Annotated in this window: 48 protein-coding genes (2 of these 48 cut by a window edge); 16 read left to right on the top strand and 32 right to left on the bottom strand. The window is 33.5% G+C overall.

The genetic code is table 11. The features are described from left to right. From hflX to ACODSB_RS06825, 3 genes are all read left to right on the top strand, one after another. Nucleotides 1-946: the 3' portion of a GTPase HflX gene (gene hflX / locus ACODSB_RS06835; RefSeq protein ID WP_073483849.1), read on the top strand. 284 nt of this gene lie to the left of the window's left edge; only the last 946 of its 1230 coding nucleotides appear in the window; the start codon falls outside the window, past its left edge; it ends in the stop codon at nucleotides 944-946. A gap of 133 nt (nucleotides 947-1079) precedes the next feature. Beyond that, nucleotides 1080-1664 carry an ATPase gene (locus ACODSB_RS06830; RefSeq protein WP_056206940.1) on the top strand — a complete coding sequence of 195 codons (585 nt, stop codon included), beginning with the start codon at nucleotides 1080-1082 and terminating at the stop codon, nucleotides 1662-1664. Then, nucleotides 1651-1812, top strand: coding sequence for a hypothetical protein (locus tag ACODSB_RS06825; protein WP_165590695.1), 162 nt, complete (start codon nucleotides 1651-1653; stop codon nucleotides 1810-1812). Before ACODSB_RS06830 ends, ACODSB_RS06825 begins: the two co-directional genes overlap by 14 nt. A gap of 90 nt (nucleotides 1813-1902) precedes the next feature. Here the strand turns inward: ACODSB_RS06825 and ACODSB_RS06820 are convergent, their stop codons facing one another. From ACODSB_RS06820 to ACODSB_RS06795, 6 genes are all read right to left on the bottom strand, one after another. Continuing rightward, nucleotides 1903-2853 carry a DUF3078 domain-containing protein gene (locus ACODSB_RS06820; RefSeq protein ID WP_488936476.1) on the bottom strand — a complete coding sequence of 317 codons (951 nt, stop codon included), beginning with the start codon at nucleotides 2851-2853 and terminating at the stop codon, nucleotides 1903-1905. A gap of 80 nt (nucleotides 2854-2933) precedes the next feature. Next, entirely contained in the window at nucleotides 2934-3443 is a 510-nt protein-coding gene (locus ACODSB_RS06815) for a DUF2480 family protein (RefSeq protein WP_053472866.1), read from the bottom strand. 73 nt (nucleotides 3444-3516) lie between these two features. Continuing rightward, entirely contained in the window at nucleotides 3517-3840 is a 324-nt protein-coding gene (locus tag ACODSB_RS06810; protein ID WP_180857125.1) for an SUF system Fe-S cluster assembly protein, read from the bottom strand. An 89-nt stretch (nucleotides 3841-3929) separates the two neighbouring features. Further along, on the bottom strand, nucleotides 3930-4355 hold the full coding sequence (locus tag ACODSB_RS06805; RefSeq protein ID WP_053472864.1) for a SufE family protein: 426 nt from the start codon (nucleotides 4353-4355) through the stop codon (nucleotides 3930-3932). A gap of 2 nt (nucleotides 4356-4357) precedes the next feature. Continuing rightward, the gene (locus ACODSB_RS06800) at nucleotides 4358-4783 is read right to left on the bottom strand and encodes a hypothetical protein (protein WP_488936475.1); all 426 of its coding nucleotides are present in this window, start codon (nucleotides 4781-4783) and stop codon (nucleotides 4358-4360) included. 11 nt (nucleotides 4784-4794) lie between these two features. Continuing rightward, entirely contained in the window at nucleotides 4795-6009 is a 1215-nt protein-coding gene (locus ACODSB_RS06795; protein ID WP_488936474.1) for an aminotransferase class V-fold PLP-dependent enzyme, read from the bottom strand. Between the two features lie 220 nt (nucleotides 6010-6229). Between ACODSB_RS06795 and ACODSB_RS06790 the strand changes: the two genes are divergently transcribed. Continuing rightward, a complete protein-coding gene (locus ACODSB_RS06790) occupies nucleotides 6230-7579 on the top strand; it encodes a serine hydrolase domain-containing protein (RefSeq protein ID WP_488936473.1) in 1350 nt (449 codons plus the stop codon). Between the two features lie 153 nt (nucleotides 7580-7732). Here ACODSB_RS06790 and sufD read toward each other — a convergent pair whose 3' ends face one another. From sufD to ACODSB_RS06760, 6 genes are all read right to left on the bottom strand, one after another. Further along, nucleotides 7733-9049 (bottom strand): Fe-S cluster assembly protein SufD, encoded by a 1317-nt coding sequence (sufD, locus tag ACODSB_RS06785; RefSeq protein WP_053472859.1) that lies wholly within the window; start codon nucleotides 9047-9049, stop codon nucleotides 7733-7735. A gap of 47 nt (nucleotides 9050-9096) precedes the next feature. Further along, nucleotides 9097-9486, bottom strand: a complete 390-nt coding sequence (locus ACODSB_RS06780; protein WP_488936472.1) for a four helix bundle protein — start codon at nucleotides 9484-9486, stop codon at nucleotides 9097-9099. A gap of 85 nt (nucleotides 9487-9571) precedes the next feature. Further along, on the bottom strand, nucleotides 9572-10318 hold the full coding sequence (gene sufC / locus ACODSB_RS06775) for a Fe-S cluster assembly ATPase SufC (protein ID WP_053472857.1): 747 nt from the start codon (nucleotides 10316-10318) through the stop codon (nucleotides 9572-9574). A 12-nt stretch (nucleotides 10319-10330) separates the two neighbouring features. Next, on the bottom strand, nucleotides 10331-10816 hold the full coding sequence (locus ACODSB_RS06770; protein ID WP_488936471.1) for a flavodoxin family protein: 486 nt from the start codon (nucleotides 10814-10816) through the stop codon (nucleotides 10331-10333). 7 nt (nucleotides 10817-10823) lie between these two features. Continuing rightward, complete coding sequence (gene sufB, locus ACODSB_RS06765; protein WP_488936470.1) at nucleotides 10824-12272, bottom strand: Fe-S cluster assembly protein SufB; 1449 nt, start codon at nucleotides 12270-12272, stop codon at nucleotides 10824-10826. Nucleotides 12273-12354: 82 nt separating this feature from the next. Continuing rightward, on the bottom strand, nucleotides 12355-12684 hold the full coding sequence (locus ACODSB_RS06760) for a HesB/IscA family protein (protein WP_012023267.1): 330 nt from the start codon (nucleotides 12682-12684) through the stop codon (nucleotides 12355-12357). Between the two features lie 373 nt (nucleotides 12685-13057). On the opposite strand from ACODSB_RS06760, the gene ACODSB_RS06755 reads away from it, so the two are divergent. Further along, the gene (locus ACODSB_RS06755; RefSeq protein WP_488936469.1) at nucleotides 13058-13987 is read left to right on the top strand and encodes a hypothetical protein; all 930 of its coding nucleotides are present in this window, start codon (nucleotides 13058-13060) and stop codon (nucleotides 13985-13987) included. A gap of 217 nt (nucleotides 13988-14204) precedes the next feature. Further along, nucleotides 14205-15062, top strand: coding sequence for an MBL fold metallo-hydrolase (locus ACODSB_RS06750; protein ID WP_488936468.1), 858 nt, complete (start codon nucleotides 14205-14207; stop codon nucleotides 15060-15062). A 68-nt stretch (nucleotides 15063-15130) separates the two neighbouring features. Here ACODSB_RS06750 and ACODSB_RS06745 read toward each other — a convergent pair whose 3' ends face one another. Then, nucleotides 15131-17104 (bottom strand): T9SS type A sorting domain-containing protein, encoded by a 1974-nt coding sequence (locus tag ACODSB_RS06745; RefSeq protein WP_488936467.1) that lies wholly within the window; start codon nucleotides 17102-17104, stop codon nucleotides 15131-15133. Nucleotides 17105-17336: 232 nt separating this feature from the next. Between ACODSB_RS06745 and ACODSB_RS06740 the strand changes: the two genes are divergently transcribed. The 3 genes from ACODSB_RS06740 (at nucleotide 17337) to ACODSB_RS06730 (ending at nucleotide 21588) form a co-directional block, all read left to right on the top strand. Next, on the top strand, nucleotides 17337-18971 hold the full coding sequence (locus ACODSB_RS06740; RefSeq protein ID WP_488936466.1) for a S8 family peptidase: 1635 nt from the start codon (nucleotides 17337-17339) through the stop codon (nucleotides 18969-18971). Between the two features lie 65 nt (nucleotides 18972-19036). Continuing rightward, nucleotides 19037-20917 (top strand): M1 family metallopeptidase, encoded by a 1881-nt coding sequence (locus tag ACODSB_RS06735; RefSeq protein WP_488936465.1) that lies wholly within the window; start codon nucleotides 19037-19039, stop codon nucleotides 20915-20917. Nucleotides 20918-21198: 281 nt separating this feature from the next. After that, the gene (locus ACODSB_RS06730) at nucleotides 21199-21588 is read left to right on the top strand and encodes a helix-turn-helix domain-containing protein (protein WP_180857134.1); all 390 of its coding nucleotides are present in this window, start codon (nucleotides 21199-21201) and stop codon (nucleotides 21586-21588) included. A 58-nt stretch (nucleotides 21589-21646) separates the two neighbouring features. Here ACODSB_RS06730 and ACODSB_RS06725 read toward each other — a convergent pair whose 3' ends face one another. Then, complete coding sequence (locus ACODSB_RS06725) at nucleotides 21647-22843, bottom strand: DUF418 domain-containing protein (RefSeq protein ID WP_488936464.1); 1197 nt, start codon at nucleotides 22841-22843, stop codon at nucleotides 21647-21649. A gap of 179 nt (nucleotides 22844-23022) precedes the next feature. Continuing rightward, nucleotides 23023-23961 (bottom strand): L-threonine 3-dehydrogenase, encoded by a 939-nt coding sequence (locus ACODSB_RS06720; RefSeq protein ID WP_053472846.1) that lies wholly within the window; start codon nucleotides 23959-23961, stop codon nucleotides 23023-23025. 313 nt (nucleotides 23962-24274) lie between these two features. On the opposite strand from ACODSB_RS06720, the gene ACODSB_RS06715 reads away from it, so the two are divergent. Both ACODSB_RS06715 and mfd read left to right on the top strand, forming a co-directional pair. Then, nucleotides 24275-24883 carry a hypothetical protein gene (locus tag ACODSB_RS06715; protein ID WP_488936463.1) on the top strand — a complete coding sequence of 203 codons (609 nt, stop codon included), beginning with the start codon at nucleotides 24275-24277 and terminating at the stop codon, nucleotides 24881-24883. Continuing rightward, nucleotides 24876-28241, top strand: a complete 3366-nt coding sequence (gene mfd, locus ACODSB_RS06710) for a transcription-repair coupling factor (protein ID WP_488936462.1) — start codon at nucleotides 24876-24878, stop codon at nucleotides 28239-28241. The genes ACODSB_RS06715 and mfd overlap by 8 nt, the downstream gene beginning before the upstream one ends. Before the next feature lie 69 nt (nucleotides 28242-28310). On the opposite strand, the gene ACODSB_RS06705 is transcribed toward mfd, so the two are convergent. The 13 genes from ACODSB_RS06705 to ACODSB_RS06645 all read right to left on the bottom strand — a co-directional run bounded on the left by ACODSB_RS06705 (nucleotide 28311) and on the right by ACODSB_RS06645 (nucleotide 47300). Beyond that, nucleotides 28311-28817 (bottom strand): DUF6169 family protein, encoded by a 507-nt coding sequence (locus ACODSB_RS06705; protein ID WP_488936461.1) that lies wholly within the window; start codon nucleotides 28815-28817, stop codon nucleotides 28311-28313. Further along, nucleotides 28801-28950, bottom strand: a complete 150-nt coding sequence (locus tag ACODSB_RS06700; protein WP_488936460.1) for a hypothetical protein — start codon at nucleotides 28948-28950, stop codon at nucleotides 28801-28803. The genes ACODSB_RS06705 and ACODSB_RS06700 overlap by 17 nt, the downstream gene beginning before the upstream one ends. 187 nt (nucleotides 28951-29137) lie before the next feature. Then, nucleotides 29138-32509 carry an Ig-like domain-containing protein gene (locus ACODSB_RS06695; protein WP_488936459.1) on the bottom strand — a complete coding sequence of 1124 codons (3372 nt, stop codon included), beginning with the start codon at nucleotides 32507-32509 and terminating at the stop codon, nucleotides 29138-29140. Nucleotides 32510-32747: 238 nt separating this feature from the next. Next, a complete protein-coding gene (locus ACODSB_RS06690; protein ID WP_488936458.1) occupies nucleotides 32748-34928 on the bottom strand; it encodes a glycoside hydrolase family 97 protein in 2181 nt (726 codons plus the stop codon). A gap of 50 nt (nucleotides 34929-34978) precedes the next feature. Further along, the gene (locus ACODSB_RS06685) at nucleotides 34979-36364 is read right to left on the bottom strand and encodes an alpha-amylase family glycosyl hydrolase (protein WP_488936457.1); all 1386 of its coding nucleotides are present in this window, start codon (nucleotides 36362-36364) and stop codon (nucleotides 34979-34981) included. Nucleotides 36365-36452: 88 nt separating this feature from the next. Continuing rightward, on the bottom strand, nucleotides 36453-37562 hold the full coding sequence (locus ACODSB_RS06680; RefSeq protein WP_488936456.1) for a SusE domain-containing protein: 1110 nt from the start codon (nucleotides 37560-37562) through the stop codon (nucleotides 36453-36455). Nucleotides 37563-37575: 13 nt separating this feature from the next. Continuing rightward, nucleotides 37576-39081, bottom strand: coding sequence for a RagB/SusD family nutrient uptake outer membrane protein (locus ACODSB_RS06675; RefSeq protein ID WP_488936455.1), 1506 nt, complete (start codon nucleotides 39079-39081; stop codon nucleotides 37576-37578). A gap of 9 nt (nucleotides 39082-39090) precedes the next feature. Then, on the bottom strand, nucleotides 39091-42303 hold the full coding sequence (locus ACODSB_RS06670; protein ID WP_488936454.1) for a TonB-dependent receptor: 3213 nt from the start codon (nucleotides 42301-42303) through the stop codon (nucleotides 39091-39093). Between the two features lie 191 nt (nucleotides 42304-42494). Then, on the bottom strand, nucleotides 42495-43673 hold the full coding sequence (locus ACODSB_RS06665; protein WP_488936453.1) for a FecR family protein: 1179 nt from the start codon (nucleotides 43671-43673) through the stop codon (nucleotides 42495-42497). Nucleotides 43674-44124: 451 nt separating this feature from the next. Continuing rightward, a complete protein-coding gene (locus ACODSB_RS06660) occupies nucleotides 44125-44688 on the bottom strand; it encodes an RNA polymerase sigma factor (RefSeq protein ID WP_488936452.1) in 564 nt (187 codons plus the stop codon). A gap of 395 nt (nucleotides 44689-45083) precedes the next feature. Further along, entirely contained in the window at nucleotides 45084-45740 is a 657-nt protein-coding gene (locus ACODSB_RS06655) for a hypothetical protein (RefSeq protein ID WP_012023298.1), read from the bottom strand. 120 nt (nucleotides 45741-45860) lie between these two features. Then, nucleotides 45861-46232: a YraN family protein gene (locus ACODSB_RS06650; protein WP_488936451.1), complete on the bottom strand. Its 372-nt coding sequence runs from the start codon at nucleotides 46230-46232 to the stop codon at nucleotides 45861-45863. 168 nt (nucleotides 46233-46400) lie between these two features. Further along, nucleotides 46401-47300 carry a S66 peptidase family protein gene (locus tag ACODSB_RS06645; protein WP_488936484.1) on the bottom strand — a complete coding sequence of 300 codons (900 nt, stop codon included), beginning with the start codon at nucleotides 47298-47300 and terminating at the stop codon, nucleotides 46401-46403. Nucleotides 47301-47512: 212 nt separating this feature from the next. On the opposite strand from ACODSB_RS06645, the gene ACODSB_RS06640 reads away from it, so the two are divergent. The 3 genes from ACODSB_RS06640 to ACODSB_RS06630 all read left to right on the top strand — a co-directional run bounded on the left by ACODSB_RS06640 (nucleotide 47513) and on the right by ACODSB_RS06630 (nucleotide 49482). Then, nucleotides 47513-48610, top strand: a complete 1098-nt coding sequence (locus ACODSB_RS06640) for an endonuclease/exonuclease/phosphatase family protein (protein WP_488936450.1) — start codon at nucleotides 47513-47515, stop codon at nucleotides 48608-48610. Between the two features lie 86 nt (nucleotides 48611-48696). Next, the gene (locus ACODSB_RS06635; protein WP_180857146.1) at nucleotides 48697-49236 is read left to right on the top strand and encodes a 3-hydroxyanthranilate 3,4-dioxygenase; all 540 of its coding nucleotides are present in this window, start codon (nucleotides 48697-48699) and stop codon (nucleotides 49234-49236) included. Between the two features lie 69 nt (nucleotides 49237-49305). Further along, complete coding sequence (locus tag ACODSB_RS06630) at nucleotides 49306-49482, top strand: hypothetical protein (RefSeq protein WP_488936449.1); 177 nt, start codon at nucleotides 49306-49308, stop codon at nucleotides 49480-49482. Between the two features lies 1 nt (nucleotide 49483). Here the strand turns inward: ACODSB_RS06630 and ACODSB_RS06625 are convergent, their stop codons facing one another. Beyond that, complete coding sequence (locus ACODSB_RS06625; RefSeq protein WP_488936448.1) at nucleotides 49484-50443, bottom strand: MBL fold metallo-hydrolase; 960 nt, start codon at nucleotides 50441-50443, stop codon at nucleotides 49484-49486. 114 nt (nucleotides 50444-50557) lie between these two features. Here ACODSB_RS06625 and ACODSB_RS06620 point away from each other — a divergent pair, with 114 nt between their 5' ends. Continuing rightward, complete coding sequence (locus ACODSB_RS06620; RefSeq protein ID WP_488936447.1) at nucleotides 50558-51163, top strand: hypothetical protein; 606 nt, start codon at nucleotides 50558-50560, stop codon at nucleotides 51161-51163. 89 nt (nucleotides 51164-51252) lie between these two features. Further along, nucleotides 51253-52806: an L-piperidine-6-carboxylate dehydrogenase gene (gene amaB, locus ACODSB_RS06615; RefSeq protein ID WP_488936446.1), complete on the top strand. Its 1554-nt coding sequence runs from the start codon at nucleotides 51253-51255 to the stop codon at nucleotides 52804-52806. Between the two features lie 82 nt (nucleotides 52807-52888). Here the strand turns inward: amaB and ACODSB_RS06610 are convergent, their stop codons facing one another. The 3 genes from ACODSB_RS06610 to ACODSB_RS06600 form a co-directional block, all read right to left on the bottom strand. Then, entirely contained in the window at nucleotides 52889-55648 is a 2760-nt protein-coding gene (locus ACODSB_RS06610; protein ID WP_488936445.1) for a pectate lyase family protein, read from the bottom strand. Between the two features lie 447 nt (nucleotides 55649-56095). Continuing rightward, nucleotides 56096-56869, bottom strand: coding sequence for a Bax inhibitor-1/YccA family protein (locus tag ACODSB_RS06605; protein ID WP_488936444.1), 774 nt, complete (start codon nucleotides 56867-56869; stop codon nucleotides 56096-56098). 162 nt (nucleotides 56870-57031) lie between these two features. Continuing rightward, nucleotides 57032-57671: the 3' portion of an NADH-quinone oxidoreductase subunit N gene (locus ACODSB_RS06600; RefSeq protein WP_488936443.1), read on the bottom strand. It continues 752 nt past the right edge of the window; the window shows 640 of its 1392 coding nt (coding positions 753-1392); the start codon falls outside the window, past its right edge — the gene reads right to left on this strand; the stop codon is at nucleotides 57032-57034.

Below are 57671 nucleotides of genomic sequence, written 5' to 3'. Positions count from 1 at the left end.
TATTTCCCGAATTATAGATTGTAAAATCCTTGACAGAACCAATTTGATTCTGGATATTTTTGCGCAAAGAGCTGAAACTTCGTATGCAAGAACTCAGGTGGAATTAGCGCAGTGTATTTATTTACTGCCAAGACTTTCTGGTTTATGGACGCACCTTGAGCGTCAAAAAGGAGGAATTGGTATGCGTGGTCCTGGTGAAACAGAGATCGAAACAGACAGACGTATTGTACGTGACCGAATTTCATTGTTGAAAGACAAAATCAAGACAATCGACAAACAAATGAGTATTCAACGAAGCAATCGAGGCGCAATGGTTCGTGTGGCGCTTGTTGGATATACAAACGTTGGAAAGTCGACTTTGATGAATGCGATTGGGAAAAGTGATGTTTTTGTTGAGAATAAATTATTCGCAACATTAGATACAACGGTTCGAAAAGTGGTTATTAAAAACCTTCCGTTTTTACTTTCAGATACGGTTGGATTTATTCGAAAACTACCAACACAATTAGTCGATTCTTTTAAAAGTACACTTGATGAGGTTCGTGAAGCCGATTTACTTTTGCATGTTGTAGATATTTCACACCCTGATTTTGAAGATCATATAGAATCTGTAAATCAGACCTTGCAGGAAATTAAGAGCAATGATAAACCAACCATTATGGTTTTCAATAAAATCGACGCTTACAAACATCTAACGATTGACGAAGATGATTTGATCACCGAAAGAACCAGAAAACATTGGACTCTTGAGGAATGGAAACAGACTTGGATGAGTAATGTAGGAGAAGATAACGCCTTGTTTATTTCGGCAACACAAAAAGAAAATTTTGAAGAATTTAGAGAAACGGTTTACGAAGCAGTTCGTCAGATTCACATAACAAGATTTCCATATAATAAGTTTTTATATCCTGATTATAAGGACGCAGTTGAAAAGGAAGAAGAATAAAAATAGAAACGGCTTTTGATTTATTTCAAAAGCCGTTTTTTTATATAATGAATAAACAGGAAGGTTATAAAACTTTATTAAATATCTCTAAAATAAGATTTAGTAAAAATTGATATTTCATATCTTTGTTTAAATGAGTAAGAATTTATACATAATTTCAGGATGCAATGGAGCTGGTAAAACTACGGCTTCTTTTACAATACTTCCTGAAATTTTAAACTGTAAAGAATTTGTAAATGCAGATGAAATTGCTAAAGGTCTCTCTCCATTTCAACCTGAAAAAGTAGCTTTTGAGGCTGGTAGAATAATGCTTCATAGAATAAATGAATTATTAGATACTAATACAATATTTGCTTTTGAAACCACACTAGCGACTAAAAGTTATAAATCTAAAGTTGCGTTAGCACAAAAAAAAGGTTATAAAGTGATTCTTTTATTTTTCTGGTTACAGGATGTTGAACTTGCGATTGAAAGAGTAAAAACTAGAGTTACAGAAGGTGGACATAATATAGAAACAGCTGTTATTAAGCGAAGATACATTAATGGAATATTAAACTTATTTAATATATATTTGCCAATAGCTGATGAAGTTATGATCTTTGATAATTCATTTGGGAAACCTGAATTATTGGCAGAAAAAATGCTTGAAAGTGAGATTGATATAATCAATGAAATTAAGTACGATAAACTAAAAGGAATTTATAATGAAAACATATAAAAGATCGGCAACTCAAACTAAAATTTTAGATGCGATGGATTTGGTTTATGATAAATTAATTGAGTTCAAAAAGAAATCAAATACTGAATTGGTAATTATGAAAGACGATAAAATCGTTCGAATAAAACCAAAATCATTTAACAAGTAAATAAAAATAGAAACGGCTTTTGAAATAAATCAAAAGCCGTTTATTATTGTATTATATTTTATAAGAATCTTTTCGCTGTGTTGCGGATTATTAAAATCCAAAATTAACCCCTAAACCAAATACTTCTCTGGTTTGAAGACCTTGAAAAGCATTATCGTCATAAATAGCCTGGAAGGCTAAATTTGCCGATAAGAATTTGTTTACCTTCATTATGATATTTAAAGAGTAATTGATGTCTACGTTTTGAGGATCTTCCAGATAATTAGAATACAAATTCAGCGTGTTTTCTGCAGTAACGTTAGTCATAATGGCTAATTTGTAATAAACAGAAGCATAAAAACCTAACTCGTAACGCATGGTTTTGCCTTCGTCAACTCCAAAATAATCGCCATCTACATAAGGCAGACCAGTAAATCTATCAATTCCACTAGTATAAGCGTTGTCGACAAAAGTGAATTTTGAAGTTAGAGGAGCAAAGTTTATTTTTAAGTTTTCATCTTTAGACCAGTAAATACCAGGTCCAGTAGTAAGATACCCAGGCGACATAAATTTAGTCTGCTCGGTTCTAATTTCTTTTCCATTGGCATCCTGTCCATAAATATAACCCGTTGTAAATTGAGTTCTAAAGTTTAGAAAATAAGAGTAATACCATTCACCAAAAGCCTTTTTACCAACGATTGAATTAAACTCTAAACGGTCGTCAGTCTTTTTTCCGAAATCGGTGTTTTTAGTTTGTAAAAGCCCGTAAGAAGCAAGGATTTTATTGTCCCAGGTTACATCGTCTTTTTTATAATTGAAGTCATAGTTTATTCCTAAAGTCCCAGAGAAACTATCTTCACCACCTGCGATCCAATTGTTAAAACTAGATTGGTTTAATAAAAGAGACACTGTTCCTTTTGCTTTCCATCCTTCGTCTTCAATTGTATCGTTTATTTTTTTAACCGCTTTTTCGGTATTCTGAATTAATTCTTTTTCTGAATTTTGGGCCTGAACAAAAGTAAAGTTCGCTAAGATAAATAGTAATAACGTCAGCTTTCTCATGGTTGTTTAGTTTAAGTGTATATTAACAAATATACTAAAAACCAACTGAAGGTTAAGGGAATATTACTTTAAAATGAAGGTTATTTCTTAGATTCTTTGTATAAAGGCACAGCAGAACATGCTTCGCCATACATAATACTGCGGGCAAAAGGCTGTAAATAAGTTGTGGCTAAAATATAAGCACGCATAGGAACCGGTTTTTTAGAACATCCTTTTACAATTACAGGTTTATTTTGGTACGCAGAATAATCAATCTTACTTAAGATTTCTTCGTATAAACTTGAATCTAGATCCTCAATGGTTCCGTTTACTACTTTTTTAGCAAAAGGCGCCAAATGAACACTAACTAAAATTAATGCCCAAGCAGGAATTATAGCGTCTGTAGCGCAATGTACAGCGACATATTGATCTTGGTATTGTGACCAATCATGATTTTTAAGGTGTTCTCTAAAGTCTTTTTCTTTCAATAAAAATCCTTCCAAAAGCCATTGCGAAATGTCAATCTGCACACGCATTCCTTTTGGATAATAATCCTCTAAATCAAAAACTTCTAAAGCACTATTGGCAACTTTATTGATGATTTCTTCCATTTTTTTTAGTTTTCAGCCGCAGTTTTCAGTCACAGTTGAATACTGCGACTGAGACTGTAAACTGTATACTTTTTTAAAGCATTCCTAATTCTAATTTTGCTTCTTCGCTCATTAAATCTTTACTCCAAGGCGGATCAAAAGTAATCTCTACTTCAACATCTTTAATGTGTTCGATTGTTTTTACTTTTTCTTCCACTTCTCTTGGTAAACTTTCTGCAACCGGGCAGTTTGGAGATGTTAATGTCATCAGGATTTTTACTTCGTAATCTGTATTTACCATTACGTCATAAATTAATCCTAACTCATAAATATCTACAGGGATCTCAGGATCGTAAATTCCTTTTAAAACTTTTACGATTGATTCTCCTAATTCGTTTGTGTCTATTTCTTGTTCCATTTTGTTATTTGTTTTTTCGCCACGAATTTCACAAATTTCCCGAATTTAAAAATTAGTGTTAATTCGTGAAATTCGTGGCAGAAAGAAATTTAATTTTTATTTTTTGCATCAAAAGCCAAAGCGTACATTTTGATGTTTTTTATCATCGAAACCAAACCGTTTGCACGAGTTGCAGATAAATGTTCTTTTAATCCAATTTCGTCTATAAATTCAGTGTCAGCATTTATAATGTCTTCTGCTTTTTGATTAGAGAAAGCGCGAATTAAAATTGCAATTATTCCTTTAGTTAAAATAGCGTCACTGTCTGCGGTGAAAACAATTTTATCATCGTTTTGCTCGCCTTGAAGCCAGACTTTTGACTGACAGCCTTTGATTAAATTCTCGTCGGTTTTGTATTCTTCTTTAATTAACGGAAGACTTTTTCCCAGTTCGATAATGTATTCATAACGCTGCATCCAGTCGTCGAACATTGAAAATTCGTCTATTATTTCGTTTTGTATCTCTTTAATTGTCATAATTATTCTTTAGCAAAATCAACCAGTAAATTTACCAGTTTTTCAATTTCCTTTGGAGGAAAACCATTGTCGAAACCTGCAGTTTCGTATGTTTTTTGATCTTGAGTTATTTTTAAAGTTCCAATCGCGGCACCATCATAAAAACGTTTTTCAGTTGGTGCTTTTAATGCCGAAAGTTTGTTTAAATCTACTTTTGAAAATTCAGAAACAATTTTGTTCCATTTCGCATCGTCAATTTTAGTTTCAATAGGCTGTTGATCTCTGCCGTTTGTAACATAAACAGTCTGATTTTGAACTACAATCTTTTTGTAATATCCTCTTGAAAGCGCAGAATATTCAATTTGGGTTGTAGCCATGTTTGTCTTTTTTTGACTGCAACAGCCTGTTGCAATAAAAACCGTTAAAAGCAATAAAGATAGTATTCTCATAAAAATAGATGTTAGCTTAGCATTGTTTGTGCCTTTTTAACGGCATCGACCATTTGGTCAATTTCTTCTTTGGTATTATAGAATGAAAAAGAAGCGCGAATCGTTCCCGGAATACAAAAGAAATTCATAATTGGCTGCGCGCAATGATGTCCGGTTCTAACCGCAATTCCTAATTTGTCAATAATTGAACCAACATCATACGGATGAATTCCATCAATATTAAACGAGATCACAGAAGCTTTATTTTTTCCTGTCCCGTAGATTCTTAAACCTTCAATTTCAGATAAACGTTTTGTAGCGTAATCTAAAAGTTCCGTTTCATATTCGTGAATATTTTCAAAACCAACACTGTTTAAATAATCAATTGCAGTTCCTAAAACAATTCCGCCGGCAATATTTGGTGTTCCGGCTTCAAATTTATGCGGAAGATCTGCATAAGTTGTTTTTTCAAAAGTAACTTCTTTAATCATTTCACCACCACCCTGATAAGGAGGAAGTTTGTTCAGCCATTCTTCTTTTCCATATAAAATTCCGGTTCCGGTTGGACCACACATTTTATGACCAGAAAAAGCATAAAAATCACAATCTAATTCCTGAACATCTGGTTTTAAATGTGGAACAGCCTGCGCGCCGTCAATTAAAACTGCAGCGCCAACAGCATGGGCTTTATCAATGATATATTTTATCGGATTAATAATTCCGAGTGCATTTGAAATATGATTAACCGTAACGACTTTTGTTTTTTCTGAAAGAAGAGTATCAAATTCTTCAATAATTAATTCTCCGTTTTGATTAATCGGAATAACTTTTAATGTTGCTCCCGTTCTTTCGCATAACATCTGCCACGGCACAATATTACTGTGATGCTCTAATGAAGAAACAAGTACTTCGTCACCTGGTTTTAAAATAGAAGCAAAACCATTTGTAACCAAGTTGATTCCGTGCGTAGTTCCCGAAGTAAAAAGTACTTCGTGAGCATGTTTTGCATTGATATGATCTTTTACCTTGCCACGAGAAATCTCGTAAGCATCAGTAGCTAACTGGCTTAAAGTGTGAACGCCGCGGTGAATATTGGCATTAATTTCCTGATAATATTTTACTTCTGCATCGATCACAATTTGTGGTTTTTGCGAAGTAGCTCCGTTGTCGAAATATACTAAGGGTTTTCCGTTTACAGTTTGTGAAAGTATCGGAAAATCAGCTCTTATTTTTTGAATATCTAGCATGTCTTATTTAGAAAAAATCTATTTACAAAAGTACTAAAACTAAATTTGTTTATACAGCAATTCTATAATTTCCTTTTATGGTGTCATTGTTACAAGGCGTAAATGCTGATTCCGTAAAAATCAATTCAGTTTTCTGAATTATCCTAATCAGATTTATAATTTGACTTCTAAAATCGTGAACATAAATTATTTATATTGCAATAAAAATACTGACATCATCATGAAAAAATTTCTTAAAGTGCTTTTGCTTCTAGTCGTTCTTGCGTTTTTGTATTTCGGATTTATAACTTATCCAAAACTGGATTTGATTTCCGGGTTTTCAGCCAAAAGTGTAGCATCGGGACATTTTATTGATAACCGTTCGCTCGATTTAATTCAAAAAACAGACAATGATATCGATTTGGTTGATTTGGCTAAAAATTCAATTGATGATGCTGGAAAATTTGCTATTTCAAATGTTTACGGTTTAAAGGAAAGAAAAGCAATTTATCGTGAAGGTTTAGGAGCAGTTTTGATAAATGATGATTTTGATGTTTCAAAACCATATTTGCTTCCAAAGAGAACAAAATTGGTAAATAATCTTCCTTTTCCTTACGGAAATAATGAACCAAAAGATTCTGCTTTTGCGAATATTGATTACTCGAAATTAAAAAATGCAGTTGAAAATGCTTTTGATAAAAACAGTGGAAGAACAAAACGTACACGTGCCGTTGTCGTTTTATACAAAGACAAATTAATTGCTGAAAAATACGATACAGGTTTTAACAAAGACAGTAAAATTTTAGGCTGGTCGATGACAAAAAGTATCACAAGTTCTGCTTTTGGTGTTTTAGCCAAACAAGGAAAAATTGATATTTACAAACCAGCACCAATTGCAGAGTGGAAAAATGACGATCGTAAAATTATTACTATTAATGATTTACTTCACATGAATTCCGGTTTAGAATGGGAAGAGAATTACAGTACGATTTGCGATGCGACACAAATGCTTTTTCAGACCGAAGATATGGGAAAAGTACAAATGGATAAACCTGCTCAATTTAAGCCAAACACGCATTGGAATTATTCGTCTGGAACGACAAATCTTCTTTCCAGAATTTTAAGAAACCAATTTAAAACGCAGCAAGAATATCTAGACTTTTGGTACAGTGCCGTAATTGACAAAATTGGAATGAACTCGATGATTGTCGAACAAGATATGTCGGGAACTTTCGTAGGTTCATCTTACGGATGGGCAACACCAAGAGACTGGTCAAAATTTGGATTGTTGTATTTGCATAAAGGAAACTGGAACGGAGAACAAATTTTAGATGAAAGCTGGGTAAAATATACGGCAACACCAACTAATACTTCTGAAGGAAAATATGGAGCACAATTTTGGTTAAACGCGGGAGGAAAATTCCCAGACGTTCCTCGTGATATGTTTTATTGCAGTGGATATCAAGGTCAAATGGTGGCGATTATTCCATCTCTGGATATGGTAATTGTGAGAATGGGAGTGAGAGAAGGAGATAAAAGTTTTGATTTTAATGGGTTTTTGAAGGGGATAATTGATAGTGTGAAGAAATAGGTTGTCTTCCCTGCAAGGTTTCCAAAACCTTGTAGGTATAGAAACATAAACATAATACCTACAAGGTTTTGGAAACCTTGCAGGAGTAGCAAATAAAAAAACCGATAAACTTTTTAAAGCTTATCGGTTTTCATTTTTATTAAATAGAATTTTTTATAAATCAAATCCTAAATTCACGCCTAATTTCATGGCAATGATTTTAGTAATTCTTTGTTTTAATTCTGGTATTTTGATGCTTTCGATAACTGCATTTGAGAATGCGTACATTAATAAAGCTTTAGCTTCTTTTTGAGGAATACCACGAGACTGCATGTAGAACATTGCTGTTTCATCAAGCTGTCCAACTGTACAACCGTGAGAACATTTTACGTCATCTGCAAAAATCTCTAATTGTGGTTTTGCGTTGATCGTTGCTTTATCGCTCAATAAAATGTTGTTGCTTTTTTGAAAAGCATTTGTTTTTTGAGCTTCTTTATTTACTAAAATTTTTCCGTTGAAAACTCCTGTCGAACGATCAGAGAAAATTCCTTTATAATCCTGGAAGCTCTCGCAGTTTGGTTGTGCGTGGTTTACTAAAGTATAATGATCAACATGTTGTTTATCATTTAGAATTGAAATTCCGTTTAACGTACTTGTCAATCTTTCTCCAAAGTGATAAAAGTTTAAGTTGTTACGAGTCAGATTTCCTCCAAATGAAAAAGTGTGTACGTAAGCATGACTTTCTTGCTGTTGAGAAACATAAGTATTGTCAACTAAATTCGCTTCGCTATTATCGTTTTGAATTTTGTAATAATCAACAATTGCGCGTTTTTGAGCAAAAATCTCAGTAACAGAGTTTGTTAAAACAGGATTTTCATTCAAACTTTGGTGACGCTCGATAATTTGAACATGTGAATTTTCACCCACAATAACCAAATTTCTTGGCTGAACCATTAATGCAGCTTCGTTTCCAGTTGAGAAATACATAATCTCAATTGGTTTGTCGGCTACTTTTTTCTTCGGAATATTGATAAAAGCTCCTTCCATTGCAAATGCAGTATTTAATGACGTTAAACTGTCATCTTTACTTGCAATTTGATTAAAGTATGTATCAATAACCATTTTATATTTTGGTTTGGTCAATGCCGATGACATTAAGCAAACATCAATTCCGTCGTGCGTTGTAGAAGATAAATGTGAACTAAAAACACCATCAACAAATACTAATTTATAAGTATCTATTTCGTGTAAAAAGTATTTTTTTACCTGATTAAATTCGATTGCATTTTCTTCCTTTGGAAAAACCGTAAAGTCATTTTTTAAGATGGCATTTAGCGATGTATATTTCCAAGCTTCTTCTTTTTTGGTTGGAAAACCTTTATTTTCAAAGTTTTTTAAAGCATTTGTGCGTATGTCATGTAAATCTGAATGTACATCGACACGCTCTTCAAAAGCCATAAAAGACGATACTAATTTTTCTTTTAAATCCATTTTGTTTTTGTTTCCTTCGGTGTTTCAGGTTTCAAGTTTCAGGTTGCCTATTGAAACTTATTCCCCTTGAAATCTTTTTTATTTAGATAAGTGATAAAGTTTTTTATTTTACCGCTTAAATTTTCATAATCCTTTTTTAAAGCTTCGAATTTTTGTTCCGAAATATATTCAAAATCAAAAACTCGATATAATTGAGATCTTGTTTCTCCGGCTGAACCTTTTGCGATAGATAAAAATTGTCGAAACTCTAAATTTCCATCTCTTTCAAATCCTTCAGCAATATTATCGATCACTGAACCAGAAGAATCTTTTATTTGATTTTTAAATCTAAGATCGGATCTTAACTCTGTTTGAACTGCAATGAGATGAATTTCTTTTGCTAATCGTCGAGCTTCTTTCCAAATTTCTAAATCCTCAAATCGAGTTATTGTCGCCATTATTTCTATTTTAATAATTTTAAGTTTAAATTTACAAAATGTAATTCAACTTGAAACTAAAAAAACATGAAACCTGAAACAAATTTTAATTCTCTGCCTTGATCCAGTCGTATCCTTTTTCTTCTAATTCGTAAGCCAATTCTTTACCGCCAGATTTTACGATTTTTCCGTTGTAAAGAACGTGAACGAAATCAGGAACGATATAATCTAATAAACGTTGGTAGTGTGTGATCACAATAATTGCGTTTTTGTCGCTTTTTAATTTGTTTACACCATTTGCAACGATTCTTAAAGCGTCGATATCAAGACCAGAATCTGTTTCATCAAGGATGGCTAATTTTGGCTCTAACATTGCCATTTGAAAAATTTCGTTTCTTTTTTTCTCTCCTCCAGAAAAACCTTCGTTTAAAGAACGAGATAAAAATTTACGGTCAATTTCTAATAATTCAGATTTTTCACGAATTACTTTCAACATTTCGTTTGCCGGCATTTCTTCTTGTCCGTTTGCTTTACGAGTTTCGTTGATTGCAGTTTTCATGAAGTTAGTAACGCTAACTCCAGGAATTTCTACAGGATATTGAAACGAAAGAAAAACACCTTTATGTGCTCTCTCTTCAGGAGCTAAATCAGCAAGATCTTCTCCGTCAAGAATAACTTCTCCGTCCGTAACTTCATAGTTTTCGTTTCCTGCAATAACTGCAGAAAGTGTACTTTTTCCAGAACCGTTTGGTCCCATAATAGCGTGTACTTCGCCAGCTTTAACTTCTATATTAATTCCTTTCAGGATTTCTTTATCACCAATTGAGGCGTGAAGGTTTTTTATTGATAACATTGTTTTTTTATTTTATATAAATGTCAATTCTATTTTTGTTTGTTGGTTTAGGATGTTGGCATTAAAATGCGCGTGTCCTAAATATTCCATGCCTAAATAATCGGCGGTTTTTTTAAACGGAATGTAGAAACTTTCTTCGATTTCGTTATCGTGTGAATTTGATATCACACCAATTTTCTTCCCTCTAAGTTTTCTTCCGGTTTCTTTTTCAATTCGGATTAAATCTGAAAACCGATCAAAAAAGACCTTCATTATTCCGCTCATATTATACCAATATATGGGCGTTGCAAAAATGAAAGTGTCATGATTTTCGATAATTCTTTTAATCAAGGGCAAAAAATCATCTTCTATATTTTTGCTTTCGTAATCATAATACGAAATATTATAATCACTAAGATTTACTACATCAATATTGTATTCTTTTGCAATTTCATCTACAATTCTTGTTGTATTTCCGTTTTTTCTGGAAGAACCTAAAATGATGACTTTATTTTCCATCTTCCAATTATCCTACAGAACCTTCTAAAGAAATTTCTAATAATTTTTGAGCTTCAACAGCAAATTCCATTGGAAGTTTGTTCAATACATCTTTACTGAAACCATTTACAATTAAGGCAATCGCTTTTTCAGTTGGGATACCTCTTTGGTTACAATAAAAAACCTGATCTTCTCCAATTTTACTTGTAGTTGCTTCGTGCTCTATTTTTGCTGATGGATTTTTACTTTCGATATAAGGGAAAGTATGTGCTCCGCAATTGTTCCCCATTAAAAGAGAATCACATTGCGAAAAGTTTCTCGCATTCTCTGCTCTTGGGCTAATTTGCACTAAACCACGGTAACTGTTTTGTGATTTACCAGCCGAAATACCTTTAGAAATAATAGTCGATTTAGTGTTTTTACCTAAATGGATCATTTTAGTTCCCGTATCTGCTTGTTGGTAATTATTGGTAACAGCAATTGAATAAAATTCTCCTACCGAATTATCTCCTTTAAGTACACAAGAAGGATATTTCCAAGTTACAGCAGAACCTGTTTCAACTTGTGTCCAAGAAATTTTAGCGTTTGTTTCGCATAAACCTCTTTTGGTTACGAAGTTATAAACTCCACCTTTTCCTTCTTTGTTTCCTGGGAACCAGTTTTGAACGGTAGAATATTTAATTTCAGCATCGTCAAGAGCGATTAATTCAACCACAGCAGCGTGTAATTGATTTTCGTCACGACTAGGAGCAGTACATCCTTCAAGATAAGAAACGTAACTTCCTTCATCTGCAATAACAAGAGTTCTTTCGAATTGTCCTGTTCCTGCCTGATTGATTCTGAAATAAGTTGAAAGTTCCATTGGGCAACGAACGCCTTTTGGAATATAACAGAAACTTCCGTCAGAGAAAACCGCTGAGTTTAATGCTGCGTAGAAGTTGTCTTTTTGAGGTACAACAGTTCCTAAATATTTTTTTACTAATTCAGGATGTTCTTTGATAGCTTCAGAAATTGGACAGAAAATAATTCCTTTTTCTGCTAATGTTTTCTTGAAAGTTGTTGCTACAGAAACAGAATCGACAACAATATCCATAGCGACATTGTTCATCATTTTTTGCTCATCAACAGAAATTCCAAGTTTTTTGTACATCTCTAAAAGTTCCGGATCAACATCGTCCAAAGTTTTGTTAGGATCTACTTGTTTTGGAGCTGAATAATAAGAAATTGCCTGAAAATCTGGTTTTTCGTAATGTACGTTTGCCCATTCTGGCTCAATCATTTCTTTCCACGCGCGAAAAGCCTCGATGCGCCATTCGGTCATCCATTCCGGTTCTTCTTTTTTTAGCGAAATAGCTCTTACAATTTCTTCGTTTAAGCCAATAGGGAAAGTTTCAGATTCTATATTAGTATAAAATCCGTATTCATATTCTTTGGTTTCGAGTTCGATTTTTAAATCGTCTTCTGTGTATTTGCTCATTATTTTTTATTGTCTAATAGTTTTAAAGTCCAAAGTTTGAAGTCAATTTAGTCTTTATGACTTTACGACTTTCGGCTTTTGACTAAAGAGAGAATGATTCGCCGCAGCCACAAGTTCTGCTTGCATTTGGATTATTGAAAACGAATCCTTTTCCGTTTAATCCGCCAGAGAATTCTAAAATTGTTCCGGCTAAATATAGAAATGATTTTTTTTCAACTGCAATCTGTATATCATTGTCTACGAATATTTTGTCATCTTCGCCCTTTGTTTTGTCAAACTTTAAGTCATAAGACAAACCAGAGCATCCACCACTTTTTACGCCTACTCTTACGTAGTCGCTTGCGGCGTCAAAACCATCATCTGTCATCAAATCGATGATTTTCTTTTTGGCTGTATCAGAAACCTTTATCATTGTTTATGGTATTTGTTTTTAAAAGATCATTTTAATCTGCATTTAAATAGTAATCAATTTATTACATAAAATTTAAATGCCAATTTCAACGTTCAAATGAAATTGTCTGCAAAGATACGACTTAAAAACCTTTTTCCATAACGGTTCACATTATTATAACAAATGTTAAAATAGAGAGAAGTTATTTTTGCCTAAAAGTCCTTTGTTGAGTGACTTTTAGTTTACAAGGAATTTTGTTTTTGAACGAAAAGTCAGATGATTCTGTAAAATACTGGTTTACTGCGCTTTAAGTTATTGTAAATAAGCTAAAAAACCGTATTTCTACTTGTTTAGTCGAATAAAATAATGGTATTTTTGCAATAAATTGTGATGAATGATGAAGAAAAACCACACAAACGAATGGATCAGGGCACTTTTAGCAATATTCTTTATTTTTGGAATAGGTGCTACTTTTTATATATTTAGTAAAGAACTAAAAGATGAGGCAGACAAGGAGGAAGCAAGCAATAAAAAAATTAAACTTGTCAATAACAATAAGGAGTACATTGCTCAAAAAAGTATTCTTGATTCTTTAAATGTTTTGAAATTAGAATATGATGTTGCAATTTTAGAAAAAACGGCCCTTTCGCAGCAATTGGCATTTGAAAAGAAGAATGTCGAAAATTTAATGGAAATTATAAAAGCATCTGAGAATCCTTCAAATACTCAAATTCAAATTTTTAGAAAACAGCTTTCAGATATGCAGACAGCATTAGCCTTTAAAATTGCAGAAATAAAAAGTCTTAAATCTCAAAATAAAAGCTTGCTTACAGAAATTGAATCTCAGAATGTTGTAATGTATAAGCAAAAAGCAGAAAATGATACTTTAATTTTAAAGCAGAAAAAGTTAGAATCAACCATAAAAGATGCTTCAAAACTAGTTCTAAATAATTTTAAAGTGATTGCGCTTCGTGAAAAAAAATCAGGAAAAGAACAGGAAACAGACAGAGCAAAAAGTACTAATAAATTAAAAGTAAGTTTTTCGGTTAACGGAAATGCTGTTGCCAAAACAGGAAAAAAGGTGTTTTATATTCAGGTTTTAGACCAAAAAAATACTGTTTTGGGCGAAAATAAATTAATAGAATTTGGCAACGATAAAGCTTTAGTTTACAGTTTTATTGTAGCAGCAGATTTTCAGGGAAAGGCTTTAAATCTATATGGAATTTTGAATTCTGATGAAAATCCATTTAAAAAAGGAACTTACTTTGTCAACTTCTTCGACAAACAAGAAATAATGGGAAGCGCTTCAATTACTTTGGAATAAAAGTGTTTTTTTTAGCCCACGGATTTTACTGATCTAAGAGGTTTACACAGAATCATTTAATTAGCTGCGTAGCTAAAAATAAAAACACAGTGGAAATCCGTTGAATCCGTAAAATCTGTGGGCAATGTATATTTGTGAGAGAAACATTATTTTGAGAATGCCTAGCAAAAGGAATTTGGATTTCCTAGCTTTGTTTTCTTATTAGAAATTTAAGCTCATGAAACTTTACCCTATAGAATCCGGAAATTTTAAATTGGATGGCGGCGCTATGTTTGGCGTTGTTCCAAAAACTATTTGGAATAAAACCAATCCGGCGGACGAAAATAACCTTATTGATATCGCGGCGCGCTGTTTACTTATTGAAGATGGAAACCGCCTGATTTTGATTGATACCGGAATGGGAGACAAACAATCGGAGAAATTCTTTGGTTATTATTCACTTTGGGGATCACATTCTATTGATAAATCATTGGCAAAATATGGTTTTCACCGAGATGATATTACCGATGTTTTTATGACACATTTACATTTTGATCATTGCGGCGGAAGTATTCAATGGAATTCTGAAAAGACTTTTTATGAACCGGCTTTTAAAAATGCAAAATTCTGGACAAATGAAAATCACTGGAATTGGGCAACAAAACCAAATGCAAGGGAAAAAGCATCTTTCTTAACAGAAAATATTATCCCAATGCAGGAAAGCGGGCAATTGAATTTTATTGAAAGACCAGAAAGTGATTTTGGTTTCTCTAAAGAATTAGGTTTCGGAATTTTCTATGCAGATGGCCATACCGAAAAACAAATGATTCCACATATTCAATATCAGGATAAAACAATAGTTTTTTGTGCTGATTTATTGGCAACGGCGGGACATCTTCCGCTTCCGTATGTTATGGGTTACGACACAAGACCTTTATTAACAATGCCGGAAAAAGCTAAATTTTTAAATGCAGCAGCAGATCATAATCATTATTTATTTTTAGAACATGATGCGCATAATCAAATTATTACTGTTGAACATACAGAAAAAGGTGTTCGTTTAAAAGACGTTTTTACTTGTGAAGATATCTTCTAAAAACATAAAAAAATCCCATTTTCAACTTAATGAAAATGGGATTTTTTAGTATAATGGGAAGTATTATTTTATTCGACGATTACTTTTTTAGCTGAAGCTGCATCTTGATTGATTAAATATACGTAGTAGACTCCTTTTGACAAACCGCTTAAATTGATTGAATGATTTACATCGGCAGAATTTAGAGTAAATGACTTAACTAATTGCCCTAATGAATTGTAAACATTCGCTTTTTCTAAACTTACATTTTTAATATTCAATTCGCCTTTTGTTGGGTTTGGATAAATTGCTGCTTTATTAAATACAGAATCTTCAAGTCCTAATGTACAAGTTTCAGAATAAACGGTGGTACTTTCTTTAATCTTAGACCAGTTTGCATTTGCATACGCAGCATTGTCAACTTTTATACAACCAAGTTTGCTATTTTGCAAGAAGCTTGTATAAACACCAGCGGCCTTTTTACCATTTTCTGAAGGCACAACAAAATTCTCATTATTACCATTTTGAATATTTAAATACGTCAATGGATTTACGACTAAATAAATAATAGTCAAGTTTGGATTGTGAGACAAATCTAAAGTTGTTATTTGGTTAAATGCAGCATTCAAAGTTTTTAGTAAAGCATTATTGCTCAAATCTAAAGTCGTTATTTGATTGTTGTAACAATACAGTTGTTCAAGTTTTGTATTTGATACAACATTAAGTCCAGAAAGATTATTGAAGCCACAGCTTAAAAGATATAGATTTTTTAAGTTGGACACATTTAGTTCAGACAAATTGTTGAAATCAGCAAAGATGATTTCTAATTCAGGATTAGAAGATAAATCAACACTGTTTAGTTTATTATTGTCAGCAATTAAATAATGAAGATTTTTATTTTGAGACAAATCAATTGTCGAAATTTGATTATAATTAAAAGATAAATTAAATAAATCCTTGTTTGCAGAAAGATCTAAAGTCGTTAATTTATTTCCAGATAAGGCCAATTTAATTAAATGGACATTTTTGCTTACATCTACAGTACTTAGATTATTGTTGTCGCAATCTAAATAAGTTAAGCCTGTAAAAATTTCGATTCCGGTTAAATCTGTAATATTACTGTTAGAAAGATCTAAATAGGTAATTCCGTCTATGTCTGCACCTGATATTTTCCCATTTAACCCATCTGTATCAATACCTAAATCAATTAATTTTTCCTCAAAATTAGAATCTGGAATCAAAGTATATCCAGCATCAGGACAGGCATTTTGACTATAAAAAGCAGTTGCATCTTTTATTGCTGCCCAATTTGTATTTGAATAAACAGCATCATCAACTTCAATACAAGTTAAATTTGGGTTATTAATAAATTTTGAATAAGCTAATTTGAAATTTGTATTGTTGCCATTTTTTAAATTCAAATAAGTTAATTGGTTCGAATAACATACCAGTCTATTTAACACTGTACTTTTCGAAAGATCTAAACGCTCTATTTTGTTAAATTGACAATCTAATTCTTCTAAAGCTGTATTGGTAGAAACATCTAAAACTGTTAATTGATTATTTGGACAATCTAAGCTTTTAAGAGAAGTCAGATTAGTAATATTTAGATTCGTTAATAAATTTTCATAACAGTAAACTACAGTTAATAGTTTGTTTTGAGATAAATCCAAACTAGTTAACTTGTTTTTAAAGCAATCTAAATACTCTAAATCAGGATTGTGAGAAAGGTCTAAACTGGTTATGTTATTTTCATAACATTCAATTTGTTTTAGTTTTGTGTTTTTAGATACATCTAAAGTGTTTAGTTTATTAAAACCACATACAAAATATTCTAAAGACACAAAATCTTCAAGACCGGTTAAATTTGTAATAGATGCATTTGATACATCCAAAGTTTTTGCTGCAGCAATTTTTGAAGTCAATACTTGTCCGTCTATAGGACCTGAATCAAGGCCTTGAGATATTAATTTCTTTTCAAAATTACTATCCGGAATTAAAGTGTATTGTGCATAAATAGAAAAATGTGCTAAAAATAGCAGTAAAAGTAATTTTGTTTTCATAGGCTGATCTAAATGTTTTTGGTGTCACAATGATACAATAATGATTTCAGATTTTATTATGTGAAGCTGTATTAAAAAAAAATGAATAAGTAATAAATGTCTTATCAGAACGAAATTAATTTTAAAAAAACTTAATCATAATTTCATAACACAGTGTTAACAGTTAGCTTTTTGTAACAAAAAAGCATAATTTAGACCCCACTTTTAACTTTTACAATTATATTCTAGATACATGAGTCATATAAAACCTCTCAAATTATCTGCTTTTGCATTACTTGTTTTAGCAGGTTGCAGCGCTACTTTACAAGCGCAAGTTTCAACTTCTAAAGAATTTATTACAGCGCCTTTAGCGGTTGTAAAAAAAGCTCCGGTTAGTGAAAATGAATTAAAAAGATGGAGTCATCTTGATTTAATAAAAGATTCTATTCCGGGAATGAGTGTTGATAAGGCTTACGCCGAATTACTTCAGGGTAAAACAGGAAAAAAAGTTATTGTAGGAATTGTAGATTCTGGTGTTGATATTGAGCACGAAGATCTTAAAGGAATGATTTGGACTAATCCAAAAGAAATTCCAGGAAACGGAATCGACGATGATAAAAACGGATTCATTGATGATGTTCACGGATGGAACTTTCTTGGAAATGCTGTTGCCGAAAATCTTGAAATGACCCGTATCATTAAAAAGAAAGATGACGGTTCTGCAGAATACAAACAAGCTTTAGAACAATATACTAAAAAATATGAAGAAGCTTTAAAAGACAAAGAACAAGTAGATTTTTTACTTGATGTTCATGCAACAATCAAAAAAGAGCTTAATAAAAAAACATATAAAGTTGAAGATTTAGCAGCGATTACTTCTACAGATCCAAAAGTAGCAAGAAGTAAAATGATCATGACTCAAATTTTCACAAACGCAGGACCAACTTTTGATCCTGAAGCTGATTTTGAAGAATACAGAGAACAAGTTTACGATCAGTTAAACTACAACTTAAACAAAGAGTTTGACGGAAGAAAAGTGGTAGGCGATAATCCTGAAGATATTAAAAACAACCATTATGGAAATAATATTGTTTTTGGTCCGGATAAAGAAAAAGCACTTCACGGAACTCACGTTGCCGGAATCATTGCACAAGTTCGCGGTAATAATTTAGGCGGAGACGGAATTACAAATAATGTTGAAATCTTAACAGTTAGAGCAGTTCCAGACGGAGACGAATATGATAAAGATATCGCCCTTGCAATTCGTTATGCAGTTGATAATGGTGCAAAAGTGATCAATGGAAGTTTCGGAAAAAGCTTTTCTCCGCACAAGCAATGGGTTTACGATGCCATTAAATATGCAGCAAAAAAAGACGTTTTAATTGTTCATGCAGCGGGTAACGATGGTTACAATATTGACGAAACAAAAAATATTAATTATCCAAACGATTCTCAGGACAATATTAAAGAATTTGCTGATAACGTAATCACAATTGGTGCTATTAACAAACAATATGGAGAAACTGTTGTAGCAGGATTTTCAAACTTCGGAAAAATAAATGTAGACGTTTTTGCTCCGGGTGAAGAAATTTATGCAACAGTTCCAAACAACAAATACAAATACTTGCAGGGAACTTCAATGGCGTCTCCAAATGCGGCAGGTGTTGCAGCTTTGATTCGTTCTTATTATCCAAAATTAAAAGCTTCTCAGGTTAAGAAAATTTTAATGGATTCTGGTGTTGCACTTCCTGCAAAAGTAGTTCTTGGTGAAAACGAAAATCCAAATGAAAAACCAGTTGCAGTTTCTTCTGCAGAATCATCAAAAACAGCAAAAATGGTAAATGCTTACAACGCTTTATTAATGGCTGAAAAAATGTCGAAGAAATAAACAATATATAGAATACTAATCCAATGGAAGAGCCGCAGCTCTTCCATTTTCATTATTAAATTAACATGCGAAAAATTATTTTACTTTCTTTTTTGAGCTTAGGTTTAAACGCTTCTTTTGCCCAAAGTACCCCATATTGGCAGCAGCATGCCGACTATAAAATGGAGGTTTCAATGGATGTAAAAAACTATCAGTATAAAGGGAAACAAGAATTGGTTTATACCAATAATTCTCCTGATACATTAAGAAAAGTGTTTTATCATTTATTCCCAAATGCTTTTCAGCCGGGAAGTGAAATGGACGCTCGTCTTCATTTTATCAAAGATCCTGACGGAAGAATGGTAAATAAAGTAAAAACTGCTGACGGAAAAGAAGTAAAACAAAGCCGTATTGAATCTTTGAAACTTAATGAAATTGGGTATTTAAAAATTTCTGATTTCAAACAAGACGGAATTTCAGCGCAGACAAGAGTTTCAGGAACTATTTTAGAAGTGATTTTACCTAAACCAATTTTGCCAAATTCAAAAACCACTTTCACTTTAGGTTTTGATGGTCAGGTTCCGGTACAAATTCGTCGTTCTGGAAGAAATAATTCTGAAGGTGTTGAACTTTCAATGTCACAATGGTACCCAAAATTAGCCGAATTTGATTTTGAAGGATGGCACGCAGATCCGTACATCGCAAGAGAATTTCACGGTGTTTGGGGTAATTTTGATGTAAAGATTACAATCGATAAAGACTATACCATAGGAGGTTCTGGATATTTACAAGATAAAAACACAATTGGTCATGGTTATGAAGATGCTGGTGTAACAGTTGTTTATCCTAAAAAAGCAAAAACATTAACATGGCATTTTATTGCGCCAAACGTTCACGATTTTACCTGGGCAGCTGATAAAGAATACACACATGATATTGTAAAAGGACCAAATGATGTTGATTTGCATTTCTTCTACAAAAACAATGAAAAAACAACTGCAAACTGGAAACAGTTAGAACCTTTAATGGTAAAAGTAATGGATTATTACAATCATAGAGTTGGAGCATATCCGTACAAACAATATTCATTTATTCAGGGCGGCGACGGCGGAATGGAATATGCAATGTGTACTTTGATGTTAGGAAACGGAACTCTTGAAGGAATTCTTGGAACTGCAACTCACGAATTAGGACACTCTTGGTTCCAGCATATTTTGGCTTCAAACGAATCAAAACACCCTTGGATGGATGAAGGTTTTACAACTTACATCGAAGACAGTGCTTTGAATGAATTAAAAGGAGATAAAAAAGAAGCAAATCCGTTTAAAGGAACTTATGCTGCTTATTATAGTTTAGTTAATTCTGGAAAAGAACAGCCACAGACAACACACGGAGATCGTTACGATGAAAACCGTCCTTACAGTATTTCATCTTATGTAAAAGGATGTATCTTTTTAGCACAATTAGAATATGTAATTGGGAAAGAAAGCCTGGACGCTACTTTAAAAAGATATTTCAACGACTTTAAATTCAAACATCCAACTCCAAATGATATCAAAAGAACTGCAGAAAGAGTTTCTGGAGCAGAGTTAGATTGGTATTTAATTGACTGGGCGCAAACTGCTAATACAATTGATTATGGAATTAAAGATGTTGCTGATAATTCAGGAAAAACAACAATTACTTTAGAAAGAATTGGAAGAATGCCAATGCCAATCGATCTAAAAGTGGATTATACAGACGGAACTTCTGAAAACTTCTACATTCCGTTAAGAATGATGAATTTCATTAAACCAAATCCAAACCCGAATGAGAAAAGAACAGTTGTAGAGGATTGGGCTTGGGCAATGTCAAACTACAGTTTTACAATTGACAAGAGCAAAACAGCAATCAAAAAAATTACAATTGATCCAAGCGGATTAATGGCTGATGTAAAACCTGCAAATAATGTTTTTGAAGTGAAATAATTTACTTTATAAAATAATAAAAGCCCTTAAAATTAATTTTTTAAGGGCTTCTTTATTTAATTCAAACCATGTGTTAAACGGAAACAAAACAGGATCAATAATATTTGAAACATAAAAGCTTCAGAATATTTTTTACTCAATACTTGTATGAAAAATTGTATTTTTGTTATTGCGAATAAAATACAGATCATAAAGAAACTATTTAAAATTGTTTCTTACCGAAACAATGTGTTTTTTACCAAAAACTATTTTGCAAAAAGAATTTTAAATATCTTTGAATTATGAGCACACTAACAAAACCAAATCATATAGGGCGAAAAATAAGCCGTATTCGTGAACTTCGCGATATGAAGCAGGAAGCTTTGGCACAAGCTTTAGGCACGAGCCAGCAGACTGTTTCAGCTATTGAAAACAGCGAAACAATTGATGATGAAAAACTTCAGGCAATTGCCGAAATATTAGGCGTAACTGTTGAAGGAATTAAAAATTTCTCTGAAGAAGCGGTTTTAAATATTATTGGAAATACATTAAATGACGGAAGTGTTATTAATGGAAATGCATATCACTGCAATTTTAATCCTCTTGATAAAGTTGTGGAACTTTATGAGCGTTTGGTTCAGTCTGAAAAAGAAAAAGTTGAATATTTAGAGAAATTATTGAAGGGAAAATAATTCACAAAATTAAAATAAGAAGAGGATATGTTTTTGCATATCCTCTTTTTTTTCAAATTCATACTGTTTTTACTTCCGAAATAATATCAGATTGCTTTTTCTTAAACGGAAACATCTTTCTGTAACTTAAAACTCTCCACAACCACTCAACCGGGCCATAATTGAATTTTGAAAGCCACCATTTACTTATAAAAAGCTGAATTGTAAAGACAAAAATGGCTAAGAAAAAGTAAAACCAATACGGCAGCGTATTGTAAATTTTGAAACCAATCCCGGAGAAAAGAAAACACGCAATAATATTTTGCATCAAATAATTGGTCAGTGTCATTTTACCGCTCACTTTAAAATAGCTGAAAATTGTTTTCAGTTTTCCGTTAGTATACAACAAACAAATTCCAGATGCAATGCATATCATTGTATTTATTATGATCCAAAAAACGGGATGAAAAACAGGGAAAGTTACTTTCTGCTTAATTGCAATTTCAAAAAGAACACCTGCAATTATTGCTAAAATCAATGTTATCAAAAAAGTTCTTTTTAATAGTTTTTTAAATTCAGGTAAACGATTAAAAAAGTTAATTTTTTGAGCATAAAAACCCAAAAGCATAAGCGCAAACATTACAACATGAACCGTAACGGCATAAACGAGATTAATCATTTCCTGATAATAAGTTCCCAGTAAATTAAATTGGAATACATCAAGCCAATTATCAGAATAAAATAATTTTAAATATTTAGCAGTAGATTGTACATCTGGCAATGTTTGTTTTACCGAATTAATATAAGCAGTAAGAAACGGAACAGATAAAAGAAGAATTCCAGATGTTATTAAAATTGTTTTGGGAGAGCTTCTGTAAAAGAACAAAAGCAGCAACCCTAAAAAAGCATAATCTTTTAAGATATCACCAAGCCAAAAAGCAGAATTTATAAAAGCAAAAACAAACAGAATAAACATCCTCCAGCAAAAAAAGGAAACGGGATTTTTACCTTTTTCGGCAACATTATTAATAAGAACGGCAAATCCGTAACCAAATAAAATGCTTAAAAGAGTCCAGGATTTAGCAGAAAAAAAGTAGAGATTGAAATAGCTGATAATATCAGAAAAAATGCCTTTTTTCATGATAAAACGCTCTAATCCGATGTATCGGAAATCGACATAATTTCCTATTGCAACTCCTAATAAAGCCCATCCCCGTAAAATATCTACAATAGCGGTTCTTTTATCTTCCTGAATGGGCTGAAATGAATTTGTCATAAATTAAAATGGTTTTTTGGGGTATAAATATTTTTGGTTTAATGTATTCAAATGTAAGAAAATAATCAGCAAATAAATTTTTATAACATTATGTGAAATCAAAATAAGGCATAAAAAAATCTCGTTTAAAATTCATTTCTGAAAATTAAACGAGACTTATTTTATTTTTATTTATGGTCTTAACTCAAATGTTCAATCATATCTTTAGTCATGGACTCTAAATCAAATTTATGATTCCATTTCCAGTCTTCTCTTGCAGAAGAATCATCAATACTTGCCGGCCAGCTGTCCGCAATTTTTTGACGGAAATCTGGATTATAAGTAATTTCAAATTCAGGAATATGTTTTTTGATTTCGGCAGCAATTTCAGTTGGAGTAAAACTCATTGCCGCTAAATTGTATGAAGAATGTATTTTAATTTCTTCTGCCGGAGCTTTCATGATATTGATAGTTGCTTCAATCGCATCATCCATATACATCATCGGCATTTTTGTTTCAGATGATAAAAAGCACTCGTATTTTTTATCGGCAATAGCCTTATAAAAAATATCAACCGCATAATCTGTAGTTCCGCCGCCCGGTGGAGTAGACCAGCTTATTAAACCCGGATAACGAATACTGCGAACATCAACACCATAAATATTATGATAATATTCGCACCATCTTTCACCCGCTTGTTTGCTAATTCCGTAAACCGTTGAAGGTTCCATAATCGTATATTGCGGTGTATTTTCTTTTGGAGTTGTCGGTCCAAAAACAGCAATACTTGAAGGCCAGAAAATCTTTTGAATTTTTTTAGCTTTCGCCAGATTCAAAACATGAAAAAGCGAATTCATATTCAAATCCCATGCAAAAGCCGGATTTTTTTCTGCCGTTGCAGATAAAAGCGCAGCCATCAAATAAACATCAGTAATTTTATGTACTTCTACTAAATGTTCAATTTGATTAAAATCTAAAGCATTAACCACTTCAAAAGGTCCTGAATTAACAACATCAGTATTTAATTTTCGAATATCAGAAGCGATCACATTTTCGGTTCCGTATAATTTACGCAGTTTTTGCGTCAGTTCAGTTCCAATCTGACCGCAGGCGCCAATGATTAATATTTTTGGATTCATTTGTTTAGATTTAGTGTTGCAAATATAACGTTTTCGCAAATATCAACGTTTTTTCAAACATTAAATTATAAAATTAACAATGATAAAGATCGTTTTTTAGATTATTCACTATTCAAAAACGTTAAATGATATGAGGTTTAGCCACAGATTACACAGATTAAAATGATTTTTTTAATTAATTTGAAGAAAATAATCCATTAAATCAGTGAAATCTGTGGCAAAAAAATAACCTTGATTTATAGAATCTTTAGTAAAAAACACAATTCGTAATTGTAAATTTACTTCGTAACTTTGCACCCTAACATTTTATCAAATGAAATATAAAATAGCGTTGTTTTTACTCTTGATTTTTGTACTTCAATCATGTCAAAATGAGAATGAAAAACGTCTTGCCGAAAATGCTAAAGAAGCTAAAAAGAACGAAAAAATCTTTAACAATATCAATAAAGCCTGGATTTTTATAGACGAACCAATAAACGAGGTTTCAGAACAAAATGTAAAAGGCTGGACAGAGTGGCGTGATTTCCTAAAAGAAATAGGAGACAAGCCGAGAAAAACTATTGGCGCTTTTCAAAAAAAATCAACAGCGATTTCTAAAAAAGCGATAGCTTTAAATAATAATATTCCATCACAATTTAATCAGCCGCAAATAAAAGCAAGGATCGCTATTTTGATTACTAAAGTCAAAATGATGGATTTATTTATTCATTTAAATCAAATTCCAGATGATAAAGTTGCTTTTTTAATTGGCGAAATAAATAAGGAGTTAGTTTCGTTAGAAAGACAAATGGATAAAATTGTCGAAAAAGCAAAAATTCCAAAAGAAGAAGGAGAAGCTGATTTCCTTAAAATGTTAGACACAACCCGCGCAATCCCGAATTCTGCGCCTCCAATAGATCAAAATTTACCAAGAGTTGAGTAAAAACGCCTTATATACGATATACGACAATTTGCCAAAAGCGCAGCAAATTGCAGCCAATTTACTGGAAGGAAATCAGATAAAAATGCACCTTCAGGGTTTGCTGGGATCCGCAGTTTCCTTTGTAATACGCTCTGTTTTTAAGAAAACAGAACTGCCTTTTTTGATTGTTTTAGACAACAAAGAAGAAGCCGCATATTACCTAAACGATCTGGAGCAGATGATTGGCGAGCAGGATGTTTTGTTTTATCCTGCTTCATTTCGTCGTCCGTATCAAGTTGATGAAACAGACAATGCGAATGTTTTGCTTCGTGCTGAGGTTTTAAACCGAATTAATTCCCGAAAAAAACCGGCGATAATTGTTACGTATCCCGAAGCACTTTTTGAAAAAGTCGTTACACGTCAGCAATTAGATAAAAACACTTTAAAAGTAGCGCTTAACGATAAAATTTCGATTGATTTTATCAATGAAGTTTTGTTTGAATACGAGTTTAAAAGAGTTGATTTTATTACAGAACCCGGAGAATTTTCGGTTCGTGGGGGAATTGTCGATGTCTTTTCTTTTTCAAACGATCATCCGTATAGAATTGAATTTTTTGGAAATGAAGTGGACAGCATCAGAAGTTTTGATGTAGAGACGCAATTATCTGTAGAAACGCATAAAAAAATCACGATTATCCCGAATGTTGAAAACAAGATATTTCAGGAAAACCGCGAAAGCTTTTTAGATTATATTGCCGAGAAAACAGTACTGTTTATTCAAAATACTGACGGTCTTTTTAGTCAGTTAGACAAGCAATTTGCAAGGGCAGAAGAAGCTTTTGGAAAACTTTCGAAAGAAATAAAACATGCCGAACCGGAGCAATTATTTTTAAATCAAAGTTCGTTTATAAAACGCGCCTTAGATTTTTCGATTGTTGAATTGGCTTCAAAACCAATTTTCAAAACCACTAAAAAATTCGAATTTCATATTCAGCCTCAGCCATCTTTCAACAAACAATTTGATTTGTTATTGAATAATTTGAGCGACAATCATTTTAACGGATATAAAAATTATTTGTTCTGTTCGAATGAAACGCAGGCAAAACGTTTTCATGATATTTTTGAATCTTTAGATGAAGCTAATTCAGAGAATATCAGAAAACAGTATAATACCATTGTATTGCCTTTGTACCAAGGTTTTATTGATGAAGAAAATCAAATAACAGCTTATACAGATCACCAGATTTTTGAGCGTTATCATAAATTCAACATCAAAAACGGCTATTCTAAAAAGCAGAATATTACCTTAAAAGAATTAACCGCACTTTCGGTTGGTGATTATGTAACGCATATCGATCACGGAATTGGAAAGTTTGGCGGATTACAGAAAATTCAGGTAGAAGGCAAAACGCAGGAAGCTATTAAATTAGTTTATGCTGATAATGATATTGTTTATGTAAGCATTCACTCGCTTCATAAAATCTCTAAATACAACGGAAAAGACGGAACACCGCCGAAAATTTATAAATTAGGATCGAACGCCTGGAAGGTTTTAAAACAAAAAACCAAAGCGCGTGTCAAACATATTGCATTCAATTTAATTCAGTTGTATGCAAAACGTCGTTTGGAAAAAGGTTTTCAATTTGCGCCGGATAGTTACCTTCAAAACGAATTAGAAAGTTCGTTTATTTATGAAGACACACCGGATCAAACCAAATCGACACAAGAAGTAAAAGCCGATATGGAAAGCGATCGCCCAATGGATCGTTTGGTTTGTGGCGATGTTGGTTTCGGAAAAACGGAGGTTGCCATTCGTGCTGCTTTTAAGGCGGTTGACAATAGCAAACAAGTTGCAGTTTTGGTTCCGACGACGATTTTGGCGTATCAGCATTACAGAACTTTTTCGGAGCGTTTGAAAGATATGCCGGTTACAATTGGTTACTTAAACCGATTTAGAACTGCGAAACAAAAAACGCAGACGTTAAAAGATTTAGCCGAGGGAAAACTTGATATCGTAATTGGAACACATCAATTAGTAAATAAAAATGTAGTTTTTAAGGACTTAGGTTTATTGATTGTTGATGAGGAACAAAAGTTTGGAGTTAACGTAAAAGATAAACTCAAAACCATTGCAGCCAATGTTGATACATTGACCTTAACGGCAACGCCAATTCCGAGAACGCTTCAGTTTTCGTTAATGGCTGCTCGAGATTTATCGGTAATTACAACGCCTCCGCCAAACCGATATCCTATTGAAACGAATGTGGTTGGTTTTAATGAAGAAATTATTCGTGATGCGATTTCGTATGAAATTCAGCGAAACGGACAAGTTTTCTTTATCAATAACCGAATCGAAAATATAAAAGAAGTTGCCGGAATGATTCAGCGTTTGGTTCCAAATGCAAGAGTCGGAATTGGTCATGGACAAATGGACGGCGCCAAATTAGAGGATTTGATGTTAGGTTTCATGAACGGAGATTTTGACGTTTTGGTTGCTACAACGATTATTGAAAGTGGTCTTGATGTGCCAAATGCCAATACGATTTTCATTAACAACGCTAACAATTTCGGATTGTCTGATTTACACCAAATGCGTGGCCGTGTCGGACGAAGCAATAAAAAAGCATTCTGTTATTTCATTTGTCCGCCGTATTCTTCAATGACCGAAGATGCCAGAAAACGTATTCAGGCTTTAGAACAATTCAGCGAATTGGGAAGCGGTTTTAACATTGCGATGAAAGATCTTGAAATTCGTGGTGCTGGAGATTTATTAGGAGGAGAACAAAGCGGTTTCATCAACGAAATTGGTTTTGATACGTACCAAAAAATCATGAACGAAGCGATTGAAGAATTGAAGGAAAACGAATTCAAGGATTTATATCCGGAAGAAAATAATATCGACACAAAAGAATACGTAAAAGACATTCAAATCGATGCCGATTTTGAGCTTTTATTCCCAGATGAATATATCAATAACGTTTCGGAACGTTTGGTTTTATATAACGAATTAGGTGCGATAAAAGATGAAGCTGGTTTACAGGAATTCGAAAGAAAACTGATTGACCGTTTCGGACCTTTGCCAAAACAAGCTATTTCATTGTTAAACAGCATCAGAATAAAATGGATTGCAACGAAAGTGGGAATCGAGAAATTAGTTTTGAAACAAGGAAAAATGATTGGTTATTTCGTTTCAGATCAGCAATCAGATTATTATCAATCGGTGAAGTTTAGAAATGTTTTAAATTTTGTTCAGAAGCATAGTAATCTTTGCAAAATGAAAGAAAAACAAACTGTGAATGGGTTACGTTTGTTATTGACTTTTGAGAATGTGAAGTCGATTAAACGGGCTCTTGAATTAATGGAGTTGTTTGAGGAGTAAGGTCATTAATTTTTTTTAAAATAATAAAACCGATATATTTCTTTATATCGGTTTTATCGTTTATGTTAACTATGGTTTTTCTCCATTTAAACTATTACTAATATTATTAAATGCTTCTTCAATGTTTTTAATATTGGCATTTTCTTTATGAAACATTAAAGAGGTATAAAGCCTTATCGTTTCATTATCAGAATTAAATTCAATAATATGATTAAGCTTTGTGATATAATCAGTCATAGAACTTTTAGTATACCATCTGTCAAAAGCAGAAAATCTTTGAAAGGCTTTTTTATCATTATCATCACAAACGTAAATCAATGCATCTTGAATACTTTCAAAAAAAGCGGTTATAATGTTTTTGATTGTTTCTGAAACCAATACATCAAATGGTGCTGGCTGAGCACTAATTTTGTCTATGGTTATTTGATAAATATTTCCGAGCTTTACGTTATCACTCACACAGGACGCTAATGTAAAATCTTCGTAAAAAGCAATTCTGTATTCAATTTGTCTTTTTGTGAAAAAACTATAATAACCAGAATCAGAATTAAAAGTATAATTATATGGTTTTAACAAGTTTGATACCTTTTGAAGTTAAGGTTTCGGCAGAAGTTTTTCCTTGTAAAAAAGAACGTACAGCAATTTTATCTTCTCTCATTTTGATAATTGCTTCTTTAATAACTTCTTTATTTACTGCTGTAGATTTCATATCGCAAAGTAACAGATTTAAGTTGGATATTGCAAAATTTGTAGTATTATTTTTATTATTTTGTTTTAATGTATTGATTGTTAAAATGTTTTTGGTATCAGATTTTTTTCTGCTATAAATTCGTGACAAAAAATAAAAAATGACGTATGAGATTATCATACGCCATTTAGTTTTAATCTAAAAAGAATTATTTAACGATCAGTTTTTTAGTCACTTTAAAATCTTTAGAAACAATATTTACAATATAAATTCCCGAAGCTAAACGATGATCGATTTTTCCGGAAGTTGAAAGTCTTTCAGATAAAACCGTTCTTCCGTTCATATCTGAAACAGAAATTGCAGCAGAATCTCCGTTTTCTAATTCTGGTAATAAAACATGAAATTCATTATTCGTTGCCGGATTTGGATAAATACCAATTACTTTTTCAGTTTCTGAAACTTCATTAATTGTTACGGCAGATTTTCCTGTTCCAACTGTTGTTGGCTCTAATTGCCATTGTGCGCTGTACCAACCGTCTTGCGAATTTCCGTATTGTGCAGAACCTGTTTGGTTTTCAACATGAATAATATTTCCAGTCTGCCATCTGTTTCTTAAGCGAACCCAAGTTCCGTCGATATAATCGCTAGACCATTGCGCGCTCCAGAAAGTAGTATCTGTTATATTAGATTGAACTGTTCCGGTTTGGCTTTCAATATTCATTAATTCACCAGTTGCCACATTTTTAAGAACGAAATAAGTAGCGTCAATTGCAATTTTCTGCCATTTATAGCTGTTGCCAGAAACTGTAGTTCCGTAACCAACATTTGCTCCGGCATCAGATAAATAGGCGCCTGTCCATCTGTTTTTAATAGTGTAATAATTTCCTCCTGTTGAAGTTGAAACGGTTACTGTGCATGTACTTGTTTTGTTTGCGTCAACAGTTGTAACCGTAATAGTTGCTGTTCCGTTTGCAACAGCCGTAATCAAACCTGAACTATTTACAGTTGCTACAGCTGTATTGCTTGAACTATAATTTACAGATTTGTTTGTAGCATTTGCAGGAAGAATTGTTGGCGTTAATTGCTGTGTTCCTCCAACAGATAATGATACAGAACTCGGACTCAAACTCACACTTGTAACCGCAACATTTGATGCATTTACCGTAACGGCACAAGTCGCTGTTTTTGCCCCTTCCTGAGTTGTAACCGTAATTGTTGCAGAACCTGCAGCGACAGCAGTTATCAATCCTGAACTGTTTATCGTTGCAACAGCAGTATTACTTGAACTATAAGTTACTGCTTTATTCGTTGCATTTGAAGGATTAACAGTTGGAGTTAATTGTTGCGTTGCGCCAACCAATAATGTTGAAGATGTTGGTGATAAAGTTACGCTTGTAACCGCAACAACAGTTCCCGGATTTGAATCGTACCAAGTCGTATTCATGTACCAGCCTGTTTTGTTTCGGCTTAAATCGGCAGTTTGGTTTGTTCCGTCGTTAAAAATTAAATTAGTTGACGTTACATTTGTAAATGTGTAGCTGTACCATCCATTTCCGGCATCGGTCATGTTTACGCCCGGCCAGTTTACAGCTGCTAAAACTCCTGTTGGGAGAGCATTCCAGTAATAAATTTTAATTCCTGTTCCCCAGTTTGATGGTTTATAGAAATACACTGTAAAATTAGTATTCGGATTTACAGTAATTGTCGCCGAAGCTGTTTTATTTCCGTCTTGCGTAGTAGCTGTAATAGTAGCTGTTCCTGCAGAAACTGCTGTTACAAGTCCGATTGAATTTACGGTTGCAATTCCAGTATTACTTGATGACCAAGTAACAGTTTTATTAGTTGCATTTGCTGGTGAAATTGTCGCTGAAAGCTGCTGTGTATTTCCGGCATACAAACTTGCTGTAGTTGGCGAAACGGCTATAGAAGAAACAGGAATTGCAGCGACAGTTATAGCTGAAGTTGCTGTTTTATTTCCATCAACTGTTTTTACCGTAATAGTTGTTGTTCCTGCTGCAACGGCTGTAACTAAACCAGAAGCATTTACAGTTGCAACAGCTGTATTACTTGATGTCCATGTTAAGTTTTGATTTGTTGCATTTGCCGGAGCAATTGTTGCGTTTAATAGTTGTGTAGATCCTAAACCAACAGTTACCGTTGTTGGACTTACAGAAACTCCTGTAACGGCTACAACTGGAGCATTTGTATTGGTTAAAACCAAATATTCATAAGCAGAAAATGTTCTTGTTGCACCTGTGGTTAAAGTTACCGAAGCGTTGTTGTTATATGGATTTACGTAAGTTCCTGCTAAAGCCGCCGGAATTACATACGATTTTGAAGCATTTCTCAAATTCGACATTACAATAACTTTTTCTGAACCTAATGTTTTAGTGAAAATACTAATATCATCATTTGCATACGTGGTTAAATCTCCACGTCTAATGGCAGCACTTGTAGTTCTAAAGTTTAGGATTTTTGCGAAATCTGCAGCAGCGGTTGGATTTTGAGACCAGTTGAATTTAAAGTTTGTCCAAGGCCAGTCTGTTTTTGGTTCGTAGTCGATTTCCTGTCCGCTCATTAAAAAAGGAACACCTTTCATATAAGCCGAAACTAAGAAATTAGCAACGATTCCGTTATGACTTTTGAATGGAATAATTGGTCTTCTTACGCCATCATCATTGGTATAAGTATCATGATTACCAGTATATCTAACGATTTGCTGGTTTCCAGTCGCTTTAGCATATTCATAAGTGGACTGGTCCTGAAGTCTTTGAGAAACAGGGCCTCCATTAGCAATGTCATATAAACCGCTGTGAAACCATCTGTCACCATAATTCATGTCAAAACCAACCTGAAAGTTCTCTTGTCTGTCTCCTTCGGCTAACATTAATAAATTATGAGAAGAAATTCCTCTAAGATTTGAATTCACTTCAGACCAAAAATCTAAAGGAGGATTATTAGCATAATCGCAGCGGTATCCATCAATGTTGGCAGCGAAAATCCAATAGCGCATTGCATCTTTGATAGCTGCTCGTGTAGCTGAATTATTAAGATCAAGCGCCGCAATATCAGAGAAGTTTCCTAATTGCTGAATTGTTGTTCCGGTTCGCTTATAATATTCTGGATGCGAAACTGTCCAGACATTATCCCATGAAGTTCCGTTGATGGCAATATCTAAAATAACGGCCATTCCGCGGCTGTGAGCGCCATCGACTAGAGTTCTTAAATCCGCAAGTGAACCATATTCTGATCCTACGGCTTTAAAATCTTTAATACAATAAGGCGAAGCCGAACTTCGGGAATCTGTACCGTGCGGATAAATTGGCATTAAATAAATAACATTGGTGCCGAGTGCTTTTATATTGTCTAATCGGGCGGTTACTCCGGCTAAATTTCCGTTGGCACTAAACGGACGTATGTGAACCTGATACATGTTTACATCTCGTGTATCGGGTACGCCTGCAAATGGAGTTCCGTATTGAGGCGGATCTTGTGCATAAACTGAACTTGCAAATAATAATAGAAAACAGACTAGTGTTTTCGTAATATGAAATAATCTAGTGGTAATTTTGATTTTCATAGTAGTAGTTTTTTTGCATGCTTGTCAGCATTTCTTAACTAAAATTCATTCTCACTCGCATTGTTTTTAAATTTGACAAACATTTTGTGGTTAATAGTTTTTAAGTAGTAAAGTTGTTTTTTGCTCAGAAATGAGCATAAGTTTTTTCGCCACGAATTGCACGAATTAACACAAATTTTAATCTGCGTTCTTAATTCGTGATAATTCGTGCAATTCGTGGCAAAAAAAACTCAGTAATCTATAACTTTTTCAATCCCTTTAATTCTTCAGCATTTGCTTCTTTTATGCTGATGGCAGTACCTCCGCCCGGAGCTAAATACTGCTTTAATTTGCTTTTTGAGTTTACAACAACTTTGGTAACGGTATACTTTTGTGGATTTTGATTCCAATTAGCTTCTTTGGCATCAGCATAAATAGTGGCGATGAAATTTTTTCCTGCAGGTAAATAATCAAATGAAATGTTTGCTGTTCTTGCATTTTCATCTGTAATTCCGCCAATAAACCACTCATTTTTGCCTTTTGCTTTACGTGCAATTGTAATATAATCTCCAGGTTCAGCTTCAAGAATATAGCTGTTATCCCAATCTACAGCTACGTCTTTAATGAACTGAAACGCATCTGGAAAACGCTCATAATTTCCCGGAATATCAGCAGCCATTTGCAACGGACTGTACATGGTTACATAATAAGCCAATTGTTTTACCAAAGTGGTATTTACTCGTTGCGAACTTCCAGTTCCGTAATACGAAAGATCTGTTTGAAAAATTCCCGGCGTATAATCCATTGGGCCTCCCATTAAACGGGTAAATGGTAAAATTGTAGTATGATCTGGAGCTAATCCTCCCATTGATTCAAACTCGGTGCCGCGCGCTGACTCCTGAGCGATCCAGTTTGGAAAAGTTCTGTTTAAACCTGTCGGGCGAACTGCTTCGTGGCTGTCAATCATAATTTTATAATCAGCGGCACGTTTTGCAACGTTAATGTAATGGTTCACCATCCATTGTCCGTCATGATGTTCGCCACGCGGAATAATTTTCCCTACATAACCAGTTTTTACAGCGTCATAACCATTGTCGTTCATAAATTGAAAAGCACGATCTAAACGACGTTCGTAATTGGTTGCAGATCCTGATGTTTCGTGGTGCATGATAATTTTTACCCCTTTTGAGGCAGCATATTCATGAACCGCTTTTACATCAAAATCCGGATATGCTGTTACATAATCAAAAACTTCTTCTTTCCAGTTGTTGATCCAGTCTTCCCAGCCAATGTTCCAGCCTTCGATAAGGATGGCATCGAAACCATTTTTAGAGGCAAAATCAATATATTCTTTTGCACGTTCTGTTGTGGCTCCGTGTTTTCCGTTTGGAGTAAGTTTTGTAAAATCATCTGTTAATTTCACATTGTTTTCTTTTCCAAAAGCCCAGGTACTTCTTCCTGCTACAAAATATTCCCACCAAATCCCGATGAATTTTACCGGTTTAATCCACGAAACATCTTTATAACTTGTTGGTTCGTTAAGATTCAGAATTAATTTTGAAGCTAAAATATCTGTTGCTTTATCGCTTACTACAATGGTTCTCCAAGGCGATTGTGCATCAGTCTGCATATAACCTTTTGCTCCAACTGCATCTGGCGCTAAATGACTAATCATTTTGTTGTTTACAGCATCAACTTCAAGATACATTGCCGGATAATTGATTAATCCTGCTTCGTGAATGTTGATGTATAAACCATCATCTGATTTCATCATTGACGGCGTTTGTACTGCTAATTCTTTTATTGGCCACTGCGAATTGATTTCGATAGTAGCTTTTTTCATCAGTGAAGGAATCTCTGAAATTTTTGATGTTGTATACGCATATTCGTTGGTATCATAATCTCCCGGAATCCAGAAAATTTTATGATTTCCAGCCAAATTAAACTGTGAACGTTCTTCTTTTATTACAAAATAGCTTAGATCATTTTGTTTTGGAAATTCATATCTAAACCCCAATCCGTCGTTGAATAAACGGAAACGAATACGAATAAATCTATTGTTGTTTTTTGCTTGAGCTAATGTGACAACCAATTCGTTGTAATGATTACGAATTGTTTTTTCTTCACCTAAAACCGGATTCCAATTTTCATCAACAGAAGATTGTGCTGTGTTTGTAATGGTAAAACCATCCAAAAACGAAGGCATATTTTGAAGTTCTAAACCCAAAGAACTTGGTTTTATAACTGCTTTTTGTTTGTATGATAATTGGTAAGACGGAATTCCGCCTTCTTTTAATTCAAATTTTAAAGAAAGATTTTTGTCTGGCGAAGTTATTTCTTGTGCGTGAAGCCATAACGTGCTTACGAATACAAAAAATAAAATCGCTGTTTTTTTGCTCAAACGAATTTGAAGCAATGATTTTTGGGATTGAAAATTCATGTTATTTAGTTTTTGGCAAATCTAATTTTATTTAAAGATGCTTTTTCGAATTAATTTTTCAATACTATATATTGAAAAGGCTGTAATGTTATTTCTGCACCAACAGTAACGGCTGCTCCGGTAAAAGCGTCTTTCCAGTTTCCTTTTAAAGTCGACGGAACAAGATGTTTTACTGTTGCATCTGTTAAATTAGAAAGTACAAAAACTTTTTCGGAATCTTTTATCATTGTAAATGCACTTACTGAATTGGTGCTGTATCCTGTAAAAGTTCCTGTTTTAATAGCGTTGCTTGTATTTCTAAAGGCAATGATTTTTTTGTATTCGGCAAGCATTTCATTATCTGCGGTTGACCAGTCGATTGGCGTTTTTGCGAAGTAATTCAATCTTTGCGCATATCCAATTTCTTGTCCGTTATAAATCATTGGAACAGATTTTAAATAAGCAGCTACAACAAAAGCAGCAATTGATCCTTTTTTACCTCCAAAAAGTTCTAATGGAGTTCCGTCGGTAAGGTTTACGTCGTGATTGCTTGTATATCTAACAACTCTGTTTTCCAGATTATAATTGTTAGCATATTCTGTTGCATTCGAATCCTGAATTCTAGTTGCTGGTTTGTTTTCTTTGAAAAGTTTTTCTAAAGTACTGAAGAAATTAAATCCAAATGTATAATCAAAACCAGAAGCAAAGTGGTTATATTTTGAACCTTCGGCAAGCATTAAAATAGATTGATTTTTTTTGATTTTTCTCAATTTTGTAATGGCATCTGCCCAGAAATTATTCGGTACAAAATCAGCATAATCACATCTAAAACCGTCTATGTTTGCGTTGTAAACCCAGTAAGACATAGCATCAATCATGGCGTCTTTCATTTCGGTATTTTCAAAATTTAACTGCGCTACATCATTATAATTTGTTCCCGGCGGAATTATAATGTTTCCGGCAGCATCTTGCTGGTACCAGTTTTTATGCTGTGTAATCCATGCATTGTCCCAAGCAGTATGATTGGCAACCCAGTCTAAAACAACAGCCATGTTTTTTTTGTGTGCTTCTTCAACTAATGTTTGAAGATCTTGTAAAGTTCCAAAATCCGGATTTACGGCTTTATAGTCTTTTACAGCGTAAGGAGAACCTAATTCGCCAGAAGCTCTTTCTTTTCCAACAGGGAAAACAGGCATTAAATAAATAACATTTGCTCCTAGTTCCTGAATTTGAGAAAGTCTGTCCTGAACTCCTTTTAGAGTTCCGGCCTGACTAAAGGCACGAATGTTTACCTGATAAATTATTGCATCTTCTTTTTTTGGCATTTTTTCAAATGGAGCGCCATATTGTGTATATGGAGATTCGGGAGTTTTATCTGAATCATCGTCAGAAGAACTGCACGAAACAAATGCTACCGCCAACAGTAATGCGTAAACAAATTTTATATTAAATTTCATAATTTTTATATTTTAAATGATTGAGAAGTAACCTGCCTTTCGAAGTAAAAAGACAGGTAAACTCAAACCAAACTAAACTTAATTTTTGTTATTTTTTAACGATAGAAGTTATTGCAGTTGCCGGATAACCTGTACTTGCCGGATCTGTTTCAACAATTTTAAACGTTACTTCATAAGTTCCGGCTTCGCCAATGGTGTAAGCTCCGCCGTTATCAAGATTAACGATGTTTGTTGAAGCATCTGCTGGTCCGTAATTAACTGTCCATGCATCATTCAATCTGAATTTTAAAGCTCCCGCCAATAAATTTGCCGTTATTTTCCATGTTTTTGTTACATGATCGTAAGACATTGGTACAGAATGATTCCATCCGTAATTTGGATCTCCGGCTGTTTGTTCTGCTGTTGCAGATGCCGGCCCAACAATTCCCCACGCATACGGAGTCTGAGACCATTTTAATGTATTTGTATTTACTTTAATTTGATATGAACCTGCACCCGGAAGCACAAAATCAGTATCGCTCATGTTTTTCAAATCATTATTTGAAGCTCCTGCACCGTAAAATTGCGCCCAGTTTCTTCCTTTATTTAATTTAAATCCAGGACCTGCGCCTTCTGCAACAGTCATGTAACCCTGATAAACTCCTAATTGAATTTCGGTTAATGCAGCAGCTGTTCCTACATCCCATCCCTGATAACTTCCTGGCATATAGATTTCTCCAAAAACAACGGTTTTCAAGTAAGGCGTTACGGTTATTGTAACGGGATTTGAATACGTTCTGTGATCCATTGAAGCTTCTACACGAATTACTATTTCTCCCGGAACGTCAGGTTTTAATCCTAAGTCTAAGGCGATTTTATTTAATTCTAATCCTGTAAATGATTTACTTAAAACATCTTCTCCAGCTTCAACGCGTTTCGCTTTTGACCATGCCTCGCTTCCTTTGATGTCTGTAGGCAAATCTAATTGTACAGCATAGCTCACTGGCGCCGCAATTGGGAAAGTTACTTTTGGATAGGAAACCAGTAAAGCAGCTTGGTCTGAAGTCTCTTCTTTAAGTACTATTGTATTAGATGATACCTCAATTCCAGAAGGAAAACTTACGGATTTTAGTGTCGTTACTGTTCCTTCAGGTTCACAGGAAGCGGCTAAAAAAACCAAACTTCCAAGTAATAATAATTTATTGATATATTTTTTCATGATAGTTTTGTTTTTAGTAACCTGGGTTTTGTTTAAGTCCGCGATTAGCATCTAAAGCAGATGTTGGAATTGGGAACAATTTTCTATAAGCAGGTGATGCAGGTCTAAATTCGTTTGCCAATAAAAATTTGTCAAAACGAATCATGTCTTGTCTTCTGTGGCCTTCCCAGCTTAATTCGAAACCTCTTTCATTATAAATATCATCCAGAGTAGGATTGTGGTCTAAACCATCTAAGCCTGCACGTTGTCTAATTTGATCTACAAAAGGTTTTGCTGCAGCTGCATTTCCTAAACGAGCATTACATTCTGCCATCATTAAGATGACGTCAGCATATCTGAAAATTGGAAAGTCATTAGAAGCTCCTCCTCCTGATTTTACTCCTGCAGGATAAAATTTCACATTACGAACTCCAGCCTGAGGAAGCGCTCCGGGATTATCTAAAGAACCAACTTCAAGTGTATAATTGAATCCGCCAGGTTGTTCGCCTACTAAAAACTGTTTTCTACGAATATCATTTACATCATATTTCAGGAAGAAATCTTTAGGAACAATAGTTCCGTTCCAACCGCTTAATCCAAATAAATTTACACCCTGCGGGCCGTATACACTACGAACTGCATAAACATTACGAGAAACAACATCCAGAGTTGCGTAAATAGGCAAAATAGTTTCATCATCTGGAAGTATGTCTCCAAATAATTCAAAATATTTATTCCCTAAAGGATTTGCAACATCTGCTGCACCAGAATGAAGTGTAAATCCGCCTTCAGAAACTTTGTTACAAGCAGCTAAACATTCTGTCCATTTTGGAGTTCCGGTATAAACTTCAGCGTTTAAGTACACTTTTGCAAGCAATGTATAACCAGCCCATTTGTTGAACCTTCCATAATAATTTCCGCCTTTTGTTACAGAAAGAAGTTCTACGTTTTCTGTTAGTTCTTTTACTATAAAATCAAAAACTTCTTTACGGCTTGACTGCGGGATTTTATCAACGGTAATATTGTTGTTCGTGTAAAAAGGAACATCACCAAAATCATCAATCAATAAGTAATAAAAGAAAGCACGTAATACTTTTGCTTCGGCAATTTTTGAAGGGTCAGCACCTGATTTTTCTAATAATTCAACAGCTAAATTTGCATTGAAAATAGATTTGTATAACCAGTTCCATGTATTGTTAATAATGAATTCAGAAGGAAGCCATTCGTGTTTGTGCAAACGGGCAAAATCCTGCTGCCAGTTACCATCTGTTCTATGCGGAATTACCTGCTCGTCTGATGACATACAGTTCATGTCGTACCAGCCATTATCAGCTCCTGCATAACCTACGCCAGGTACGCCTTTACGTTCAAAGTCTCCCGGAATTTCTGCATAAACACTGGCAAGAGCAATATTTGCTCCTTCTGGAGTTCCATAAAAGGTGTCCGGTTGATATTTGTCGTATATATTTTCGTTGATGTCTGTACAGCTAAAAAGTGTTAGAAAACAAACGCTTGCTGCTACTATATTTTTAATTTTCATCTCTTTTTACTATTTAAATTTTACAGTCAAACCAAATGCAATACTTCTGGTACGAGGATAAATTCCTTTATCGCCTCCAAAATTATCATTAGGGTCACCACTTCCACTTACATTCAATTCAGGATCAACACCTGTGTAATCTGTAATTAGCAGTAAATTGCTTCCTGTAAGAGAAAGTCGAACAGAGTCTACATATTTATCAGTAAAACGGAAAGTATATCCTGCTGTAACGTTTTCTAAACGAATGAATGAACCATCTTCTAACCATGCATCAGATCCGTATGGAGAAGAAAAAATTCCTTTATCACGAGCGCTTTCCAAAACATTTGAGCTACCAGTGTTTTCCAGCATACTTAGCCTTTGATTAAGATTGTTGTAAATTTTGTTTCCTCCAGAACCTCTCCACAACATAGAAGCATCAAAGTTTTTGTATCTGTAAGATGGGTTAAATGCAAAAGTGTAAGTTGGTAATGCTGAACCTGCATAGTAGCGATCCGGACTTGTAGCTCCCTGATCAATTTTACCATCTCCATTTTGATCTTTTACTGTTTCAACACCATTTGAATTTGTACCCGTACTTTCTAAAATATAGAATGAACCAATTGGTTTTCCTTTTACTAATAATGAGTTTGGTGCTCCCCAATTTACAAAGTCCGTATTTAAAGGAATACCATTAATACTGCCGCTTAAATTAAGTACTTCGTTTTTCATAAAAGATACGTTTCCTGCTAATGTAAGTGTGCTGTTGTTTGTTCTGATAACATCATATGCAAGTGCGGCTTCTAAACCTTTGTTAGAAATGCTTCCTACGTTTGCTTTAATTTTATTGTAAGGATAAGGAGGCTGAGGTACAGTATAATCAAATAAAAGATTATCTGTTGTAGAATCGTAAACATCGACACTACCTCTTAATCTATTGTCTAAAAGAGCGAAGTCAAGTCCAATATTAGTTTGTCTTTTAGTTTCCCATTTCAAGTCAGCATTTGCATTTTGAGCTATACCAAAATTGGTAATGATAGATCCTCCAAAATAAATATTTCCTGCGCTGTCTACTAATGGTAATGAAGTCTGCGGATAAAGACCTTGCTGATTACCAGTTTCACCATAACCTACACGTAATTTTAATTCGCTAAATAGGTTTTGATTCTGCATGAAAGACTCTTTGTTAATTTGCCAAGCCACAGATGCTGAAGGGAAATTTCCCCATTTATTGTTGGCACCAAATACAGATGAACCATCACGTCTGATACTTGCTGTAAGTAAATAACGGTCTAATAAAGAGTAGTTTAATCTTCCTAAATAAGAAACTAAAGATCTGTCATTTTTATAAGATCTGATATCTCCGGCTCTTACTTTAGACAAATCACCAAACTGAAGTGCATTGTAAGTAGCTTCATCACTAATAAAACCTCTTGCCTGAGTGTAATTACCCTGATAAGTCTGACTTTGCCATTCGTATAAAGCCAATGCATTAAAAGTGTGGATTCCTAACGTTTTTTTATAGCTAAGGCTAACATTGGTTAATTTTTCATTTTGTCTGGCGTTGTCAATATTTGCAAAACCGTGCTGCTCTACTGCATACGCTTCTGTAGATTCTGCCGGCATATAATATCCTATAGTTCTGTTGGTTTTTCTCCAGCTTCCAAACCAGTTTGCTGTAAAACCTTTACCTAGCTCTAAATCTGCTTTTAAACTTCCAAATAAATTATCATCTTGTCTTTCATTTGTAACCGTTTGCGCAGCTGCATAAGGATTTAAATAATGAAAAACAGTTCCATCTGTAAAATAAGTCCCATCAGTATTATAAACAGGATCTGTTGGTCTTGCCAATAATGCATTTGTAATTAAGTTTGATGTGTAAGCAACTGTACCAATACTTCCAATACTGCTTGTTGTATTATTTATTCCAGAGTTTAAGTTAAAAGTCAATTTTAATTTGTCATCAAGAGCTAATTGTGTTGCCTGAATGCGTCCAATATATTTTTGGTTGCTAGAATTAATTACAACTCCATCCTGCATAATAGCCGTTATAGAAGCTCTGTAATTGAATTTATCCGTTCCTCCGCCAAATGATAATGTATGAGTCTGTGTAATTCCAGTTTCAGTTAAAAGACCGTACCAATTCGTATTTGATCCGTGATTTGAAGATGCCGGAACGCCATACTTTTGAGCAGTTTCCCACCATTGGTTAGCATCAAGCATGTCTAATTTTTTCGGAATAAAATCAACAGACGTCGAACCGATATATTCAATCGTAGTTTTTCCTGCTTTGTTTTTCTTAGTTGTTACAATGATAACTCCAGGTGCTCCTCTCGAACCATAAACAGCCGTAGCCGAAGCATCTTTTAAAACATCTATACTTTCAATTTCACTTGGAGGAACTTGGTTTAACAAATCCATGTTTCCCTGAATTCCATCCACAACAACCAAAGGATCATTTCCTCCAATTAAAGACGAAATTCCACGAATACGAACACTTGGGCCTGAACCCGGTTCGCTACCAATTTGAGTAATATTTACACCCGCAGCTTTTCCTGCAATTAATTGTAAAGGATTAACAATCGCTCCTTGATTCATGTCTTTTGCAGCAATTGAAGAAACTGCTCCGGTTACATCTTTTTTTATAGCTGTTCCATAACCAACTACAACAATTTCTTGTAAGTCAGTTGCATCAGGAAAAAGCTGAATGTTTATTACGTTTTGGTTTGCGGTTACTTTTTTCTCTTTATATCCAACAAAAGAAACAATAATTACAGATTGAGTGCTTTCGACAGTAATTTTATATTTACCATCAAAATCAGTTACCATTCCGTTTTTAGTTCCTTCTTCAAGAACAGAAGCTCCGGGCAAAGGCAGACCATTTTCATCGGTAATTACACCCGAAACAGTTTGCTTTTGAAATTTGATTACCTGTGTTCTAAGTTCTGGTTTTTTAAGGATAATCTGCGTATCTCTGATTTTAAATTCAGTTGGAGTTCCTTTAAAAATTTTGTCTAAAACCACATATATCGATTGATCTTTTACAGAAATAGAAACCGTACGATCTAAGTCGATATCGTTCAGTTTATAAATAAATCTGAAATCTGTTTTTTGTTCAATGGTCTCAATAACCTTCTCGATTGTTGAATTGTTTAATTCAAGGGTAACTTTTGTTTTTTGGGCATAAGTATTCCCTCTAATATTAAACATGGCGACCAAAATAAGTAGTGTAGTTAGTTTCAATTTTAGGTCATTTTGGAACAATGAGTATAGGAACCCATTATTCTTAGATTTTTTTTTCATAATTTTGTTAATTGATTGTAGTTAATTCGTTATATTCAATCACTTAGTTAATCGGAAATTGTTCGCAGCTCTTTCCGATTTTTTTATTCCTGTAATCTTAGTTCTTCATAAATTTTCATTGGTTTTAGTGGTTATTTAATTAGTATTTGATCGTTTTTTATCGTGTAATTAATACCGTGAATGTCGTTGAAATAACTCATCACTTTATCAATTGATTCATCGCTAAAGCTGGCATTGAATTTTTCGTTGGCCAGTTTTTCATTTTTATTTACAATAGTAACATTGTAACGTCTTTCCAGTTTTGTAATAATGTTTTTGAAAGTCATATTTCTAAACGTCAGTCCGCCGTTTATCCATGAAGTATAGATATCTGTAATAACCGCTTTAGTCGAAATTTTAGCATTTTCTTTATTGAAACTTCCTTTAAATCCAGGTTTCAGAATAGTATTTTTTAAAGCATCAAACTCTTCATTTGCCTGATACATTCCAACTGAACCTTCAACCAAAACAACATCTGTTGCAGCATCTTCAGGATAATTAGAAACGTTGAAATTTGTTCCCAGAACTCGAACGTTCAACTCGTCAGCATTTACAATGAATGGATGTTTCTTATCTTTTGCAACATCGAAAAATGCTTCTCCATCCAAAAATACTTGTCTGTTTTCACCAGGAATGAATTTTACAGGATATTTTAAAGTCGTTCCCGCATTTAAGTGAACCATAGTTCCATCTGATAATTGAAGGCGGAATTTTTTACCGTATGGAATTTTAATCGTGTTGTAAACTAATCTTTCAGGATCTAAACTGTTTTCGTATGCAATTTTATCTCCGCTTTGATTTCCAACAATATTTCCTTTAGCATCTTTTATTTGTGCCGAATTGTGTTCAGACAAAATCTGCGTTTCGCCATTTTCTAACTGCAATACAATATCAGAACTTTTAAAGTCGAATTTTTGTTCAACAGGTTTGTCTGAAATATGCTGTTTGTAAAAGAAACCAATTCCAAGTAAAACAATTACAGAAGCAGCAATCGAAATATATTTTCTGAAGTTTGATCTTCTCTCAGTCATTTCAATTACAGATTCTTCTTCTTTTGAAGCTGATAAGATATTCATGAAAATATCATCAGCAGTTTGTTTATCCATTTTCGGCATTTCGCCAAGAAGATTTTGAATATCTTCTACAGTTGGAAAATCTTCCGTAAGTTGATTTTTTTTATAATAAGCAACTACCTCGTTTATCTCTTCGGGCGTGCATTGGTTTAAAACAAACTTTTGTAAAAGACTTTTTATTTCAGAATTTGAATTCATTACGAATTGTTTTTAGAGGGTGTTCTGAATATAATACAGCCGAAAACGATTTCAGTACTACTCAAACGTTGTAAATTTTTAAATTTTAACATTTGAAAAGATAAAATTTATCGTAAGATGTTGATTTGTAGATGATTTCAAAAAGAGGTTTTTTTGTAAAAATTAAATGGAATGCGGTTTTTGCCCACGGATTTTACGGATGAAACGGATTTTCGCAGATTTTTTATTAAAATATAACCCGTGGTTTCAACCACGGGACACGTATCGTGATTATGCATTGTTTATATATTGCATCCCCGCGGTTGAAACCGCGGGCTATATTTGAAATACACGTGTAAAAACAATTTAAACCTGTGCAAACCCGTTTCATCCGTAAAATCCGTGGGCAATTTCATTAAAATAAAAAAATCACCCGGAAAGAGTGATTTAGTTGGTTAAAAATTGGTTTTGGTTAGATAATCTCGTCGTGAACCTGAAAAAAGACTCGCATTGATTCTAATGCTTTGCTCATTTGATTCCTGACAGTATTTATAGAGATGCCGAGTTCCTGACTAATTTCTTCGTAACTCATGCCTTTCTTTCGTGACATTTTAAAAATTTGTTTCCGCTTTGGCGGTAATTGTTTCATGGCTTGTTTTTGCAGTTTTTTGCAGTCTTCCTCGCGAATGGAGTAATCTCCATATTCATGTGATTTTTGACTTTCATAAAAAATAGCTTCTTTTAAAACCAAATCATTTGTGGCTTTATTCAAGGTATTAAAAGCTTGATTTCGGGCAATGGTAAAAATATATGCTTTAAAAGATTGCTCTGTGTTGAGGTTTTCGCGATGCTGCCAGACTTTCATAAAAACATCCTGTACATTTTCTTCGGCAGCTTCTTTTGATTTTAAAAGACTTATGCTGTAGCCATAAATATCCTGGTAATACAAATCAAAAAGGGAACGAAAAGCTTTTTCGTTGCCATTTTTTAATTCGCTTATCAATAATTTGTCGCTATAGTCTTTGGCTTCCAACATTAAATTAATTAGTTTGTATTTAAATCTAATTATATTACGATACTATCAAAATCGATACTCTAATGCGTTGAGTGGTTAGCAAATATATAAAAATATTATTCGCAGCAAATAATGGTAAAATAAACTTAATTCGGTTTTTTGTGATTTATTTTCAATGAAATCTCAGTAAATACGGTAGTAAACCCTTTTTGTCAAGTTGATAAGTTTTTGGCTAAAATTTTAAAAATTAACTATAATGAGCTGTGTTTTTTGAGAATATTCTTATTTGGAATAAAAGTGCTTGAAAAAAATAAAAACCTAATTTGTAAAAAAATCCTTTTATCTTTTTTTGAGAAAGACAAAAGGATTATTGAAAATTGAATTTATTTAAGATGTAAAAATTAAATTTTGTGTGATTAGTTTTTCAAATCTTTAATTACTTTAAAAGCAACATCAACCTGATCTTCTCCAACAAGAATTGTAAATTCGTTTGAAGTCGAAATTACCTCATTAATAATAATTCCTTCCCAAGCTAAACGCTGGAAAATGAAATAGTAAATACCAGGAACAACGATGTTTTCTTTAGGTAATTTTACCGTAATAGAAGCAAGGTTGTCTAATTTCTGAATTAGTTTTTCTCTCATAAAGTGTTTCTCCACTAAATGATTTACACTGCTGCTTACCACAATATTCGTTTCGTTTACACCACGAGATGAGGTATAGAAAATATCCGATAAGGCATTGATATCAGAGATTAAATCGGCTTGTTTGTTTAACACAGTTTCAGAAGCTGCAAAAGTATAATCTGTCAACTCAGATCTAACTGTGATTTCGCCAATATTCTTGATTACCTTATTAATTTTATGGTTTAATTTAAAATCTAATTCTTCAGTCAATCTCTTCAGCGACATTACAACAGCGCCTTGTTTTACTTCTTTGCCAAATTCATTTTCTAACTCAGTCATAATGTTCCGAGAAAGAGAAGTCAGGTTAATAATCCCAAGAGATAAAGCGTTTAAGAGAAATGGTTTCGTTTTGATGTAATTTTCGACGATGGAAGAAACGGTTTTCATAATTTTTTTTTCTTTTTTTTTGTAACTTGATTGGTGTGGTTTAGTTAATTTGATGTTATAAATCTATGCAAATATAAATAAAAAAACAATTTGTTACAATTATAACAAGAAAAAATTATGTTAAAAATGATAAAAAGCATCAGTAAGATGTTCAATTGCAAATGATTCCCTGTTTTTATGGATCGCAACGATGTCAAAACGGATATTTAAATCGTCACTAAAATCCTTTTCCCTATAGTTTATGTAGGCATTTACTGCTTTTATTAGAAGTTGAATTTTTTTTGGCTTCACAAAATCCTGCGGAGAACCAAAATCTAAACTCGATCTTGTCTTCACTTCGACGATTGCCAAGACATCATTTTTTTGAGCAATAATATCTATTTCTGCTTTTTGAAAAAACCAGTTTCGGTCTAAAATTTCATAACCATTTTGCTCAAGATATTCTACAGCTAGTTCTTCTCCTTTTTTACCAAGTTCGTTGTGTTCTGCCATGCTTTTTTGTTTCAGGTTTAAAGTTTTTCAAGTTTCAGATTTGAATTTTAATGATAAAGTTTTTTGCACGCAAAGACGCGAAGTCGCAAAGTTTGAATTTACTTTGCGACTTCGCGTCTTTGCGAGATTTTTATGCGTGGTATTTTTTTCTTGGCTTAAGAAATAATATTATTTCTGAAAAGTAACCGTACTTCCAGATGCATTCACATCAATAGAAATAGTACTTCCCATAACTAAAGCGCGATTATCCTGAATATGTCCGGCCGGGAAATTAAAGATTACCGGAATGTTGTATTTTTTAGTAACATCATCAATAATTTCTAATGCATTTTTTCCCCACGGAACTTCATTGTCTTTCATTTTGGTCATTCCGCCAATGATAATTCCTTTCAGGTTTTCGATACAACCGTTACGTCTTAAATTCATCATCATACGATCAATATGATACAGATATTCATCTAAATCTTCAATAAACAAGATTTTATCTTTGCAGTCAATTGCAGATGGAGAACCCAATAAACTGTATAATATAGAAAGATTTCCACCCACTAATTCACCAGTTGCTTTGCCAAAACGGTTCATGCTGCTTGGTTCAATAGAATAGGAAAGAGGCTCCCCAAATAAACTCGATTTCATTGAACTAATCGCTGCCGGAGTAGCACGCGGAATTGTAACCGGCATAATACCATGAATAGATTTATAACCCATCGTGTTTAAATGATTGTGCAAAACTGTAACATCGCTAAAACCAATAACCCATTTTGGATGTTGTTTGAATTTTGTAAAATCCAGCAGATCTAACATTCTAACAGTTCCGTAACCGCCGCGAACACACCAAATTGCTTTTATATTCGGATTATCTAATTGCTTTTGAAAATCGGTAGCGCGTTGTTCATCTGTTCCGGCTAATTGGTGATAATCTAATCCAATTGAACTTCCAACAACAGCTTCCAGACCCCAGCTTTTAAGTAAATCTATAGTTGGTTTTAAGTTGTCGTCGATATTTTTTCTGGCTGTTGCCAAAAGTGCTACGGTATCTCCTTTTTGTAAATAAGGTGGTGTTATCATGATTTGTTGGGATTGACAGGTAAATGATTGTAAAGCAAAAATAAGAAATGCCAGTTTAGCACCATTAAAATATTTTGTGATAGTAAGGAAGCTTTTCATAGTTTCTTTTGCTTATTTGAATGTTGAGATTAACAAATATAAATTATTTACTCAATTAAATAATTGAAAATTCTTACAATTTATTTAAATTGGGCACTTAAATTTTTAAAGTTATGCAAATTATTAAATTTCACTTTTGTTTACTCGCCTTTTTTATAATTTCTCTTTCAAATGCACAATCTAAAAGATATGTAATTCACACCGCAGCCTTTTACAATTTCGAAAATCTCTTTGACATTAACGACGATCCAAGCACAAATGATGACGAATGGACTCCAAATGGTGCTCAGCATTGGACAAAAGAAAAATACGAACAAAAACTGAAAAATCTTTCCAAAGTTATCTCTGAAATTGGAACTCCTGAAAATTCTAATGCGCCTACTTTAATTGGCTGTTCTGAAGTTGAAAACCGCGGTGTTCTTGAAGATTTAATTAAAGAAGAAAAAATAGCACTTTACGATTACGGAATTATCCATTTTGATTCTCCCGATCAACGCGGAATCGATGTAGCGCTTCTGTATCAAAAGAAATATTTCAGGCCGACTTCTTATGCTAATATTCCGTTGTTGATTTATAAAAACAAACCAATTCTTCAGGAAGATAAAAACGAAGATTTAGGTGATGTTGAAATCAAAATAGATACTAAAAACCGAGTTTTTACCAGAGATCAGCTTTTAGTGACTGGTTTTTTAGACAATGAAGAAATACACATTATTGTCAATCACTGGCCATCGAGATCTGGCGGAGAAAAAGCAAGCAGTCCGTTTCGTGAAGCAGCAGGAAGATTAAATCGAAAAATTATAGATTCTCTTCAGCAGATAAACCCAACGGCAAAAGTTATTACAATGGGAGATTTAAACGACGGACCTTTTAACAAAAGTGTAAAAACCGAATTAGGAGCAAAGGCAAAAAAAGCAGACGTTCCTGAATTTGGTGTTTATAATCCATTCGAAGAAATGGCAGAAAGAGGAATGGGAACTTTAGCGTTTAGAGATTCCTGGGATATTTTTGACCAAATCATAATGACCAAATCTTTTATTGAACCTGATTTTTCAAGTTTTAAATTCTGGAAAGCAGGGATTTTTAATCGACCTTATCTTATTCAAACTTCGGGAAAATACAAAGGATATCCGTTAAGAAATACTTTAACAGAAGCAGGTTTTAGCGATCATTTTCCGGTTTATATTTATTTAATACGAGAGATAAAATAAATCACAGTTTTCAGTCTGAATACTGAGACTGCGACTGTTTACTGAATACTTTTCACTACCTTAGCTTTTCATAAATTCTGAAAAAAATGGCTATAGCAAAACCATTCAATCTAACAAAATGGATTGAAGATAACCGACACTTATTAAAACCACCAGTTGGAAATAAAAATCTATATGTTGATTCAGGCGATTATATTGTAATGATTGTTGCCGGACCAAATGCACGAAAAGATTATCATTATAACGAAACCGAAGAACTTTTTTATCAATTAGAAGGAAGTATAAAAGTTGTAATTCAGGAAGACGGCGAACGCAAGGAAATGGAATTAAATGCCGGAGACATGTATTTGCATCCCGCTAAAATCCCGCATTCTCCAGTCCGTTCAGAAGGTTCAATAGGATTAGTAATTGAACGCAAACGCGCCGGAAAAGGATATACTGACGGTTTACTTTGGCATTGTGATAACTGCAATCACAAACTTTATGAAGTATATTTTGAACTGCATAATATCGAAAAAGACTTTCTTCCTCATTTCGAACATTTCTACAATTCAGAAGAATTAAGAACTTGCGATAACTGCGGAACCATAATGGAAACTGATCCGAGGTTTACGGCTAAGAAATAATTTATTTATCCTAACAGGTTTTTAAAACCTGTTAGGTATTATTCCAACAAAATGAATATTAATAAGATTATGAAAGATTTAAGAAAAGAAGAAGATTCCAATCCCAATATAGATAATACTTCAGAAGAGGATTTCTTGTCACACTTAAAAGCAGAAATTAAACAAGGAAAAGAAGATTTAAAAAATGGTAATTTTATTACTCATGAAGAGATGTTATTGGAATTGAAAAGAAAAAAAATCATTTGATCTACAACCCAATTTTTCTCCCTTGTTCAGGATAAATAATCTTCAATCCTAAATCATTTTGACTTTTTAACTGCTCTTTAATTTTAGCAATATTTTTAGCAGGTGGTTTTAAATGCGTAATAATGATTTTGAAATTCTTCAAAGAACCTTTTCCAGCTAATTCTTCTAAAACATGAAGTTCATTCATTAAGTGATTTGGCGTTAAGTGTCCAAATAAAAATTTGTCCGGTTGCTCATTTGGGAAAGAAACTTCAATTAAAATACCTTTCAATTGTTTGCTTTGAACCAAAGGTGCAACTGCAGTCCACAAAGCTTTCAATTTATCGCTTTTTTCTACAGAATCAGGGCCTGTATCTCCTAAATACAAGACATAATTATCTTCATTTTTAATTAAAAATGCGGTACTCTCAAACGGATTTACATGACTTAAAGGAAAAGCTTTAACCGTCATTTTTGTATTTGAAAGTGGTGTTTCTTCGTTTAGATTTAAAGTCTGAAAGTGATATTTTTTCAACGGAAAACCAACGCCTTTGTCTCCAAAATTAGCCCACGTTTGATCATTGAAATAATGATTTTCCATCATTTCCATACATTTTTCAGTCGCATAAACCGTTTTAGAAGAATCTGCTGGAGAGTTTATAATTAAGCCGGAAACGTGATCTAAATGGGCATGCGAAATCAAATATCCTTTTATATATTTTCGTAAAACTTCGTTGGTCGAAACTTTGAAAACTTTGTTTTCAATCGCTTTCTCAATTCCGGCATTTATCGTTCCGGCATCCAGACAAACAAAATCTTTTGTGTTTGCGGGGGCTATTAAATAAGCCGAAAGATTTTTCTCGTCGATTCCGCCTTTTATTCCTAAAGGAACAATCTGAAAAGAAGATTTCTGTTCTTTTTGAGAAAAAGCATTAAATGAAACTAAGACAAAACAAAGCAAAAGCCGACTGAAATTGGTCATATTTATAATTTTAGAAATGCAAATTTCATCAAATTTACCGAATAAATCAGGATGGCTTTGCGTTAATACTTGTAAAATAACGCTAAATTTACTTTGATTACAAAGAACCTCTACATGTTTAAAAAGTTATTTATTTTTCTGTTTTTAAATTTAATTCCTTTAAATGCTTATTGCTGTGATTGCTCTGAAAAACCATCTATTCAGGAAAACTGGAAATTAGCAGATCAGGTATTTATTGGAAAAGTGTTAAAAGTAGATAGTTTGTTGTATTCTGAATATGGTCAAAGAATGTATGCTTTTACGATTAAAATATCTAAAACCTACAAAGGAGGAATTTTCCAAGGAAATAATCTAAAAACAATTTTAGCAGTAAGCTCTGGATCCTGTGATTATTATTTTGATATTGGAAAAGAATATCTGATTTACGCTAAGAGAGACTACAATGCTTTAGGTTGTTCTATATGTTCAAGAACTGACTTATTACAAAATGTAAAAGAAATTGAGTTAGAAGAATTAGGGAAATTATATGAAGAATCTAAAAAGAGCAACAAAATTCAAATTATTAAATTTCAGAATGATATTGAATATCAAACAGCTTTAGTTAAAAATTCATTTGAAGAAGAAATTAATACAAAAGAGATAATTATTTATGTTTTGTCTGGATTATGTTTTCTTTTGGTTGCATTGCTATTTGTAATAATTCGAAAAAACAAAAAATAAGACGAAATTATTTTTGCTATTTGATATATTCAACTCTAAACAATATCTTTACATGAAAAAATATAACAATTTTAACTAAAAAAGTTACAATGACAACAATAGCATCACAATTTGGCATGAATGAAGCTTTGGAAAAACTAGGAATTAAACTAGTTAACGAAGGAACTTCAACTGGAGTAGAGAACTTTTCATCGGGAGAAATTTTAGATAGTTTTTCACCTGTAGACGGAAAATTAATTGCATCTGTAAAAACTTCAACACTTGAAGATTACGAAAAAGTAATGCGTTCAGCAACTGAGGCATTCAAAACTTTTAGATTAATTCCGGCACCACAGCGTGGAGAAATTGTGCGCCAGTTTGGAGAAAAATTACGTCAAAATAAAGAAGCTCTTGGTAAATTGGTTTCTTATGAAATGGGAAAATCATTGCAGGAAGGATATGGAGAAGTTCAGGAAATGATCGATATCTGTGATTTTGCGGTTGGTTTATCGCGTCAGTTACACGGATTAACAATGCATTCTGAAAGACCAGGGCACAGAATGTATGAGCAATATCATTCATTAGGAGTTGTTGGAATCATTTCGGCATTTAATTTTCCGGTTGCAGTTTGGTCTTGGAATACAGCTTTAGCTTGGATTTCCGGAGATGTCTGCGTTTGGAAACCTTCTGAAAAAACACCACTTTGCGGAATTGCCTGCCAAAATATTATTGCTCAGGTTATCAAAGAAAATAATCTTCCGGAAGGAATTTCTTGTTTGATAAACGGTGATTATAAAGTAGGAGAGTTGTTGACAAAAGATACTCGTATTCCTTTAATTTCCGCAACAGGTTCTACCAGAATGGGGAAAATTGTAGCACAAACCGTTGCTGGAAGATTAGGTAAATCGCTATTAGAATTAGGAGGAAATAATTCAATTATTGTGACTCCTGATGCCGATATTAAAATGACCGTTATTGGAGCTGTTTTTGGAGCTGTAGGAACTGCAGGTCAGCGTTGTACATCAACTAGAAGATTGATTATTCACGAAAGTATTTATGATAAAGTAAAAGATGCTTTAGTTGCAGCTTACAAACAATTAAGAATCGGAAATCCGCTTGACGAAAATAATCATGTTGGACCGCTTATCGATACACATGCTGTTGAACAATATGCTGTAGCTTTAAATAAAGTAGTTGCTGAAGGTGGAAAAATTTTGGTTGAAGGTGGAGTTCTTTCTGGCGAAGGCTACGAAAGCGGCTGTTACGTAAAACCTGCAATTGCTGAAGCTGAAAATTCTTTTGCAATTGTACAGCACGAAACTTTTGCTCCGGTTTTATATTTGATTAAATATTCTGGTGATGTTGATAATGCAATCGAACTTCAAAATGGAGTGGCGCAAGGATTATCTTCTGCAATTATGACCAACAATTTACGTGAAGCTGAAAGATTTTTATCTGTAACAGGTTCTGACTGCGGAATTGCGAATGTAAACATCGGAACTTCGGGAGCTGAAATTGGAGGTGCTTTTGGTGGTGAAAAAGAAACTGGCGGTGGACGTGAATCTGGTTCTGATGCCTGGAAAATCTACATGAGACGTCAAACAAATACGATTAATTATACAACGAATCTTCCTTTGGCACAAGGAATTAAATTTGATTTGTAATTAAATCTCTTTTAAATATTAGAAAAAAGGCTTCCAAATTTTGGAAGCCTTTTGTTTTTATAAATTATAATATTATAAAGTTTTACTTTTTAATAATAGTTTGATTAAATGAATCTTCGGCAGTATAAATTTTTGCTAAATAAGTTCCTGTTGAAAGCTGACCGATATCAATAGTTTCAGTTCCTTTTTGAACAGTTTTTACTAGTACGCCTGAGATGTTATAAATCAAAACTTTTTCTATTTTTTGACTTGGATCTGATAAGTATAAAATGTTTGAAGCCGGATTTGGATACACAAATATTTTCTCAGTTTCTATATCAGCTGGAGTTTCTATTTTTGCCATACGAAGCATTCCACCGCTGTAAACCGTATTCATATAAAATAAGTTTGACGTATCTTTTTTAGTAATTGTATGACTTCCTGCGGCCAATGAAACTGTTACAATTCCGTTTGAAGCTACTTTATCCACATTGTCAACTTTTATTGTTGCCGAAGCTTCCACAAAAACAAGCGTTAAAGTACTCGCCTGACTTGTTGTAAATGAAATATTGGTAGAAGATTCAATTTTTAGACATTGCGTCAAAGTCAAACCATTATACGTAACCGTACCTTTAGTAGTCGAAAGATTTCCTGTAATTGCATAAAATGTGCTTGTTTTTCCAGAAGTTGTAAAATTGTGAATTTCGCTTCCAGACGTACCTGTATTTATCGTTATTGTTCCAGATCCCGTTGCTGCAGTTCCTGTTCCTGTAGTTGTAATTGAATATGAAACTGTTGCAGTTGGAGTTCCCGAAATAGTTATTGTTTTAGCCGATGTATTTTTTACAAAAGTTAATCCAGATGCCGGCAAACCGTTTACAGTGGCATCAGTTGCAGTTCCTCCCCAGGTAAATACAATCGAGTTAATAGCAGTTCCGCTGGTTACGGTTTGGCTGTTATTATTTGTAGATGTTAAAGTTTGAGTTCCTGCTGCATTTACCGTTATTGTTCCAGATCCAGTTGCAGGAGTTCCTGCAGTTCCTGTTGTAGCAATCGAATAATTTACGGTTGCAGTTGGCGTTCCGGAAATTGTGATTGTTTTTGCAGCTGTATTTTTTACAAAAGTCAATCCCGAAGCTGGTAAACCAGTCACGGCAGCATCTGTTGCATCACCTCCCCAGGTAAACACAATTGTTGCAATTGAAGTTCCGCTAGTAACGGTTTGATTGTTATTAGAAGTTGAAGTTAAAGTTTGATTTCCAGCCGGAGGATTTGTTCCGTCCTGAACATAAACTAAATTCGTTTGATAATTTGTCAAAGCCGATTTCAACCCTGTATTTACCGCATCGGCAGCATCATCAACGGCATTGTTAAATGTCCATTGTAAATCACCACCAGATACACGCCCTGCATATTGCATAACATTTGTTCTTGCAGTTTCCGGACTGTCAGGCGTATAAGAATACATTACACTTGAGTTGGTATCAAAATTATTATACGTTTTAGCGCCTTTTTTTGATGTAATACTACTGCTGATAGTTTCGTTTCTGGTCGATGCTACATAAGCATCAAATTCAACTGGATAGGTTGAAGAATTGTACCCAGCAAAACGAGTTTGTCCGCTCATTGTATTGTTAAAAGCTTTAATGGTTCCGCCGTCTTCGCTTGAAAAAGTTCCCTCGGCACCATTGTAAACATCAGTTCCCTGCATTGAAGTCAACATTGGGTATTTACAATTTCTAAAATAATTAGCTTCTACAAAAACAGAAGAGCCTAAAGTTGATCCAACACCATATTTTGAATTTCCATCATAATAATTGTTATAAACGTGAGCAGAATAATAACGCACACGCGGATGGCGAGAATCAGAGTGATCGTACCAGTTGTGGTGATAGGTAATATATAAACCAGCTGTAGTTCCTTCACTTAAACCTAAAAGATTACTTTTTCCTGAATCCCAAAAGTGATTGTATGAAAAGGTAATATAAGTAGATTTTTTACAGTCTAAAGCTCCGTCACCTTTAACTTGGTCTGCATCGCTTCCGGCATTTCCATAAAAGAAATCACAGTTATGAACCCAAACGTAATCATTATCTTGCTGCAAGCCAATATTGTCGCCTTCGCCGCTGTCACAGTTCATTGTTCCAATATTTCGAATTTCAATGTTTGATGCATTTTTTACTCTTATTCCCCAGCCATCAGCAACAGCATCATTTCCTATTCCTTCCAGAGTAAGATAAGCCGAAGCATTTTTACTGTTTTCAATGACAATATCACCGCTCATCATATACGATAAGTCGGTAATCTGTCCAACCATACGAACAATTAAAGGTCTTAATTCTTTACCTTTTTTGTAACCGTCAAGAATGGTTTGTAATCCAACGCAAGGATTTGTTGTCGCACCAGTTACATCAAGCGAAACCGTATTTTTAGTCTGCTCTGTTATGTAGATAATTACTGCATTACTTTTTGGAGTTCCGTCTGCATTATAGGCACCCGGAACTCGGGAATTAGCAAAAGCAAATCCAGATCGATCGTGTGCTTTAACTGTCAATGAACTTGTTGTGGTACCAGTTCCTTCAACACCAGAAATAACTGGTTTGATTTTTACAGTATAAGATCCGGCTTTTAAACCCGGAATATCGGCACGAAAATAACTTCCATAGCTTCTAATAAGCTGAGTGTCAATTTTTCGATCGACAATTCCTTCACCTGTATAATATACATTATACGTTTGAGCATTGCTTACGGGCTGCCATTTTACAAAAGCAGATTCAAGCCATCCGCTTGCTTCATTAATTTGCTGTGACCAGGTTTGCACAGCAATAAAAAACATAGCTAAAAAAAGTAGGTTTTTTTTCATAATTGTTTAAGTTAGACATTAATAAAAGTTTTTTGTGGTTTTTGTGGTTCTCGACTAAAATTAAGATTGTAATCGATTACACGAAATTATACAAAATTTTGATATTCTTATTTATTTTGTCTTAAAAAAACATATACGTAAAATTAATCACTAATATTTTAGTTAAAATGTAATTTATTGCACTAATTGTAATTTATTACATGTTAAAATATTTCTAGCGAAAGCCTAATTTTATTGACGTTTTAAAGAGGTAAAAAGGGATATGTTTTTAGAATTTATATTTTTATAACTTTTAAACCTATTTTTGTTAAAATGTATTTTTTGTAGGAAAAAGAATCTTTTTAGTAGGTTTGTATTTTGAAGATGTAAACTAATTATTAGAATATGAAGCATAAAAAAAGCCTTTTTGAATTTCAAAAAGGCTTTTTTTTATGTGTAAAGAAAATTTTAATTCTTACTTGACAATTTAGATAATAATCTTAAAAATTCGATATACAACCAAACTAATGTGATCATTAATCCCATTGCACCATACCATTCCATGAATTTTGGCATTCTTTCCTGAACACCTTTTTCAATTAGGTCAAAATCTAAGAATAGGTTTAAAGCAGCAATTATAATTACAAAAACGCTAATTCCAATACTCATCATTCCATTTCCGTAATGAACCGGAGTAAAATTAAAAATTAAAGAAGCAATCCATGAAATTAGATAATAAGTTGCAATAGCAAGAGTAGCAGCAATTACAACTGATTTGAATTGTTCTGTAACTTTTACGATTTTAAATTTGTATAAACCTAAACAAACTAAGAAAGTAACCAATGTAGCTCCAACTGCGTTTATTACAATTCCAGGATACATAGCTTCAAAAATAGCCGAGATTCCTCCAATGAATAATCCTTCAAATAAGGCATAACCCGGAGCAAGATACGGTGATAATTGTGGTTTAAATGCAGAAATTAAAACAAGAACAAATCCAACAATTGCACCTCCAATAGCAGGCAGCATAATGTTCAGTCCGTTAAAAGCCATCCACCATGTTACCATAGCAGCGCCGCATAATATTAAAAATAAAATAGCTGTTTTATTAATCGTACCAGACAAAGTCATTTCCTGATTGTAATCAATAATCTTTGCTTCGTGTACTTCTTCAGCTCTTGAAACAGCATTTGATGAAAAACGCTTGTTACTTAAAAAAGGATTTTTTGAATTGAAGGCCATAGTTTTTATGCTTTTAGTGAACCCAAATATATGGAGTTTTTTTGAAGTCTGTAATTTAACTTTAAATTTTTAACATGAAATTTTCTTTTGAAAACTGCTGTAAAACAAAAAATCCACCAAAAGAAACTCTTGATGGATTTGTATATTTTTTAATCTGAATTTTTAATTCAATAAATCTAAAACTAATGAAGGGAATAAACCTAAAGCAATATTTAAACCGATAGAAATAATAGCAACAGCATAAATAAGGAATGGTTTTCCTGTACGCTCTTCATTTGGTTCTTTAGAATACATGGCCAAAATTAATTTGAAATAATATCCAACACTTATAATAGAGTTGATTACTGCAACAATTACGATGGCAACATAACCAGCGTGAAGTGCCTGATCAAATAAGAATAATTTTGCAAAGAATCCTGAGAAAATCGGAATACCGGCCATAGACAATAATGAACCCGTCAAGATTGCAGCCAATAACGGATTTGTTTTTCCTAAACCGTGAAAGTTTACAATATCTTCGTTATCCTGATTTTTACAAACGTATAAAATAACACTGAATGCAGCAATACCAGCTAAAGCGTAAGCAGCAGTGTAATACAATAAAACTCCTGCAGAAGTTGCAATAGTTAAGAATGTAATTAACATGAAACCTGCGTGAGAGATTCCAGAAAATGCCAGCATACGTTTTACATTTACCTGACGCAAAGCCATGATATTTCCAACGGTCATAGAAGCAATTGAAATTACAAGAATAATATTTTCAAATGTTCCTAATAAATCCTGATTTTCTAAAGATGGAATT

This window comes from Flavobacterium sp. FG68 (assembly GCF_057808895.1).
The sequence above is the reverse complement of the archived record's forward strand: the minus strand, read 5'-3'. Positions and strand labels throughout refer to the sequence as shown.

Coding starts and splice junctions, on each gene's coding strand:
- ACODSB_RS06830 (WP_056206940.1), top strand. CDS start 1,080: ATGAGTAAGAATTTATACATAATTTCAGGATGCAATGGAGCTGGTAAA.
- ACODSB_RS06825 (WP_165590695.1), top strand. CDS start 1,651: ATGAAAACATATAAAAGATCGGCAACTCAAACTAAAATTTTAGATGCG.
- ACODSB_RS06820 (WP_488936476.1), bottom strand. CDS start 2,853: ATGAGAAAGCTGACGTTATTACTATTTATCTTAGCGAACTTTACTTTT.
- ACODSB_RS06815 (WP_053472866.1), bottom strand. CDS start 3,443: ATGGAAGAAATCATCAATAAAGTTGCCAATAGTGCTTTAGAAGTTTTT.
- ACODSB_RS06810 (WP_180857125.1), bottom strand. CDS start 3,840: ATGGAACAAGAAATAGACACAAACGAATTAGGAGAATCAATCGTAAAA.
- ACODSB_RS06805 (WP_053472864.1), bottom strand. CDS start 4,355: ATGACAATTAAAGAGATACAAAACGAAATAATAGACGAATTTTCAATG.
- ACODSB_RS06800 (WP_488936475.1), bottom strand. CDS start 4,783: ATGAGAATACTATCTTTATTGCTTTTAACGGTTTTTATTGCAACAGGC.
- ACODSB_RS06795 (WP_488936474.1), bottom strand. CDS start 6,009: ATGCTAGATATTCAAAAAATAAGAGCTGATTTTCCGATACTTTCACAA.
- ACODSB_RS06790 (WP_488936473.1), top strand. CDS start 6,230: ATGAAAAAATTTCTTAAAGTGCTTTTGCTTCTAGTCGTTCTTGCGTTT.
- sufD (WP_053472859.1), bottom strand. CDS start 9,049: ATGGATTTAAAAGAAAAATTAGTATCGTCTTTTATGGCTTTTGAAGAG.
- ACODSB_RS06780 (WP_488936472.1), bottom strand. CDS start 9,486: ATGGCGACAATAACTCGATTTGAGGATTTAGAAATTTGGAAAGAAGCT.
- sufC (WP_053472857.1), bottom strand. CDS start 10,318: ATGTTATCAATAAAAAACCTTCACGCCTCAATTGGTGATAAAGAAATC.
- ACODSB_RS06770 (WP_488936471.1), bottom strand. CDS start 10,816: ATGGAAAATAAAGTCATCATTTTAGGTTCTTCCAGAAAAAACGGAAAT.
- sufB (WP_488936470.1), bottom strand. CDS start 12,272: ATGAGCAAATACACAGAAGACGATTTAAAAATCGAACTCGAAACCAAA.
- ACODSB_RS06760 (WP_012023267.1), bottom strand. CDS start 12,684: ATGATAAAGGTTTCTGATACAGCCAAAAAGAAAATCATCGATTTGATG.
- ACODSB_RS06755 (WP_488936469.1), top strand. CDS start 13,058: ATGATGAAGAAAAACCACACAAACGAATGGATCAGGGCACTTTTAGCA.
- ACODSB_RS06750 (WP_488936468.1), top strand. CDS start 14,205: ATGAAACTTTACCCTATAGAATCCGGAAATTTTAAATTGGATGGCGGC.
- ACODSB_RS06745 (WP_488936467.1), bottom strand. CDS start 17,104: ATGAAAACAAAATTACTTTTACTGCTATTTTTAGCACATTTTTCTATT.
- ACODSB_RS06740 (WP_488936466.1), top strand. CDS start 17,337: ATGAGTCATATAAAACCTCTCAAATTATCTGCTTTTGCATTACTTGTT.
- ACODSB_RS06735 (WP_488936465.1), top strand. CDS start 19,037: ATGCGAAAAATTATTTTACTTTCTTTTTTGAGCTTAGGTTTAAACGCT.
- ACODSB_RS06730 (WP_180857134.1), top strand. CDS start 21,199: ATGAGCACACTAACAAAACCAAATCATATAGGGCGAAAAATAAGCCGT.
- ACODSB_RS06725 (WP_488936464.1), bottom strand. CDS start 22,843: ATGACAAATTCATTTCAGCCCATTCAGGAAGATAAAAGAACCGCTATT.
- ACODSB_RS06720 (WP_053472846.1), bottom strand. CDS start 23,961: ATGAATCCAAAAATATTAATCATTGGCGCCTGCGGTCAGATTGGAACT.
- ACODSB_RS06715 (WP_488936463.1), top strand. CDS start 24,275: ATGAAATATAAAATAGCGTTGTTTTTACTCTTGATTTTTGTACTTCAA.
- ACODSB_RS06700 (WP_488936460.1), bottom strand. CDS start 28,950: ATGAAATCTACAGCAGTAAATAAAGAAGTTATTAAAGAAGCAATTATC.
- ACODSB_RS06695 (WP_488936459.1), bottom strand. CDS start 32,509: ATGAAAATCAAAATTACCACTAGATTATTTCATATTACGAAAACACTA.
- ACODSB_RS06690 (WP_488936458.1), bottom strand. CDS start 34,928: ATGAATTTTCAATCCCAAAAATCATTGCTTCAAATTCGTTTGAGCAAA.
- ACODSB_RS06685 (WP_488936457.1), bottom strand. CDS start 36,364: ATGAAATTTAATATAAAATTTGTTTACGCATTACTGTTGGCGGTAGCA.
- ACODSB_RS06680 (WP_488936456.1), bottom strand. CDS start 37,562: ATGAAAAAATATATCAATAAATTATTATTACTTGGAAGTTTGGTTTTT.
- ACODSB_RS06675 (WP_488936455.1), bottom strand. CDS start 39,081: ATGAAAATTAAAAATATAGTAGCAGCAAGCGTTTGTTTTCTAACACTT.
- ACODSB_RS06665 (WP_488936453.1), bottom strand. CDS start 43,673: ATGAATTCAAATTCTGAAATAAAAAGTCTTTTACAAAAGTTTGTTTTA.
- ACODSB_RS06660 (WP_488936452.1), bottom strand. CDS start 44,688: ATGTTGGAAGCCAAAGACTATAGCGACAAATTATTGATAAGCGAATTA.
- ACODSB_RS06655 (WP_012023298.1), bottom strand. CDS start 45,740: ATGAAAACCGTTTCTTCCATCGTCGAAAATTACATCAAAACGAAACCA.
- ACODSB_RS06650 (WP_488936451.1), bottom strand. CDS start 46,232: ATGGCAGAACACAACGAACTTGGTAAAAAAGGAGAAGAACTAGCTGTA.
- ACODSB_RS06645 (WP_488936484.1), bottom strand. CDS start 47,300: ATGATAACACCACCTTATTTACAAAAAGGAGATACCGTAGCACTTTTG.
- ACODSB_RS06640 (WP_488936450.1), top strand. CDS start 47,513: ATGCAAATTATTAAATTTCACTTTTGTTTACTCGCCTTTTTTATAATT.
- ACODSB_RS06635 (WP_180857146.1), top strand. CDS start 48,697: ATGGCTATAGCAAAACCATTCAATCTAACAAAATGGATTGAAGATAAC.
- ACODSB_RS06630 (WP_488936449.1), top strand. CDS start 49,306: ATGAAAGATTTAAGAAAAGAAGAAGATTCCAATCCCAATATAGATAAT.
- ACODSB_RS06625 (WP_488936448.1), bottom strand. CDS start 50,443: ATGACCAATTTCAGTCGGCTTTTGCTTTGTTTTGTCTTAGTTTCATTT.
- ACODSB_RS06620 (WP_488936447.1), top strand. CDS start 50,558: ATGTTTAAAAAGTTATTTATTTTTCTGTTTTTAAATTTAATTCCTTTA.
- amaB (WP_488936446.1), top strand. CDS start 51,253: ATGACAACAATAGCATCACAATTTGGCATGAATGAAGCTTTGGAAAAA.
- ACODSB_RS06610 (WP_488936445.1), bottom strand. CDS start 55,648: ATGAAAAAAAACCTACTTTTTTTAGCTATGTTTTTTATTGCTGTGCAA.
- ACODSB_RS06605 (WP_488936444.1), bottom strand. CDS start 56,869: ATGGCCTTCAATTCAAAAAATCCTTTTTTAAGTAACAAGCGTTTTTCA.